General features: G+C 46.0%; 45 protein-coding genes, 1 pseudogene and 1 riboswitch (2 of these 47 cut by a window edge). Of the genes and pseudogenes, 27 read left to right on the top strand and 19 right to left on the bottom strand.

Translation table 11 applies throughout. The features are described 5' to 3' along the window. Window positions 1–686, top strand: partial view of a response regulator transcription factor gene (locus tag MHI30_RS21350; RefSeq protein ID WP_142238579.1) — the 3' portion only. The gene continues 1 nt to the left of window position 1, outside the view; 686 of the gene's 687 nt are visible here — the last part of the coding sequence; the start codon is cut by the window's left edge — 2 of its three bases fall inside, at window positions 1–2; its stop codon occupies window positions 684–686. A gap of 1 nt (window position 687) precedes the next feature. Further along, complete coding sequence (locus tag MHI30_RS21345; RefSeq protein WP_075751770.1) at window positions 688–2,016, top strand: HAMP domain-containing sensor histidine kinase; 1,329 nt, start codon at window positions 688–690, stop codon at window positions 2,014–2,016. Between the two features lie 27 nt (window positions 2,017–2,043). Here MHI30_RS21345 and MHI30_RS21340 read toward each other — a convergent pair. Together MHI30_RS21340 and fbp are read right to left on the bottom strand one after the other, a co-directional pair. Further along, a pseudogene (locus tag MHI30_RS21340) lies at window positions 2,044–2,473 on the bottom strand (FAD-dependent oxidoreductase); the annotation flags it as partial. 109 nt (window positions 2,474–2,582) lie between these two features. Then, the gene (fbp, locus tag MHI30_RS21335; protein WP_075751768.1) at window positions 2,583–4,508 is read right to left on the bottom strand and encodes a fructose-1,6-bisphosphatase; all 1,926 of its coding nucleotides are present in this window, start codon (window positions 4,506–4,508) and stop codon (window positions 2,583–2,585) included. Window positions 4,509–5,663: 1,155 nt separating this feature from the next. Further along, window positions 5,664–5,743: riboswitch (glycine riboswitch) on the top strand. 147 nt (window positions 5,744–5,890) lie between these two features. Between fbp and MHI30_RS21330 the strand changes: the two genes are divergently transcribed. After that, entirely contained in the window at window positions 5,891–7,243 is a 1,353-nt protein-coding gene (locus MHI30_RS21330) for an amino acid permease (protein ID WP_048354533.1), read from the top strand. Between the two features lie 297 nt (window positions 7,244–7,540). Here MHI30_RS21330 and ahpF read toward each other — a convergent pair whose 3' ends face one another. From ahpF to adhE, 3 genes are all read right to left on the bottom strand, one after another. Continuing rightward, window positions 7,541–9,070, bottom strand: a complete 1,530-nt coding sequence (gene ahpF, locus MHI30_RS21325; protein WP_075751766.1) for an alkyl hydroperoxide reductase subunit F — start codon at window positions 9,068–9,070, stop codon at window positions 7,541–7,543. 13 nt (window positions 9,071–9,083) lie between these two features. Further along, complete coding sequence (ahpC, locus tag MHI30_RS21320; RefSeq protein WP_020453590.1) at window positions 9,084–9,647, bottom strand: alkyl hydroperoxide reductase subunit C; 564 nt, start codon at window positions 9,645–9,647, stop codon at window positions 9,084–9,086. Window positions 9,648–9,914: 267 nt separating this feature from the next. Next, window positions 9,915–12,518 carry a bifunctional acetaldehyde-CoA/alcohol dehydrogenase gene (adhE, locus tag MHI30_RS21315; protein ID WP_075751765.1) on the bottom strand — a complete coding sequence of 868 codons (2,604 nt, stop codon included), beginning with the start codon at window positions 12,516–12,518 and terminating at the stop codon, window positions 9,915–9,917. A 368-nt stretch (window positions 12,519–12,886) separates the two neighbouring features. Between adhE and MHI30_RS21310 the strand changes: the two genes are divergently transcribed. Next, entirely contained in the window at window positions 12,887–14,800 is a 1,914-nt protein-coding gene (locus MHI30_RS21310) for a nuclease-related domain-containing DEAD/DEAH box helicase (RefSeq protein ID WP_075751764.1), read from the top strand. Between the two features lie 72 nt (window positions 14,801–14,872). Here the strand turns inward: MHI30_RS21310 and gnd are convergent, their stop codons facing one another. From gnd to MHI30_RS21290, 4 genes are read right to left on the bottom strand one after another with little or no spacing between them, the layout of a single operon-like run. Continuing rightward, on the bottom strand, window positions 14,873–16,279 hold the full coding sequence (gene gnd / locus MHI30_RS21305; protein WP_075751763.1) for a decarboxylating NADP(+)-dependent phosphogluconate dehydrogenase: 1,407 nt from the start codon (window positions 16,277–16,279) through the stop codon (window positions 14,873–14,875). Between the two features lie 29 nt (window positions 16,280–16,308). Then, on the bottom strand, window positions 16,309–17,655 hold the full coding sequence (locus MHI30_RS21300) for a GntP family permease (RefSeq protein ID WP_075751762.1): 1,347 nt from the start codon (window positions 17,653–17,655) through the stop codon (window positions 16,309–16,311). A 21-nt stretch (window positions 17,656–17,676) separates the two neighbouring features. Beyond that, on the bottom strand, window positions 17,677–19,218 hold the full coding sequence (gene gntK, locus MHI30_RS21295) for a gluconokinase (protein WP_075751761.1): 1,542 nt from the start codon (window positions 19,216–19,218) through the stop codon (window positions 17,677–17,679). Further along, a complete protein-coding gene (locus MHI30_RS21290; RefSeq protein WP_075751760.1) occupies window positions 19,211–19,942 on the bottom strand; it encodes a GntR family transcriptional regulator in 732 nt (243 codons plus the stop codon). Before MHI30_RS21290 ends, gntK begins: the two co-directional genes overlap by 8 nt. Window positions 19,943–20,203: 261 nt before the next feature. Here MHI30_RS21290 and MHI30_RS21285 point away from each other — a divergent pair, with 261 nt between their 5' ends. Beyond that, on the top strand, window positions 20,204–20,863 hold the full coding sequence (locus MHI30_RS21285) for a hypothetical protein (RefSeq protein WP_075751759.1): 660 nt from the start codon (window positions 20,204–20,206) through the stop codon (window positions 20,861–20,863). Window positions 20,864–20,990: 127 nt separating this feature from the next. Next, window positions 20,991–22,163 carry an ROK family transcriptional regulator gene (locus tag MHI30_RS21280; RefSeq protein ID WP_075751758.1) on the top strand — a complete coding sequence of 391 codons (1,173 nt, stop codon included), beginning with the start codon at window positions 20,991–20,993 and terminating at the stop codon, window positions 22,161–22,163. Between the two features lie 35 nt (window positions 22,164–22,198). Here MHI30_RS21280 and galT read toward each other — a convergent pair whose 3' ends face one another. Genes galT through MHI30_RS21265 form a run of 3 tightly spaced genes read right to left on the bottom strand, consistent with a single transcriptional unit; the run spans window position 22,199 to window position 25,868 of the window. Then, complete coding sequence (gene galT, locus MHI30_RS21275) at window positions 22,199–23,686, bottom strand: UDP-glucose--hexose-1-phosphate uridylyltransferase (RefSeq protein ID WP_075751757.1); 1,488 nt, start codon at window positions 23,684–23,686, stop codon at window positions 22,199–22,201. Next, on the bottom strand, window positions 23,683–24,684 hold the full coding sequence (gene galE, locus MHI30_RS21270; RefSeq protein WP_075751756.1) for a UDP-glucose 4-epimerase GalE: 1,002 nt from the start codon (window positions 24,682–24,684) through the stop codon (window positions 23,683–23,685). Before galE ends, galT begins: the two co-directional genes overlap by 4 nt. A gap of 14 nt (window positions 24,685–24,698) precedes the next feature. Beyond that, window positions 24,699–25,868 (bottom strand): galactokinase, encoded by a 1,170-nt coding sequence (locus MHI30_RS21265; protein ID WP_075751755.1) that lies wholly within the window; start codon window positions 25,866–25,868, stop codon window positions 24,699–24,701. 242 nt (window positions 25,869–26,110) lie between these two features. Here MHI30_RS21265 and MHI30_RS21260 point away from each other — a divergent pair, with 242 nt between their 5' ends. From MHI30_RS21260 to MHI30_RS21235, 6 genes are all read left to right on the top strand, one after another. Next, window positions 26,111–27,103: a LacI family DNA-binding transcriptional regulator gene (locus tag MHI30_RS21260; protein WP_075751754.1), complete on the top strand. Its 993-nt coding sequence runs from the start codon at window positions 26,111–26,113 to the stop codon at window positions 27,101–27,103. A gap of 142 nt (window positions 27,104–27,245) precedes the next feature. After that, a complete protein-coding gene (locus tag MHI30_RS21255; RefSeq protein WP_145699643.1) occupies window positions 27,246–28,514 on the top strand; it encodes an extracellular solute-binding protein in 1,269 nt (422 codons plus the stop codon). A gap of 81 nt (window positions 28,515–28,595) precedes the next feature. Then, window positions 28,596–29,852 carry a sugar ABC transporter permease gene (locus tag MHI30_RS21250; protein ID WP_075751753.1) on the top strand — a complete coding sequence of 419 codons (1,257 nt, stop codon included), beginning with the start codon at window positions 28,596–28,598 and terminating at the stop codon, window positions 29,850–29,852. A 3-nt stretch (window positions 29,853–29,855) separates the two neighbouring features. Then, window positions 29,856–30,695 carry a sugar ABC transporter permease gene (locus MHI30_RS21245; protein WP_075751752.1) on the top strand — a complete coding sequence of 280 codons (840 nt, stop codon included), beginning with the start codon at window positions 29,856–29,858 and terminating at the stop codon, window positions 30,693–30,695. A 35-nt stretch (window positions 30,696–30,730) separates the two neighbouring features. After that, window positions 30,731–32,785 carry a beta-galactosidase gene (locus MHI30_RS21240; protein ID WP_075751751.1) on the top strand — a complete coding sequence of 685 codons (2,055 nt, stop codon included), beginning with the start codon at window positions 30,731–30,733 and terminating at the stop codon, window positions 32,783–32,785. 105 nt (window positions 32,786–32,890) lie between these two features. After that, a complete protein-coding gene (locus tag MHI30_RS21235; RefSeq protein WP_075751750.1) occupies window positions 32,891–34,165 on the top strand; it encodes an arabinogalactan endo-beta-1,4-galactanase in 1,275 nt (424 codons plus the stop codon). A 163-nt stretch (window positions 34,166–34,328) separates the two neighbouring features. Here MHI30_RS21235 and ald read toward each other — a convergent pair whose 3' ends face one another. Next, window positions 34,329–35,459 carry an alanine dehydrogenase gene (ald, locus tag MHI30_RS21230; protein ID WP_075751749.1) on the bottom strand — a complete coding sequence of 377 codons (1,131 nt, stop codon included), beginning with the start codon at window positions 35,457–35,459 and terminating at the stop codon, window positions 34,329–34,331. Window positions 35,460–35,772: 313 nt separating this feature from the next. Here ald and MHI30_RS21225 point away from each other — a divergent pair, with 313 nt between their 5' ends. Continuing rightward, the gene (locus tag MHI30_RS21225; RefSeq protein WP_075751748.1) at window positions 35,773–37,197 is read left to right on the top strand and encodes a sodium:alanine symporter family protein; all 1,425 of its coding nucleotides are present in this window, start codon (window positions 35,773–35,775) and stop codon (window positions 37,195–37,197) included. 171 nt (window positions 37,198–37,368) lie between these two features. Continuing rightward, a complete protein-coding gene (locus tag MHI30_RS21220; RefSeq protein ID WP_075751747.1) occupies window positions 37,369–39,054 on the top strand; it encodes a methyl-accepting chemotaxis protein in 1,686 nt (561 codons plus the stop codon). Window positions 39,055–39,082: 28 nt separating this feature from the next. Here MHI30_RS21220 and MHI30_RS21215 read toward each other — a convergent pair whose 3' ends face one another. Further along, window positions 39,083–39,454 carry a YxeA family protein gene (locus MHI30_RS21215; RefSeq protein ID WP_075751746.1) on the bottom strand — a complete coding sequence of 124 codons (372 nt, stop codon included), beginning with the start codon at window positions 39,452–39,454 and terminating at the stop codon, window positions 39,083–39,085. A gap of 181 nt (window positions 39,455–39,635) precedes the next feature. Between MHI30_RS21215 and MHI30_RS21210 the strand changes: the two genes are divergently transcribed. The 8 genes from MHI30_RS21210 to MHI30_RS21175 all read left to right on the top strand — a co-directional run bounded on the left by MHI30_RS21210 (window position 39,636) and on the right by MHI30_RS21175 (window position 47,887). Continuing rightward, window positions 39,636–40,343: a response regulator transcription factor gene (locus tag MHI30_RS21210; protein ID WP_065643488.1), complete on the top strand. Its 708-nt coding sequence runs from the start codon at window positions 39,636–39,638 to the stop codon at window positions 40,341–40,343. Next, window positions 40,340–41,347, top strand: coding sequence for a sensor histidine kinase (locus MHI30_RS21205; protein WP_075751745.1), 1,008 nt, complete (start codon window positions 40,340–40,342; stop codon window positions 41,345–41,347). The genes MHI30_RS21210 and MHI30_RS21205 overlap by 4 nt, the downstream gene beginning before the upstream one ends. A 91-nt stretch (window positions 41,348–41,438) precedes the next feature. Then, window positions 41,439–42,203 (top strand): ABC transporter ATP-binding protein, encoded by a 765-nt coding sequence (locus MHI30_RS21200; protein ID WP_075751744.1) that lies wholly within the window; start codon window positions 41,439–41,441, stop codon window positions 42,201–42,203. Next, window positions 42,178–44,064, top strand: a complete 1,887-nt coding sequence (locus tag MHI30_RS21195; RefSeq protein ID WP_075751743.1) for an ABC transporter permease — start codon at window positions 42,178–42,180, stop codon at window positions 44,062–44,064. Before MHI30_RS21200 ends, MHI30_RS21195 begins: the two co-directional genes overlap by 26 nt. Window positions 44,065–44,210: 146 nt before the next feature. Continuing rightward, the gene (locus MHI30_RS21190; RefSeq protein ID WP_075751742.1) at window positions 44,211–45,299 is read left to right on the top strand and encodes an acyltransferase family protein; all 1,089 of its coding nucleotides are present in this window, start codon (window positions 44,211–44,213) and stop codon (window positions 45,297–45,299) included. A gap of 183 nt (window positions 45,300–45,482) precedes the next feature. Continuing rightward, window positions 45,483–45,710, top strand: coding sequence for a FeoA family protein (locus MHI30_RS21185; protein WP_020453562.1), 228 nt, complete (start codon window positions 45,483–45,485; stop codon window positions 45,708–45,710). Further along, window positions 45,707–47,719 carry a ferrous iron transport protein B gene (feoB, locus tag MHI30_RS21180; protein ID WP_075751741.1) on the top strand — a complete coding sequence of 671 codons (2,013 nt, stop codon included), beginning with the start codon at window positions 45,707–45,709 and terminating at the stop codon, window positions 47,717–47,719. Before MHI30_RS21185 ends, feoB begins: the two co-directional genes overlap by 4 nt. A gap of 15 nt (window positions 47,720–47,734) precedes the next feature. Further along, on the top strand, window positions 47,735–47,887 hold the full coding sequence (locus MHI30_RS21175) for a FeoB-associated Cys-rich membrane protein (RefSeq protein ID WP_065643494.1): 153 nt from the start codon (window positions 47,735–47,737) through the stop codon (window positions 47,885–47,887). Between the two features lie 22 nt (window positions 47,888–47,909). Here the strand turns inward: MHI30_RS21175 and MHI30_RS21170 are convergent, their stop codons facing one another. The 3 genes from MHI30_RS21170 to MHI30_RS21160 all read right to left on the bottom strand — a co-directional run bounded on the left by MHI30_RS21170 (window position 47,910) and on the right by MHI30_RS21160 (window position 49,857). Beyond that, window positions 47,910–48,278, bottom strand: a complete 369-nt coding sequence (locus MHI30_RS21170) for a VOC family protein (RefSeq protein ID WP_075751740.1) — start codon at window positions 48,276–48,278, stop codon at window positions 47,910–47,912. A 34-nt stretch (window positions 48,279–48,312) separates the two neighbouring features. After that, window positions 48,313–48,540 carry a hypothetical protein gene (locus tag MHI30_RS21165; protein ID WP_167564558.1) on the bottom strand — a complete coding sequence of 76 codons (228 nt, stop codon included), beginning with the start codon at window positions 48,538–48,540 and terminating at the stop codon, window positions 48,313–48,315. Window positions 48,541–48,897: 357 nt separating this feature from the next. Next, on the bottom strand, window positions 48,898–49,857 hold the full coding sequence (locus MHI30_RS21160) for an iron-hydroxamate ABC transporter substrate-binding protein (protein WP_075751738.1): 960 nt from the start codon (window positions 49,855–49,857) through the stop codon (window positions 48,898–48,900). 172 nt (window positions 49,858–50,029) lie between these two features. On the opposite strand from MHI30_RS21160, the gene MHI30_RS21155 reads away from it, so the two are divergent. From MHI30_RS21155 to yidA, 4 genes are all read left to right on the top strand, one after another. Next, window positions 50,030–50,491 carry a DUF3052 domain-containing protein gene (locus MHI30_RS21155; RefSeq protein WP_075751737.1) on the top strand — a complete coding sequence of 154 codons (462 nt, stop codon included), beginning with the start codon at window positions 50,030–50,032 and terminating at the stop codon, window positions 50,489–50,491. A gap of 147 nt (window positions 50,492–50,638) precedes the next feature. After that, window positions 50,639–51,289, top strand: a complete 651-nt coding sequence (locus MHI30_RS21150) for an MtnX-like HAD-IB family phosphatase (RefSeq protein WP_075751736.1) — start codon at window positions 50,639–50,641, stop codon at window positions 51,287–51,289. Beyond that, window positions 51,289–52,338: an iron-containing alcohol dehydrogenase family protein gene (locus MHI30_RS21145; protein WP_075751735.1), complete on the top strand. Its 1,050-nt coding sequence runs from the start codon at window positions 51,289–51,291 to the stop codon at window positions 52,336–52,338. The genes MHI30_RS21150 and MHI30_RS21145 overlap by 1 nt, the downstream gene beginning before the upstream one ends. A 155-nt stretch (window positions 52,339–52,493) precedes the next feature. Next, window positions 52,494–53,306 carry a sugar-phosphatase gene (gene yidA / locus MHI30_RS21140; RefSeq protein WP_075751734.1) on the top strand — a complete coding sequence of 271 codons (813 nt, stop codon included), beginning with the start codon at window positions 52,494–52,496 and terminating at the stop codon, window positions 53,304–53,306. Between the two features lie 34 nt (window positions 53,307–53,340). Here the strand turns inward: yidA and MHI30_RS21135 are convergent, their stop codons facing one another. Next, a complete protein-coding gene (locus MHI30_RS21135; RefSeq protein WP_075751733.1) occupies window positions 53,341–54,879 on the bottom strand; it encodes an ABC-F family ATP-binding cassette domain-containing protein in 1,539 nt (512 codons plus the stop codon). Window positions 54,880–55,308: 429 nt separating this feature from the next. Between MHI30_RS21135 and htpG the strand changes: the two genes are divergently transcribed. After that, window positions 55,309–57,189 carry a molecular chaperone HtpG gene (gene htpG, locus MHI30_RS21130; RefSeq protein ID WP_075751732.1) on the top strand — a complete coding sequence of 627 codons (1,881 nt, stop codon included), beginning with the start codon at window positions 55,309–55,311 and terminating at the stop codon, window positions 57,187–57,189. A 51-nt stretch (window positions 57,190–57,240) separates the two neighbouring features. Here the strand turns inward: htpG and glpT are convergent, their stop codons facing one another. Beyond that, window positions 57,241–57,671, bottom strand: the 3' end of a protein-coding gene (gene glpT, locus MHI30_RS21125; RefSeq protein WP_075751731.1) for a glycerol-3-phosphate transporter. 928 nt of this gene lie beyond the right edge of the window; only the last 431 of its 1,359 coding nucleotides appear in the window; its start codon lies beyond the right edge, outside the window; its stop codon occupies window positions 57,241–57,243.

The following is a 57,671-nucleotide window of genomic DNA, read 5'->3' as shown; positions in this document are numbered from 1 at the left end:
TGATGGAAGTGCAGACGGTGTTAGTTGTAGACGATGAAAAAAGTATCGCCGAATTGTTAAGGGATTTTTTGGAGAATGAAGGGTTTCACGTGAAAACCGCTGAAGACGCTTCTCAAGCACTGGCTGTGTTTGAACAGAGTACGATTCATTGCATGATCCTTGACATCATGATGCCGGGACAAAACGGATTCGACTTATGTCGCCACATTCGGGAAAACAGTGATGTACCGATCCTTTTCTTGAGCGCGCGGAGCGGTGATGCAGACAAGATCAGGGGTCTGGCGCTTAAGGCGGATGATTATATTGTCAAAACGGCTTCACCCGGGGAGATTGTGGCCAGAGTAAAGGCTGTATTACGACGCGCGGGTTCTCAACCAGAGTACAATAGAAAAGTTTTGCGTTACGGAAATCTCACGCTGGACTTATCGACAAGAGAAGTATGGCTGGATGGAGAAATCATTGCTCTTACACCTAAAGAATATGAATTGCTGCAATTGCTTGCAGCGCATCCGAAACATGTTTTTTCATATGACCGATTATTGGAGAAATTTTGGGATGGCGTTGGTGATAAACATACGGTCCGTGTTCATCTCAGCAGACTTCGCGAGAAAATTGAAGCCGATCCAAATCACCCGAAATTAATCGTCAATGTATGGGGAATTGGCTATCGTTTCATGGGAGAATAACATGAAGACGATTCGCATTCGTAAATTTACCGTGCTCAGCCTATTTTTCATATTCCTGTTGCCATGGATATTTTTTCTAGCTGCACACTTTATGGAAACCAAAACACTTCATTTTGATATGACTGATTCTGAACGAAAAGAATTGAATGAAACGATTCATTTGATCGAAACCCATTCGGAAAACTGGACAGACAAAGCCTGGCAAAAACAATTGAGCGGTCATTTGCAGAAAGTGGATATGAGTGCATCTATTCTGTCGGCTTCAGATCAGGTCATTTTTGAAACGGGTGCTGTGCGAAAACATACACCTGTGAAACCGGAACAGTTTTCCGTCATTGAGGACGGGAGAATCATCGGCAGGGTTGCCCTTTACCATTCATCGTCTAGAACGATTCAATGGATGGCGGCATTTATAGGCTTCATACTGGCTTTATTGATCATCGGCATGGCCATGAGACGATGGATGATAACGCCTCTTGAGCAATTGGGTCTCAGCGCTCGGAAGATTGCAAAAGGGGATTTTGACGCGCGGCTGCCTTCGTCAAAGATCACGGAAATTGCCGAGGTTCGTGACGGTTTTAACATCATGGTGAATGGTCTTCACGAAGCGTTTCAGAAGCAGGTCGAACTGGAGGATGAACGTCGTTTCATGATTGCTGCTGTCGCCCATGATTTACGCACTCCATTATTCGCTCTCAGGGGTTATTTGGATGGATTAGAGCAAGGGATTGCCCGATCACCGGAGAAAATGACGAAGTATGTGGCGGTTTGCAAGGAAAAGTCAGCCCAGCTCGACCGGCTTGTAGAGGACTTATTTACATTTACAAAGACAGAATACGTCGAGATGGAGCTTAACAAAAAGACAGTTGATTTCTCACAGGTCCTGAAGCAGTCGATCAATACGATAAGGCCGCAAGCGCAACAAAAGAAGATTACGATTGTTGAGAGGGCTTTTGAACATGAGTGTATGATAAGCGGTGATCCGCATTTATTAAAACGTGCGCTGAACAATTTATTGGACAATGCGGTTAGACATACACCCGGCGCTGGCGAGATTGTTGTTCAGTGTGATAAGGATCGTGACAACGTCATCTTCACGGTTCGAGATACTGGGCAGGGATTCTCCCCGGAGGAGCTTCGCCGTGTATTTGAGCCCTTGTATCGCGGGGAAGCATCAAGAAGCCGGTCGACCGGAGGAGCCGGGTTGGGGTTGACGATTTCACAAAGGATCATGAGACGGCACGGAGGCGATCTGACGGCGGGAAATGATCCTGAAGGAGGCGCGCTGCTGGAAGGATGGCTTCCCTTGGAAAGAGAAAAGCTATGCTGAAAACTCAGCAATAGCTTTTTTGATAGATTAGTTGCGAATCAGGTAATCAAACGCCCCTAATGCGGCATTTGCCCCCGATCCCATCGAAATAATGATTTGGTTGTACGGGCCGTCTGTGCAGTCGCCGGCCGCGAATAAGCCGGGGATGCTTGTTTCGCCGCGTTTATCGACTGCGATTTCGCCGATGCGGTTGCACTCGACTGATCCGTCTAACCACTCTGTGTTTGGCACGAGACCGATTTTGACGAAGACAGCTTGGAGTTCAACGTGTTGTTCTTCGCCTGTTTCACGATCCACGTAAGTGATGCCGTTTACGTTTTGTCGTTTGTACATGTTTCACTACAGTCGCGTTTGACAGGCTGTAGAGGCGTTTTTGCAGGACTTCCTCCGCTTTCAGTTCCGGTGCGAACTCAAGAACAGTGACATGGCTGACGATGCCTGCGAGATCAAGCGCCGCTTACTTATCTATGAACGAGCAGAAAACCAGACCTTGTTAGCAATTTGCTGTACGAAGTGGAAAACCGTAAAAAAGAGCCCAGAGAATGATCCCTGAACTCCACATTTCCTCACTTCATATACCGATACTCCCGCAATCTCTCCAAAATAGCTACTTCCTTCAAGAGTTCCTCACCAACATTCGTTTCCTTTACTTTCTTCCGCTCAAGTTCTTTATCCACTAATCGTTTCACCGTTAAGACATCAGTTCCGGTGCTCAGCACTTCCGCCTTGGAATTAAAGTGTTTATGGGCGACGAGCTGCATGCCGTAGGAGTTGTATAACAGCGTGTAGCCGGCGATACCTGTTGTCGATTGGTAGGCTTTGGAGAAGCCGCCGTCGATGACGATCATTTTTCCGTTTGCTTTGATCGGATCTTCTCCTTCGATTTCTTTTACCGGTGTATGGCCGTTGATGATATGGCCATGATCCGGGTTGAGGCCGAATTCTTTCAGGATGTTTCGGCAGGTTGCCTCGTCTTCACGCAAATAGTAATACGGGTTTTTCTTCTCTTTATGTGTTTCCTTCTCTTTAATGAAATACCGCTCAAAGGTCGTCATAGCGCGTTTTCCAAAAAGGGAGGAGTGCTCGCCTGTCCATAAATACCAGACCATATCTGTCGCCAGATCATCGGTTTCTTCCGGGTGGGCAAACGCTTCCCGCAAGAATCGTTCAAATACATCAAGCAGCTCACGGCCCGCATACGGTTTATCCTCAATCATCATCGTTTCCATATTGCCGTTTTCATCAACTGGAATACAGCCGTGAATCAACAGGTTGCCGTTATATTTTAAATAAAGGCTGCCTTTTTTCATCATAAAATTCATATGGCGGCCCAGCTTTTCGGAATGCTGGACAGAGAATAGCAGCTTGTCCATGACTTCTGCTTCTTCTTCTAATAGCTGATCTGGCTGCTCCGGATTCACTGTCGCAAAGCAGGTGTTTTCCAGCTGATATGTTTTTCCGTGCAGCGTGATTTCGTTTTTGTCGTAATCTATTTTCTCTAATAACAGCCGCTCTTCCATATTAAAGTTCGGCCGTCTCTTGATAATCGGACTTTCAAGCTTGAATTGGATCATCGCAATCGCTTGATGAATTTTTGTGATTTGCTTAATCTCATCTTCCGGTCTGTTTTCGTCTGCTTTCGGACGGAAAGATGGGTTATCATCGTAATATTTTTCGGCAAGGTTCAAGAGCGGTCTCAGATTGATGCCGTACACGTCTTCAATAATATCCAAGTTGTCATAGCGGGCACAGATGCGGATAATATTTGCCAGGCATACTTTAGAGCCTGAATAAGCGCCTATCCAAAGGACATCGTGATTTCCCCACTGAATATCGACTGAATGATAGTTGATCAGTTCTTCCATAATCTGATCCGGCTGCGGTCCGCGGTCGTAAATATCGCCGACAACATGCAGATGGTCGACAACCAATCGCTGCGTGCTATATGCAAGACCGGTGATCAGCTTATCAGCTTGGCCAAGCGCAATGATCTGATCTACGATTTTGGAGTAATACTGTTCTTTGTTGGCAGCTTCTTCTGTTTTATACAGCAGCTCCTCCGTAATATAAGCAAACTGAGAGGGCAGTGCTTTGCGTAATTTGGAGCGGGTATACTTGGAAGAGCAATAAGATACGAGCTTAATCATTCGATTAATCGTTTCTTTATACCAATCGTTTAACGATGCTTTCGTATCGTAATTATGTTTTATTAACTTCAGTTTGTCTTCCGGATAATACACTAATGCTGCTAATTCATCAATTTCTCTATCATAAATGACACCGCTGAAAATATCGCGTATCTTCTCTTTTACTCTTCCTGAACCATTCCGCAGCACGTGCTGGAATGCCTGGTATTCCCCGTGCAAATCACTGACAAAATGCTCGGTGCCTTTCGGCAGGTTCAGTATCGCTTTCAAATTAATGATTTCCGTTACCACTTTTGCTTCACAATCGTATTTTTGTGCGAGTAAATCTAAATATTTGGTTTCCAAAATCGTCCATCCCCTTTTTAGAATAGGAACTGCCCCCTATGTACGAGCATTTGCATGATAAGGTGATTTTAAAAGTATGACATTATTTTTAAATAATTGACCTTTATATGATAGTACCGCATAACTCCTTTTTGAGACAATCAAAACGAGGGAAAGAGGCGCTGAGATGAGTGGAGAGAAAGCTTGAGAAGGCTTCTTTAACATTAATCGGACACCGCATTTCAGCTTAGGAAGTACCCCGGCTTTGGCTTGGTCATTTTTCTATCGCAGGAGTTTTCAGAAATGGGAGGAATGAATACTCAATACGTAGCAGGCCATGATTACTGTGGATCGTACTTATAGCAGGGGAAGCTTCTGAAGAGACCGCGGAAGGGTTTTACAATCTTAAGCAGTATTTGTCGTGCTGGTGATTGTCAGCGGCACAAATATGATTTGTGATTCTTATGACCACGAGATTGGAGGACATCCGATCTCTTTGTTATGGGGCTTTTTATCATCGCCAAGAATTTGACCACCGAAGCGTTCAGCGACAATCCCTGTGCGGATGCCTTACAGGCAGGGTGGATAGCTGCATTTGCACCAGCCGTACCATAAGCCGTTAATAAGGTTTACGGTAAAAAAATAACAGCACCTTCAAATTTGATGGAGAGGTGCTGTTTTGTCATTTGAATGCATGAATGGTTGTTGTTTTTGCTTTGTGCTGAATTTGCTTTTTTGCTCAACCAAGTTTTTCTTATCCGAATGAAGAAAAGGAATGATCAAATACGAAAAATGACTGAATTCCGGCACTTACGCTTTTGCTTACTTTAATATTCTCCTTTAATGACAAAATAGGAGCCCCTAATGGTTCCTAGGTGAAGATATCAAGGTCAGGGAAGTACCAGAAGAAGTCTTAGAAGGTTTACAAGAGAGATTATGCTTATTCTGAGTTAAACCCCAATTTTCGAAAGGATTCCGTAATAGAAGCTGATTTATAAACCAGGTGAAAATATTGTCGCTAGTATAGGTGAGTTTAAGAATACTAGAGTTACTATAAATAGGACCATTGACAAATCACTCAACCTCTATTAAAATTAAAAGTTATCCGATAGTAATCATCTCTATCGAAAAACTCAATACATGCAAGCTATGATTGCTGTGGGTCGCACTACAGCAGGAGCAGCTTCTGGAGAGACCGCGGAATTCTGCGGCGCCGAAGGGTTCACAATCTCAGGCAAAAGGACAGAAGAGTACCGAATATGTATTTGTCGTGCTGATGATTGTCAGCGGCACAAATATATTTTGATATTCTTATGACCGCGAGATTGGAGGACATCCAATCTCTTTTTTTATGGGCTTTTTTACTGCTCGTCGTTCACTAAAGAGGTAAGGAGGAGTTTAATGTGGAACAGCGGGAATTAAAGAGGGACTTATCCAATCGGCACGTACAGCTTATCGCTATTGGCGGGACGATTGGCACCGGGTTGTTTTTAGGCTCCGGTAAGGCGATTCAATTGGCGGGTCCTTCTATCATCTTTGCGTATTTCATTGTAGGTATTGCGCTTTTTTTCGTGATGCGGGCGCTGGGAGAATTGCTGTTATCTAAAGCGGGTTATCAATCGTTAACCGATATTGCCGAGGAGTATCTGGGGCCGCGTGCGGCGTTTGTCACCGGGTGGACCTATTGGTTTTGCTGGATTATGACGGCTATGGCGGATGTGATTGCCGTCGGTGTCTATGTGAAATATTGGTTTGATATTCCGCAGTGGGTCCCTGCACTTATCTGTTTACTCATTTTATTAGGGCTCAATCTGTTGACTGTCAAGCTTTTTGGAGAATTGGAATTTTGGTTCGCTTTAATAAAGGTGATCACGATTCTTGCGTTAATTGTCATCGGTGTTATTTTGCTGGTGATCGGGTTTAAGACGCATACAGGAACGGTTTCGGTTACCAACCTTTGGGAGCATGGCGGTTTGTTTCCAAACGGATTTTCAGGCTTTTTGCTTTCTTTCCAAATGGTGATCTTTGCATATGTCGGTGTGGAATTAGTAGGTGTATCGGCGGCGGAAACGTCGAACCCGAAAAAAAATATTCCATCGGCTATTAATAAAATTCCTTTACGTATTTTATTTTTCTACGTCGGCGCGCTTATCGTCTTACTATGTATTAACCCTTGGATGGAACTGAATGCAGCGGAAAGTCCTTTTGTGAAAACTTTCAGCTTAGTCGGCATCCCGCTTGCCGCGGGAATCATTAATTTTGTTGTATTAACGTCAGCCGCGTCTGCTTGTAACAGCGGGATGTTTTCAACAAGCCGGATTCTGTACAATTTAAGTAAAACGAAACAGGGCCCGGCCAATTTTGCGAAGCTGAATAAAAACCATGTGCCGAGTCACGCGTTATGGGTATCAACCATTGTCCTGTCAGCAGGAGCGCTATTAAGCAAACTGATACCGGAACAAGCCTTTGGCATCGTGACAACCATCAGCGCGATTTGTTTCATATGGGTGTGGGGTGTGATTCTTGTCAGCCATATCAGATACAGGAAAACCCGTCCGCACTTACACGCAGCATCAACATTCAAAGCGCCATTCGCGCCGTTTATCAATTATGTTGTCCTGGCGATGTTTGCGGTCATTCTCATAATTATGCTGTTTGCGGATGCGACTCGCCCGGCCTTGCTGCTGACTCCTCTATGGTTTATTTTATTGTTTATTTTATTTTGGATGAAAAAAAACAGGACAAAAAGAACATGATGAGTCAAATTAAATCTCTTGAAAAAGACGGTGTACTGCATGCAGTATGCCGTCTTTATTTTTAATTAACCGTTTCCTTTTATAGGTTTATATTTAATGTAGACATGAGAACGAGAGGAATGGAGTCATGGAATACAATTCATACATGAATGGACAATCGCAATATCCCGCTTGGTCCTATCCGTACAATTTGATCATATGGAAAGCGTTTGTCGGACATGATGTGAAGTCCTATTTATAGGGGTTATAACATAAAAAAGCGCCATACTGCCGTTTAAGCAGTATAGCGCCTTCGTGTTAGTTCCGGATCAAATAATCAAACGCCCCTAATGCGGCATTTGCCCCCGATCCCATCGAAATAATGATTTGGTTATATGGTCCGTCTGTGCAGTCGCCGGCAGCGAATAGGCCAGGGATGGTTGTTTCGCCGCGTTTATCGACTGCGATTTCGCCGATGCGGTTGCGTTCGACGGTTTCAGGGAGCCATTCCGTGTTCGGTACAAGACCGATTTGGACGAAGACGCCTTGGAGCTCGACGTGTTTTTCTTCTCCTGTTTCACGGTCAACGTAAGTGATGCCGTTTACGTTTTCATCACCCGTGATTTCTTTTGTTTGGGCGTTTTTCACGACAGTCACGTTAGGGAGGCTGTAGAGACGTTTTTGCAGAACTTCGTCAGCTTTCAGTTCCGGTGCGAACTCAAGAACAGTCACGTGGTTGACGATGCCTGCAAGGTCAATCGCTGCTTCGATACCGGAGTTGCCGCCGCCGATGACGGCGACGTCTTTGCCTTCAAACAACGGTCCGTCACAGTGAGGGCAGTATGCGACACCTTTGTTTTTGAACTCTTGTTCACCAGGTACGCCGATATTGCGCCAGCGTGCACCAGTTGAAAGAATGACGGTTTTGCTTTTCAGAACAGCGCCGTTTTCGAGTTCAAGATGGAAAAGATCTTTTTTCTCGAGACCTTTTGCGCGTTGCAGGTTCATGACGTCGATATCATAATCTTTGACGTGTTCTTCAAGGCTTGCCGCAAGCTTAGGTCCTTCGGTACGCTTCACGCTGATGAAGTTCTCGATGCTCATCGTGTCAAGGACTTGGCCGCCGAAGCGTTCGGCAACAATTCCCGTGCGGATGCCTTTGCGCGCCGCATAAATTGCTGCGCTTGCACCGGCGGGTCCGCCTCCGACAACAAGTACATCGAACGGATCTTTATCGGAAAGCTCAGACGCATCTGTGCCGCTGCCCATCTTCGCAAGAATTTCTTCAAGCGTCATTCGGCCGCTGCCAAAGGATTCGCCGTTCAAGTATACGGTCGGCACAGCCATAATGTTTTTGCTTTCGACTTCCGACTTGTATGCCGCACCGTCGATCATCGTGTGCGTGATGTTCGGGTTGAGCACGCTCATCATGTTCAATGCCTGCACAACGTCCGGGCAGTTGTGGCATGTGAGGCTGATATAAGATTCGAAGCGGTATTCGCCGCTGATGTTCTTGATTTGATCGATGATTTTTTGATCGACTTTCGGCGGTCGGCCGCTTACTTGCAAGAGTGCCAGCACCAAAGATGTAAATTCGTGACCGAGCGGAACTCCGGCGAATGTGACGCCTGTTTCTTCTCCAACACGATTGACGCTGAAGCTTGGCGTTCTGTCGAGCTGCGCCTTTTCAACAGAGATTTTTGATGACATGGAAGCCAGCTCTTCTACAAGAGCCAGCATATCCTTAGAGACACTGTCATCGCCTGTACTGACTTTAAGGACGATGTCATTTTCAATCATCTGCATGTATTGGTTTAATTGTGCTTTGATATTTGCTTCAAGTACCAATTGAATGCACTCCTTAGATTTTGCCTACTAGGTCAAGGCTTGGTGTCAGTGTTTCAGAACCTTCTTCCCATTTAGCCGGGCAAACTTCGCCTGGGTTTTGGCGGACGTATTGAGCCGCTTTTACTTTGTTGATCAGGGTGCTTGCATCGCGACCGATACCGCCTGCGTTGATTTCAACAGCTTGGATCACGCCGTCCGGATCGATGATGAATGTTCCGCGGTCAGCAAGACCTTCTTCTTCGTTCAGCACTTCAAAGTTGCGGGAGATCGTTTGAGACGGGTCGCCGATCATCGCATAAGTGATTTTGCCGATTTTCTCAGAGCTGTCATGCCATCCTTTATGTACGAAGTGAGTGTCTGTTGAAACAGAGTATACTTCGACACCAAGTTCTTTTAGGGCAGCATATTCGTTTTGAAGGTCTTCAAGCTCAGTCGGGCAAACAAATGAGAAATCCGCTGGATAGAAGCAGAAAATGCTCCATTGACCTTTCAGATCTTCGTGTGTAACATCGATAAACTCACCGTTTTTGTAAGCTTTTGCTGCGAATGGTTGTACTTCTTTTCCGATTAGAGACATAATATCGTCCTCCTGAATGTAGTTTAAGAGAAATAAAAATTGTAAACTTTATTTCTCTGTAATTATTATAATTATATACAAATTATCAAATAATAAATATTTTTTGTCAAGGGAAAAGGCCTTTAATTTTTTGTTAAGTATTTCAGCTAAAGAAAAGAGTTGGAGTTTCATATCTTTCATATAGTATGATTGGCACAAATGATAGAGGAGTGAGAATGAAGAGACCTAATTGAAAACGAAAAGCCGTCGGAATGACGGCTTCTTTGGCTAAACTCCTTTATATGCGGAACGGTAAATCTCAGCAAGCTCCGAAACGAGCGGCAGCTTCGGATTGGCTGTCGTGCATTGATCTTCAAAGGCGCGTTCGGCCATGAGATCCACTTTGCTTTCGAATGCGGCGGCATCCACGCCGTTTTGTTTAATGCTCATCGGAATTTTAAGCTCTTTGGCGAGCGAGATAATCTCCTGGATCAGGCTTTCAACGCCTTCTGCAGTTGTTTTTGCAGGCAGGCCGAGCGTTCTGGCAATCTCCGCGTAGCGCTGATCGGCTATGAAGTGGCTGTATTTAGGAAATGCCATGAACTTTTTCGGTTTTTCTGCATTATAGCGGATCACGTGCGGCAGAAGGATGGCGTTTGCCCGTCCGTGAGCGATGTGAAATTCCGCACCAAGCTTATGAGCTAAGCTGTGGTTGATGCCCAGGAAGGCATTGGAAAACGCCATTCCGGCAATCGTTGATGCATTATGCACTTTTTCGCGGGCCAGCTCGTCGCTGCCGTTTTTGTATGCTCTAGGCAGGTATTCGAAAATCAGCTGAATAGCCTTCATGGCCAAGCCGTCTGTATAGTCGTTGGCCATGCACGATACGTATGATTCAATTGCGTGAGTTAATACGTCCATTCCTGTGTCAGCCGTAATATGTTTCGGCACGGTCATGACAAATTGCGGGTCAATGATTGCGACGTCCGGTGTTAATTCATAGTCGGCCAATGGATACTTCGTATTCGTTTCTTTGTCTGTAATGACAGAGAATGAAGTGACTTCAGAGCCTGTGCCTGATGTTGTCGGGATCGCGACAAATTTTGCTTTTTCGCCCAGTTTCGGGTATTTGACGATGCGCTTGCGGATGTCCAGGAATTTTTGCTTTAATCCAAAGAATTCAGCATCCGGGTGCTCATAGAACAACCACATTCCTTTTGCGGCATCCATTGCAGAGCCTCCGCCGAGGGCGATGATGACATCCGGCTGGAATTTGGCCATCATGTCGACGCCGTTCATCACCGTTTCGATTGAAGGATCAGGCTCGACATCAGAAAAAATTTCACAATGTACATAATCCGGGCGCCTTCTTAAGTAGTGAAGGACGCGGTCTACATATCCGAGTTTCACCATTCCCGGATCGGTTACAATCAACGCTTTTGAGATGTCAGGCATTTTCGCTAAATACTGGGTTGCGTGTTTTTCAAAATAGATTTTTGGAGGAACTTTAAACCACTGCATATTGACATTCCTTTTCGCCACTTTTTTCGTGTTGATTAAATGAACAGCTCCAACGTTTGACGAGACGGAGTTCCCGCCATATGTGCCGCAGCCGAGCGTTAAGGAAGGCATATAGGCGTTGTAAATGTCGCCGATCGCCCCTTGTGACGACGGTGCATTGACGATGATCCGCCCGGCTTTCATCCGTAATCCGAATTCTTTAACGGCTTCTTGATCGTTCGTATGAATCACCGCCGAGTGGCCGGTTCCGCCGAACGCCAGCATGTCTTCGGCGCGTTTTAATCCCTCTTGAAGCCCGCTGACTTTGTAGCACGCTAAAACAGGGCTCAGTTTTTCCCTGGACAGCGGGTAATCCGGACCTACGCCTTCTAATTCGGCGATGAGAATTTTTGTATCTTGAGGCACTTTGACACCGGCCATTTCAGCGATTTTGAATGCCGGCATGCCGACGATATCAGCGTTTACCGCGCAAGTATTTTCATTGATAACCAATTTCTCGACCTTTGATTTTTCGGTTTCATTTAAGAAATAGCAGTTGTTTCTTGTCATTTCGACTTTGACGTCTGAGTAGATGTCTTTGTCTATGATGACGGCCTGCTCTGATGCGCAAATCATGCCGTTGTCAAATGTTTTGGATAAGATCAGATCATTGACGGCTTGCTTCAGGTTGGCAGACTTCTCGATGTAGCACGGAACGTTTCCAGGTCCGACGCCAAGGGCCGGTTTTCCGGAGCTGTACGCGGATTTCACCATGCCGGCGCCCCCTGTTGCGAGAATCAGGGAAACGTTCGGGTGGGTCATTAAGGCTTGAGTTGCATTCAGCGAAGGCGTTTCGATCCATTGGATGCAGTTGTCGGGTGCTCCTGCTTTGACGGCTGCGTCCCGAAGGATTCTCGCCGCTTCGCGGCTGCATTTTTGGGCGGATGGATGGAAAGCAAACACGATAGGGTTTCTTGTTTTGATCGCTATCAGGGACTTGAACATTGTAGTGGAAGTAGGGTTGGTCACCGGCGTCACGCCGGCGATGACACCGACAGGCTCCGCGATTTCAATGACTCCGTCGTGTTCGTTTTCATTGATGATGCCCACTGTTTTATCGTATTTGATATGATGGTAGACATACTCTGTGGCAAACATGTTTTTAATGATTTTATCTTCATAAACGCCGCGCTTCGTTTCTTCGACGGCAAGTTTGGCGAGAGGCATGTGCTGATCAAGGCCGGCAAGCGCCATCTGTTTAACGATCTCATCAATCTGCTCCTGATCAAAGCTGCGGAATTCTTCCAATGCCTTTAGGCCTTTTTCGACTAGCTGATCAATCATGGTTGAGGCATTTTGCTTTTGTTTCATGTCCTTTTCTTCGATTGCCATTGTAAACCCTCCAGTGAATGAATAGGAATTTGATTACAACAGGATGTCCAGGGATGAATGATGTTGATATGGTTTGTGAAACATTTCACAAGTGAAGTTAAAAAATTTTATCCCTGAAGCGGATATCTGGTTTATTTTGGTATCAGTCCTCCTTTTCTGTGGCTGAATTTATCATATCACGAATTTGAAGTATGAGTTTGTGAAATGTTGAACAAAGTATGAAATCAACAGAAAATAAGAAAGTCCTGTTTAATGGTGCATTTTTCAATTCTTACATGACTAGATTTCCTTTACTTTCCTTTCAAACCCCCGATAATATAAATATATGGAAAACACGTGGCTAGTAGGCATCGAAGGAGTTGGTTAATTTGGCAATGACAATACCCGAATCAATACGAAGTTCAGCAACAGCGGGAGAACGGATTTTGTTTCGTACATTGAAAAACTATTTGCCTGATGATTATATTGTGTACTATGAACCTGAAATTCAAGGTGTCTGTCCTGACTTTGTTATTATAGGGCCGGATATGGGCTTGCTTGTGCTTGAAGTGAAGGATTATACGAAAAATTCATTTTATAGGTTCACAAAAGATGACTGGCAGATTCGAAATGCGAGCGGCGACATGTGCAGTGTGAAGAATCCGTTAAGACAAGCAAGAGAGTATGCTTTTAAAATAGCTGATGTCCTCCAAAAGGATAAGAGTTTAATTCAAACGGAGGGTAAGTATCAGTTTAAACTGAAATTTCCTTATGGATATGGCGTTGTATTTAGCAGATTAAATGAAATTCAATTGTTGGAGCAGGTTTATCAAATAATAGATCCAGAGTTTATCTTGACTCGGGATCAAATTGATCCTGATCATGCAAACTTTTCAGAAGAATTGTTGATAGAAAAGCTGTTTCAAATGTTTCATGTGCAATTTCAAATGAAAACTCCTCTTACATATGAAGACATTAATACCATTCGATATTATCTTTTTCCGGAAGTTCGCATTGGAGCGGAGTTTGAGCAGTCTGTTCCATATCGTGACCAGCTTCTTTTATCGTTGCGGGACATTAAAACGATGGACTTGCATCAAGAGAATATGGCAAAGCAGATTGGTGATCAACACCGTATAATTCGCGGTGTAGCAGGAAGCGGAAAAACCTTGATTCTCGCAAGTCGTGCAAAGATACTGGCAAAAAACCACCCTGATTGGAAGATATTAATCCTCTGTTACAATATTTCATTAGCATCGAATATTACTCAAATGGTTCGTTCAATGTTTGCAGAACCGGATCATTTATTTGACTTTCAATATACTGAAGAAGGAAAAGCTGTTGAGTCTCGAGTTCCTGAAAATATCCAAATTCGTAACTTTCACCAGTGGCTTAAGCAAGATCTAAAAACGAATGAGTTTATGATTGATCAATATATTGAACAGCTGGAAAAAGGCGAGGCAATATCTCCGAAGTACGATGCCATTCTGATCGATGAAGGCCAGGATTTTGAAGGGAATTGGCTTCATTTGGTCAGCCTGTGTCTGAGTCCGGAAACGAAATCCTTACTTTTGGTGGAAGACCGTGCACAATCTATTTACGGCAGGAAAAGGAGCTATGTAAAAGATACAGGACTTGATTTTAGAGGAAGGTCAAAAATTCTAAACATCAATTACAGAAATACATCGCAAATTGTTTCCTTTGCTTGGGATTTTTATGAGAAGCATTCGGTTTTACAAGACAAAGTCAAACTAGGGCAAACAGAAGGCGTTGAGATTATTTCGCCAAAAAGTACAAAACGTAAGGGACCTGAACCGGCATTGTTGAGATTTGATACGCTTAACAAAGAAATGCAGGTCATTGCAAAACAAATTATGAATCTTCATGAAGAAAAGAAAGTGCCTTACTCGGAAATCGCCATTCTTTATCGAGTGAAACGGACGAATAAATTTAATATTGTAAAAGCTGTACAAAAAGCGCTCAAAGCGCAAAATATTCCTTTTAATTGGATAGCGGAAAATGAAGAAACGAAGCGCAGTTTTAACCCTGAGGAAGAGACGGTCAAAATCTGTACGATTGACAGCAGTAAAGGACTTGATTTTCAGGCTGTGTTTTTGGTCAAAGCTGATCTCATGCCGTTCCCACTTGAAGAAGACCAAGAACGGGAAGTATCACTCATGTATATCGGTATGACGCGTGCAAAGGAATTCCTGTATATTTCATATTCGGGGGTTTCGGAATATACAAATTATTTTGATGAACTGAAAGAGGAACAACACGATGAACAGGTATTATTGAAGTGAAAAATCGGGCTGTCGAGATATTCTCGACAGCCTCATTTATTTCACTGAAAACAACTATAGGGCTCCTTCTTTTCACTTATACCAGTCCGTATGAAACACGCCTTCCATATCTGTCCGCTCATACGTGTGAGCGCCGAAATAATCGCGCTGCGCCTGCAGGAGGTTTGCGTTTGAGCGGCCCGTCCGGTAGCCGTCGTAATAGGAAAGGGCTGTGCTTAAGCACGGGAATGAGATGCCTGAGCTGATGCCTTCGCAGACGACCTTTCGCAAGCCGGACTGGTATTCTTTTAGTTTTTCAGCGAAGTCTGGTGCGACCAGCAGGTTGGACAGGTCCGGCTGTTTGTCGAACGCTTCGCTGATGAGATTTAAGAATTGCGCGCGGATGATGCAGCCGCCGCGGAAGATGAGGGCGATGTCCTTTAACGGCAGGTTCCATCCGTTCAGGTCAGACGTCATTTTATATTGAGCGAAGCCTTGTGCATAGGCGCAGACTTTCCCCATGTATAATGCCTGTCTGACGCGGTCGATCCACACGTTCTGATCCAGGGGCCGTTCTTCCACTTCAGGGCCGGCCAATACGTTTTCGGCAGCTGTCCGTTCGTCTTTTAATGACGACAGGTAACGGGCAAACAGGGATTCCGTGATAATCGATGATGGAATGCCGTTGTCGATGGCCTGCAGGCTCGTCCATTTGCCCGTGCCTTTTTGGCCGGTTTTGTCGAGGATGACGTCGATGAGCGGAGCGCCCGTGCGCTCATCTTTTTTCCGCAGGATCTCCGCCGTGATTTCGATTAAATAGCTTTTCAGCTCTCCTTGATTCCACGTGTCGAAAATGTCAGCGATTTCATCTATCGGCAAACGAAGCTTTTCTCTTAAAAATGTATACGCTTCAGCGATAAGCTGCATGTCTGCGTACTCGATGCCGTTGTGCACCATTTTGACAAAATGCCCCGCGCCTTTTGGACCGATGTAGACACAGCATGGATCTTCGCCCACTTGGGCGGCGATTTTTGTGAGGATCGGAGCTGCTTTTTCGTAGACGTCCCGATCTCCGCCGGGCATAATGGATGGGCCTTTTAAAGCGCCGACTTCGCCGCCGGAAATGCCGATTCCCAGGTAGCCGATTCCGTTCGCTTTCAAACTGTCATATCTTCGTTCCGTATCTTCGTAGTGGGAGTTGCCGCCGTCCATGATGACATCCCCTTCTTCAAGCAGAGGAACGAGCGAGTCGATGACAGAATCGACCGGTTTGCCTGCTGTGACCATAAGAAAGATTTTTCTCGGTTTTTCTAGAGACTGTACGAAATCTTCAAGTTCATAGTACGGCTTGACTGTTTGGCCTCCCGTTTTTTGGACGAGTTGATCGGTTAAATCCCTTGTGTAGTTATAGACGGCGACTTGTTCGCCTTTGCTTGCCATGTTCAGGGCGATATTGCTCCCCATGACTCCCAAACCTATGACACCGATTGTATTGCACATGTAATACCTGCTCCTTCTTGAAAACTTTTTTATACAAATAGGCTTAACAATAAAGTAAATCCTAATCCGGCCACTGCGATAATTGTTTCAAGCAGTGTCCAGGTGGCAAATGTTTCTTTCATGCTTAGGCCGAAATATTCTTTGAACATCCAGAAACCTGCGTCATTGACATGGGAAGCGATTACACTTCCGGCCCCTGTTGCAAGCACAACCAGCGCAAGATTGACATCGCTTTGTCCGAGCATCGGAAGAACGAGTCCGGTTGTGCTTAATGCAGCAACTGTCGCGGATCCTAAGGAGATGCGCAGAATTGCGGCGATGACCCAGGCGAGCAAGATCGGCGACATGGCTGTTCCTTTGAATAATTCAGCTACATAGTCGCCTACTCCGCCATTGATCAAGACTTGTTTGAAGGCGCCGCCGCCCCCGATGATCAAGAGCATCATTCCGATTTGTGTAATGGCGGTAGAACAGGAATCCATCACTTGTTTGATCGGGATCTTTCTGGCGATACCCATCGTATAGATCGCGACCAACAGGGAGATGACCATCGAAGTCGAGGCATTCCCGATTAAGCGAACCGCTGCCAGCAGGCTGTTGTCTGCAAGCCCCACCGTTTCTTGAATAAGCGTAATAACAGTCGAAATCGACATGATAATGACCGGAAGCATAGCTGTGAAGACGCTGATGCCAAAGGCTGGCGTCTCTTCAAGTTTGAACGTTTTCTGCTCACCGAGTGAAGCGATGCTGCCCATTTTCTCAAATGATTGCGGGACGATTTTTTTCGCCAGTTTCGTAAATAAAGGTCCGGCCAAAAGAACGGTTGGAATTGCAACAATGATACCGTAGAGCAGCACTTCCCCGATATTGGCGCCGAGCTCTCCCGCGATAGCCGTCGGTCCAGGATGCGGGGGCAGGAAGCCGTGTGTGACGGATAAGGCCGCCGTCATTGGAATTCCAAGGTATAAAATCGAAATCTTCAATTCTCTTGAAATGGCGAATACAATTGGAATCAATAATACCAATCCGACTTCGAAGAATAATGCAACCCCGATGATAAAGGAGGCGATAACGACCGCCCATTGGATGTTTTTCTCCCCGAATTTGTTGACGAGGGTCATCGCAATGCGCTGAGCGCCCCCTGAATCCGCAATCAGCCTGCCCAGCATGGCGCCGAGCCCGAAGATCAATGCGATATGGCCGAGTGTTCCGCCAAGGCCTTCTTCAATCGTTTTGACGATGTCGTCAAGCGGCATTCCAAGTGCCAATGCAACCCCGAACGATACGATAATCAAGGAAACAAACGTATTCAGTTTTAACCCCATAATCAAAAGCAATAATGCGACAATCCCGATTGCTACGATCAATAATGGCATGATAACGCCTCCAATTCTCCCCTATTTTTTGCTGGATAAGCTTCTTTGATAATTTGCAATTTGTGTATACTCGTTTTCTAGTGCTCGAGATAAGTTGATAAAGATCGGCATTAATTTTCTGTATTCTTTGGCCGATTCTTCTTTCGGCGCGTGTCTGTGCGTGCTTCCGATCATGTCGGAGACGACATCGAACGAATCGATTTTTCCTGTCGCGTACAGCCCCAAAATGCAGGCGCCGAGACAAGAGCTTTCATAGCTTTCCGGCACGACGACTTCCGATTCGAAAATATCGGCCATCATTTGCCGCCATACGTCAGACCTTGCGAAACCTCCGGTCGCCTGAATTCGGGCAACTGGACCGTCCATGCATTCTGTCAACGCCAGGAAGACGGTGTACAGATTGTAAATAACCCCTTCCAATGCCGCGCGAATCATGTGTTCTTTTTTATGCGACATGGTGAGGCCGAAGAATGAACCGCGCACATCCGGATTCCAAAGCGGCGCCCGTTCGCCTGCGAGGTATGGATGGAACAGCAGTCCGTCGGCACCCGGTCTGACGCGTTCGGCAATTTTGGTCAAGACATCGTATGGATCAATGCCGAGACGTTTTGCTGTTTCAATTTCTGATGAAGCAAATTCATCTCTGATCCAGCGAAGGACGATCCCGCCGTTGTTCACTGGCCCGCCGATGACCCAATGGTTCTCAGTTAAGGCATAGCAAAAGATTCTGCCTTTTTCATCGGTCTGCGGCTCATCGATAATCGTGCGAATCGCACCGCTTGTCCCGATGGTGACGGCGATTTCGCCTTTTTTAATCGCGTTGACGCCGAGGTTGGAAAGCACGCCGTCGCTGGCACCGATGACAAATGGCGTTTGCGGATCAATTCCCATCATCGCCGCCAGTTCGGGATTGCAATGATGGAAAATGGCTGTTGTCGGAACGAGCTTTGATAAGTGATCGGGTGTGATGCCGGCAACGGTCAGTGCTTCTTCGTCCCAGGCCAATGTTTTGAGATTCATCATTCCCATCGCCGAAGCTAATGAGTAATCGACGACATATTGATCAAATAACTTTTTAAAAATATATTCTTTGATTCCGATATATTTTTTTGCTTTGGCAGCGATTTCAGGATGTTCGTTCACAATCCACGTGATTTTGCTTAGCGGCGTCATCGGGTGAATCGGCGTTCCCGTCCGTTTGTAGATATTGTGCCCATTCATTTCTTCTTTGATTTTATGAGCCCAGCCTTCGCTTCTGTTGTCTGCCCAAGTGATGCAGGAGGTGAGCGGCTTGTCGTTTTCGTCCATCGCAATCACGCTGTGCATCGCGCTGCTGAATGAAATGAATGACGGCTGTTTGTCAGGATGCTGCTGCATGATTTTCGCCGTTGACTGGATGACGGCCTGAAAGATCTCATCCGGGTTTTGTTCAGCGGTCGAGATGTCCGGTGTGTAAAGCGGGTAGCCGATGCTTTCCTTCTGGATCACGTCCCCTTTTTCACTGAATAAAACCGCTTTCGTGCTTGTCGTACCGATATCTATGCCTAACATATAACTAGTCATTTTCTTGTTCGGCCCCTTTCGCCAGCATTTGTTGCGACAGCCACAGATCTTCAACTTTACCTTGCACGTCATCGAAGTTTTGATGTAGGGATTTAAGCATCAGATCCCTGTCTTTCGTTTTGATCGCTTGGATATAAAGTTCATGGTTATCGAGAATTCGTTCAAAGTCTTCGTATTTTTCTTTTAAGCGGGCCCGCATGGATAAAAGAATAAAGCTTTCCATCACAGGTTTGAGATTGTTCCATATCATCAAAATGTAAGAATGATTGATGGAGCGGACAATCGTTTCGTGAAATAAGACGTCTTGAAATGAGAACTCGTCGGCATCTTTGTATTTGATGGAGACTTTCATCATCTCCAATATTTTGCTGAGGTCTGTTACCAGTTCGTCGACATTGGCCTGTCCAAGCCGTTCGAATACGAATGTTTCCATCACCAGACGCACATCATAAATTTCTCCAATTTCTTTTTCGGTTAAACCGATGACAACGGCGCCCATCCGTTCCAAACGGATGATTTTTTCCGATGCCAGTATTTTTAAAGCCTCGCGGATGGGAGACCGGCTCACCGAGAATTCCGCAGCTAATTTATTTTCAGATAAAATGGTACCGCTTTCAATCAAGCCGGAAATAATGCGCATTCTCAGTTCGCATGCGACGCGAACACCTGTTGAAGCTCTTGAAAGCCACTTCTCCGGATATAAAAGATTTTTAGATTTGCTCATACACTCACCTTCCTAGTTATACGAGTATACTTGTATACAAGTATGATAACGCGATTATTTTGATTATGCAAACACTTTCATTTTAAATTTTTCGAAAAATTTTTCCATTACTAGATTGATATATATGTGTGGCGTTTTATCAGTTTTGACAGTTAATGATGTATTAATGTGATTTTCAACATAACTAATGAAATTTATGGTAAAATTGGATGTATACTGTATTCAAGTGTTTGATTAGATTAAGTATAGTGAGGTGGAAATATGGAATGTAAAGTATGTCAAACTCCAATCAATGCTGCATATTCGTTTTGTCCATATTGCGGAACTTCTACAACAAAACATAATAATACAGGCCATACAATAACCACTGGTAATAATAGTATCAACTTTGGTCTTGGAAATAACAGCAAGCAGGAATTTTTTATTAGTAATTTTAATGTTTCAAAAGAAACTGATGAATTAATTGTTAAGTATGATTATCGGTTGGATCATAAAGTTAATAGTGGATTGAACGGTTTTAAGCTTAAATTTGAAATAGCAGGAATTTTATCTATAGTATCTGCGTTAATAACACTGATAGATTATTTGTATACTAAATCTGATTTTACCTTTTTATTTATATTAATTGCGATAAGCTTCCTTATTTACGCTTTTGATTCTAAAGGAAAATTGGAAGATTTAAAGAAAGACGGTATAGTATATAAACAACAAACACCAATCCTGTTTAATGATAATGGAGAAATTTACAAGGTTAAAAAGTATGGAATTTGTCCAATTTGCAATGGTAAAGTATACATTTCCAACGATGATAAATTTAAAAAGCATTTAGGTATATGTGAAAACAATAGAGATCATATTTATACATACGATCATACAATTGAAGCAGGGGTACCAATAGAAGTTTTAAGGTTAACCCGATAGCCACCTAAAACAATTGATTTTCTTTGTCAGAAGAAATAAGATTGATAAATATCAAAAGAATTATTAATTAAATTAATTAATAATTCTTTTAAAAATATATCCAACTATTTGTTCTGGAGGATTTCACATGCAGCGCGGTACATTTCAATTAATGAAATCGGTGAACAAATCGATCATTCTTAATAAAATCAGAACTTCAGAGCCGATTTCGAGAGCCGAGATCGCCAAGGAAACAAAGATTACCCCTCCCACGGTCTCAAGCATTGTCAAAGAGCTGATCGGACAAGGGCTCGTGAAAGAAAGCACGCTCGGCCATTCGAGCGGCGGAAGGAAGCCGACAATGCTGCACATCAACACAGGTGCCTTTTATGTCATTGGCATTGATGCCGGGCCTGAGACGGTGGAGTGTGTCTTAACCGACTTAGCCGGAGGGATACTGCAGCGGACATCGAGCCTGCTGAAAAAACCGCTGACAAACGGGACGTTCATTGATGTTTTAAAAGAAAATATTTATGCGATTTTGGGACGGGCCGATGTCGATCAGGAAAAGATCATCGGGATCGGCATCGCAATGCACGGGGTCGTCGATGCTGAAACGGGAATGTCACGCATCGCCCCGATTTTAAACTTAACCAATATTCCCATTAAAGATGTGCTGGAACAAGAATTCAACTTAACGGTCAGAGTTGAAAATGATGCCAGGGCGATGGCGCTTGGCGAATCGTGGTTCGGCGGCCGCGCTGATGCAGGCAGTATGGCGGCTGTGAATATCGGCCGCGGCGTCGGTGCGGGGATTGTCATCAACGGAAAACTGTACCATGGAGCGGAAGGAATCGCAGGGGAACTGGGCCATATGATCATTGATATCAATGGAGAAAAGTGCGAGTGCGGCAACCGCGGCTGCCTGCAGACGATTGTGAGCGGTAAAGCGATTGCCGAACGGGGGAAAAAGCGATTGAAAGAAAGTCCGGACAGCCTGACAGCCAAAGATTTGTTTGAAATGGCCGAGAACGGCTGCCAAACGTGTATTGAACTCTTTCGGGAAACCGGTGTGATCATCGGAATCGGGCTCACCAACTTCATTCATCTTGTCAATCCGGGCAAAATCGTGCTGGGCGGCGGAGTGATGAAAGGCGGGAGGTTCATATTGCCGGCGATACGAGAAACGATACAGCAGAAAGCCTTAACAGCCGAAGCGAGGCAGACAGAGGTGACGATAACGAAGCTCGGCGATGAAGCGACGCTTTACGGGGCCGTTTCATTGCTGCTGGCGGAGTTGTTTGATCCGGTGTTAAAATAAGCCGGTTTTTCGCCTATTTTAACACCGGTGAAGCCTTACCCCTGATGATTGACCGTGCGGATGAAGCGCATGAAAGCTTCGCGATCTTTGAATACCCCGGCATCCTCAAGGGCTTTAACAAATTTCCGGCCAAGTTCTTTTCGTACAATGGATTCAGCCTGCTCCGGCCTGGACAGCTCTCCGTATTCGGTTTTGAGCTGTTCGGCCCATTCCCGGTGATGCGCTTCAACGGCATCTGACTGACCGAGCAGGAATTCTGTCACTCCCGCCAGTTCGGTCTTTAAGCGGGGCGGAAGGACGGCGAGGCCCATCACTTCGATTAAGCCGATATTCTCTTTCTTAATATGGTGAACGTCAGCATGCGGGTGGAATATGCCGTATGGATGCGCGGCAGATGTCCGGTTGTTTCTGAGCACAAGGTCGATTTCAAAAACGCCGTTCACGTTTCTTGCAATAGGCGTAATCGTGTTATGAGGCGTTTCATCTGTAAAAGCCGTAATATCCGCTTGTTGATCCGAGTAGTTTTTCCAAGTCTGAAAAATATGATCCGCCACATCGACAAGGCTGTTGATCGCCGTTCCTTTCAGGCGGATGACAGACATCGGCCATTTTAAAACAGAGGCTTCGATGTCCGGATGCTGTTTGATTTGAAAGGAGAACGCGTCTTCCGCGCGCGTCATCGCAAACTCATATCGTCCGGCCTGATAATGGTCATGGCTTAAAATAGACCCGCCGACGATCGGCAAATCGGCATTCGATCCGATAAAATAATGCGGAAACAGCTCTGTAAAAACAAGCAGCCTGCGAAAGGCAAGCTTATCAATTTTCATCGGCCGATGCTGCTCAGAAAATAAAATGCTGTGCTCGTTATAGTAAGCATATGGAGAATATTGAAAATACCAGTTTTCTCCGGCGAGCGGAACTTTAATTATCCTGTGGTTCGCCCGGGCGGGATACCCGATCCGTCCTGCATATCCTTCGTTTTCTTTGCACAGCAGGCATGTCGGATAGCTGCGTGCTCGTTTTGCAGCGGCGCGCTCCCGTTTGATTTGCTCAGGGTCTTTTTCCGGCTTTGACAAATTGATCGTAATATCCATTGTGCCGTAAGGTGTATCCGCCTGATACGAAATATTTTTTTCAATTCGTTTTGTCTGGATATAGTTGCTGTTTTTGCTGAGCTGATAAAAATAGTCGGTGGCCTCCAGCGGCGATTGCTCGTATTTTTGCTGAAACACGGCATTGATGACAGAAGGTCTTGCAACAAAGCAGTTCATCACATTTGCCGCCAGCATGTCTTTCGCGTCTAAATCGTCGGTTATCACGCCGTGTTCGACTGCATAGGCGGCGAGTTTTTCCAAAAGGTCTGGGATGGAGTCGCCGGAAGCCGCAGGGGCTTCCTCAGGAAATGATTCCAAGCCCAGCAGATGCATCACTTGGTTGCGTGCGTAGTTCACGTCATCAGGTTCGATTAACCCTGCTTCAAGCGCTTTTTGAATGAGTCCGGCTATGTTTTGTTCAATCATGATGACACTTCCTTCCTGTACCCGTTTGGATGTGAGGAATGCCACTTCCAGGCGTCTTCTATGATCTTTGCTACAGAAGTGCGCGAAGGCCTCCAGCCCAGGACTTGCTTTGCTTTGTCAGAGCCGGCAATCAGGATGCTCGGGTCGCCGGCTCTGCGCTTGCCGATTTCGGCGGGAATGTCTTTCCCGGTGACCTTTCTCGCCGCATCAATCATTTCTTTCACCGAAAATCCTTCGCTGCTGCCAAGGTTGAATATATCGCTTTTGCCGCCTTCTCTTAAATAGTCCAGTGCCGACAGATGAGCGTCAATCAGGTCTTCAACATGAACATAGTCGCGGATGCACGTGCCGTCGGGCGTATCATAGTCATCCCCGAAAATCGTAATATGCGGTCTTTGTCCGAGAGCGGTTTGCAGGATGATGGGGACCAGGTGTGTTTCCGGATGGTGGTCTTCTCCGATCTCTCCCGTTTCTCTTGCTCCTGCGACATTGAAGTACCTGAGAGACACAAAGCTGATCCCATGGGCTTCTTCAGTCCGCTTCATGAGCTTCTCCATGATCAGTTTCGTTTCCCCGTAGGTGCTTGTCGGCCGCGTCGGCATGTTTTCTGTGATCGGTACCGATTCAGGCTCTCCGTAGACGGCCGCCGTCGAGGAAAATACGATCTTTTTCACTTCGTGCTCGAGCATCGTCTGAAGCAAAACCTGTGTCCCGGATACATTGTTGTCGTAGTATTTAAGCGGATCTTTCATCGATTCGCCGACAAGTGAACTGGCGGCGAAGTGGATCACTTCTTCAATACGTTCTTTTTCGAAAACAGTGCGGAGGAAGTCGCGATCACGCACATCCCCTTCATAAAAGGCCGCATCGGGATGTACCGCCTGCCTTTGGCCGGTCTCAAGGTTGTCAACGACAACGACGGTTTCGCCCCTGTCTAACAATTGATACACGGCGTGTGAACCGATATAGCCGGCACCGCCCAAAACCAACACACTCATATCCATTCTCCTTTCTATATTTCTTTGGCGCCGTCGCCTATCGCCGCAGTATAAAAAGCAGCATCATAACCAATCGTTTCGCGGTAGACGGCATTGATGCGTTTTTTAAAGCTGTCTGTCCGGTCTTTTTCTACAATCGCAATCGCACAGCCGCCGAACCCGGCGCCGGTCATGCGGGCACCGAGGACGCCGTCTTGTTCCCAAGCCGCCTGGACAATGGTATCAAGCTCCAGCCCTGTCACTTCATAATCATCCCTTAAAGACACATGAGATTCATTCATCAGCTTGCCGAACCCGGCGAGGTCGTCCTCGCGAAGTTTTTCCAGCGCTTTCAGCGTCCGGGCATTTTCGTACACTGCATGCTTGGCGCGTTTTCGATTGATTTCATCTCGGATAAGGTGCTGATGAGCTTCAAATGCTTCCGCCGTCATTTCACCCAGGCTTGCAATCGATAACTCCCTTTGCAGATCGCGGAGCGCCTCTTCGCATTGAGCGCGCCTTTCATTATATTTAGACCCGGCCAGCGCCCGCTGTTTGTTTGTATTGATGATGATCACATCGTGTTCCTTCAACACGAAAGGAGCGTATGTGTAATGAAGTGTTTGGCAGTCTAACAAAATCGCGTGATCCTTTTTCCCCATGCCGATCGCAAATTGGTCCATAATGCCGCTGCCTACGCCAATGTACTCGTTTTCGACTTTTTGTCCGAGCTTCACCATGGAGATCGTGTCTGTCTGCAAACCATAAAGCCCTTTTAACAGAACGCCTGTCGCAAGCTCAATCGATGCGGAAGAAGAAAGGCCCGCCCCGTGCGGAATATCTCCGTAATACAAAATATCGGCGCCGTGAACGATTTGATGGCCTGCCGCTTTCATCAAAAGGAACATTCCTTTCGGATAGTTGGCCCAGCCGTCAGACTGGTCAAAGGCTAAATCGCTCAAGCTGCATTCAATTATGCCTTTGTCAGGGAAGTTCTTTGAATAGAAACGGATCATTTGATCATCTCGTTTCACGCCAAGGGCATAGGTGCCAAATGAAATCGAAGCGGGGAAAACATGCCCTCCATTATAATCCGTGTGTTCGCCGATTAAGTTGATTCTTCCCGGAGCAAAAAAGGTTCGCGGTGTCTTTTCTGTCTTAAAAATAGAACGAAAGTCGTCTAATAAAGCGGCTGCAGTATTCATATATCCTCCCATTCGTTTGACATGCAGACTTAATAAATTAATTTAATTAAGTTTAACCTCAGTTTACTACGGGTTTTCAATTGGTGCAATAAAAAGTGTTTTTTCAAATGAAGCGTTTTCATGTAAAATCCTTATTGGCGGGGATAGGGTAATCAACACTTGACTTTTACGACAATCAACGTTAAATTAGTAAAATATTTTACTAAAAATATGAAAGATGTTCATATGGAGGTTGTGCAATCGTGGCGACGATAAAAGATGTTGCAGAAAAGGCGGGGTATTCCATCTCGACGGTTTCCCGCGTATTGAATAACGACGAAAGCCTGTCCGTACCCGATGAGACGCGGGAGAAAATATTTGAAGTGGCGGAAAGCCTGAACTACCGCAAAAAAACGATTAGAACACTGGTAAAAAACATCGCGTTTCTGTACTGGCTGACGGATAAAGAAGAGCTCGAAGACGTGTATTTTAAAACGATGAGGCTGGAAATCGAGAAGTTCGCAAAGCAATTCAACGTTGAACTGACGACGTATAAAATTTCGGGCGGCATTGACGCCATCCCCGAAAACATTGAAGGATTCATTGCGGTCGGATCATTTTCAGATGATGAATTAACCCGGTTAAGGCAGATGACGCCTCACGGAGTATTTATCGATTCGACGCCGGATCCGGATCATTTTGATTCGGTCAGGCCGGACTTAAAGCAGATGACGAGGAAAACGGTGGACTTTCTTATTGAAAAAGGGCATGAAAAGATCGGCTTTATCGGAGGCACGTACCACAATCCTAATACCGATGAAGACGAAATGGACGTAAGGGAACGAACGTTTCGCGATTATATGAGGGAAAAAGGGCTCTTGGAGGAAGACTTTATTTTTTGCCGCAGGGGATTTTCGGTGGAAAACGGCTACCATCTGATGGATAAAGCGGTTGAAACATTGGGCGAAAAGCTGCCGACGGCCTTCTTTACAGCGGCGGATCCGATTGCCGTAGGCTGCCTTCAGGCTTTAAATGAGAGAGGGGTCGCCATCCCGGGCAGGGTGAGCGTCATCGGCATCAACAACATCAGTGTGGCGAAATATGTATCTCCGCCGCTGACGACATTCCATATCGATATTAAAGAACTTTGCAAAAACGCCATTGAATTGCTTCTTGAACAAATACTTGAAAAGAGAAAAGCTGTAAAAACGCTATATATCGGTGCGGAACTGGTAGTCAGAAAAAGCACCAATTAAAAAAGGCGCGGGCTGTTCATAAGCCGCGCCTTTTTCGTAAAATATTTTACTATAGTCAGTAAAATAGTTGTTTACACTTTTTCTTAGACATGCTATATTGTTTTTGTGAAACGCTTTCAATCCAATAAAAGGAATGAGACAAATGATGAATATGAAAAAATATGTTGGAATCAGCAGTGTCATTGCTCTCAGTTTGTCTTTAACTGCCTGCGGACCTAAAGAGAGCAGCAATGAAGCATCAGGTTCGAAGCAAAAGGAACTCGTGGTCTGGGAGGATAAAGAAAAAAGCGAAGGCATTGAAGATGCCGTCGCCCAGTTTGAGAAAGAGCACGGCGTATCTGTCAAAGTCGTCGAGAAGCCTTACGCAAAGCAGATCGAAGACTTGCGGATGGATGGACCGGCAGGAACGGGGCCTGATGTGTTAACGATGCCTGGAGATCAAATCGGAACAGCGGTAACGGAAGGTTTGATCAAGGAATTAAAGGTGGACAAAGAGATCCAATCGATCTATACCGAACCTGCCATGAGATCCCAGGTGACAAACGGTAAGGTCTACGGCCTGCCGAAAGCGGTCGAAACGACGATGCTCTACTATAATAAAGATTTGATTTCTGAAAAAGAACTGCCGAAAACGCTGGATGAATGGTATGAGTATTCGAAAAAAACGGCTGACGGCAAAAAATTCGGCTTCCTGGCGCTGTTTGACCAGATTTATTATGCGCAGAGCGTCATGGGAGGATACGGCGGCTACATTTTTAAAAGCGATGCAGACGGCACTTATGATCCGGCTGATCTCGGCTTGAACAACAAAGGTGCAGTCGAAGGCGCCGAGTACATTCAGAAGTTTTATCAGGAAGGGCTGTTCCCTGCCGGAATTATTGGGGAGCAGGGCATCAATGTGCTGGAATCGCTGTTTACGGAAGGAAAAGCAGCAGCGATTATTTCTGGTCCGTGGAATCTGGAACCGTTCAAAAAAGCGGGCATCAACTACGGGGTTGCCAAGCTGCCTAAGCTGTCCAACGGCAAACATATGAGTTCTTTTGTCGGCGTGAAGAGCTACAATGTAAGCGCTTATTCGAAGAATGCCGATCTGGCGGAAGAATTAGCCGTCTTTCTCGCCAATAAAGAAAATTCAAAGAAGAGATATGAGATCACAAAAGAAGTTCCCGCTGTCAAAGAACTGGCGGATGATCCTGCCGTCACAAAAAGCGAAGCGGCTCAAGCCGTTGCCGAACAATCTCAGTACTCAGAGTTGACGCCGAATATTCCTGAGATGAATGAAGTATGGACGCCGGCGGATGCGGCTCTGCAAACGATCGCAACCGGAAAAGCCGAACCGAAAAAAGCGCTTGATCAAGCAGCGGAAACGATTCAAGGACAGATCAAAGCGAAGCACAGCGGCAGCAAATAAGCCGCAGCATTGGTGTCAAACTTGTCTTAAGTTTGGCGCCATTTATGATCAGGATGTCCATATAAAGAGGTGAAAGAGAAGGTGCAGCATCGCAAAAAAGCTTTACTATTATCAATCATTCCCGGTTTGGGTCAATTCTACAATAAACAATGGATAAAGGGTCTGTTATTCCTTCTTTTAGGCGTCTCGTTCTTTGCGGTTTTTGGCGATTTGCTGAATATGGGGCTGTGGGGCCTGTTTACGCTTGGAACCGAAGTGCCGCGCGATAACTCGATTTTTCTATTGGCAGAAGGCATCATTGCCGTGATTGTCACCTGTTTTGGGCTGGCTGTCTATTACGCCAATTTGCGGGACGCCTACCAAAACGGAAAGCGGCGCGATGAACAAAAGGAGCTCAGTTCACTCAAGGAACAATATCATAACTTAATGGCTCAGGGATATCCGTATCTCATCAGCGGACCATCACTGTTCATTCTGATTTTTGCCGTTGTTTTTCCGATTTTGTTCAGCTTTGCATTAGCTTTTACAAATTATAACCTCTACCATTCTCCGCCTGCCCACCTTGTCGATTGGGTAGGGCTTAAAACGTTTGCCGACATTTTCACCGTTGATATTTGGCGGTCGACCTTTTTGGATGTTTTAGCTTGGACCATTGTCTGGACGCTTGTCGCTTCCACGCTCCAAGTCGGGTTGGGCATTTTGTTGGCGGTTGTCGTCAATCAGAAGGAAGTCCGCTTCAAGAAATTTTTCCGAACGATTCTGGTCTTGCCTTGGGCCGTGCCCGGTTTTGTTACCATTCTTGTATTTGCCGGCCTCTTTAATGACAGCTTCGGTGCTTTCAATCATCAAATCCTCGCTGCATTCGGCATCGATCCGATTCCTTGGATGACGAATGCCAATTGGACGAAGCTGGCGCTTATCCTCATGCAGGGGTGGCTCGGTTTTCCTTATGTGTTCATTGTGACGACCGGTGTTCTGCAGTCGATTCCGGAGGACCTGTATGAAGCGGCGACAATTGACGGTGCGTCCGCGTTTTCGAAATTCAGGCATATCACAATGCCGCTGATTTTAATCGCAATGGCGCCGATTATCATCACGCAATTCACTTTTAACTTTAATAACTTCAACATTATCTATCTATTTAATGGAGGCGGTCCGGCTGTGCCCGGGTCAACAGCGGGAGGAACCGACATTCTGGTGTCCTGGATTTACAAATTGACGATGCAGTCGAGCCAGTACTCTTTAGCCGCCGCATTGACGATCCTGCTGTCGGTCTTTGTCATCTCGATCGCGCTGTGGCAGTTCAGACGGACAAATTCTTTCAAAGAGGGGGCTTAACATATGAAGAAAAGAAAATTCTTTCGGCTCCTTCTGACCTATTCTCTGTTGGTTTTGATGACAGCCGTTATCATATATCCTCTGCTTTGGACGGTGGGAGCCAGCTTTAATCCCGGCAACAGTTTGGTCAGTACTTCTATCATTCCGGCAAATCCGACATTGGATCACTATAGAGAATTATTCGCCGGAAAAGAGAGCCTTCAATACGGGCGATGGTATGTAAACTCGCTGAAAATCAGCATCTTTACGATGATCGGATCGATCATCAGCGTTTCTTTTACAGCTTATGCTTTTTCACGATTTCGTTTTAAAGGTAGAAAAAACGCTTTAGTTTTATTCATGCTGCTGCAAATGATTCCTCAATTTTCGGCTTTGGTTGCACTCTTCGTTTTAGCGCAGATGCTGGGCATGATGAACAGCCATTGGCTTCTGATTTTGCTGTACATCGGCGGACTTATACCGATGAACACGTATTTGATGAAAGGGTATATGGACTCGATTCCCATCGATTTGGATGAGAGCGCTAAGATTGACGGCGCCAGCAATACAAGAATTTTTCTGCAGATTATTATGCCGCTATCCAAACCGATGATCGCGGTCGTCGCCATGAACGGATTCACCGGACCGCTCGGGGATTTCGTTTTGTCTTCGACGATATTGCGGACGCCGGAGTCGTATACATTGCCGATCGGTTTATACAATTTAGTCAATGAAGTGATGGGAGCCAGCTATACGACATTTGCCGCCGGCGCCATTTTGATCAGCATTCCGGTAGCCGTCATCTTTATCATGCTGCAAAAGAACTTTGTATCAGGGTTGACGGCAGGCGGAACGAAAGGATAGTCCGAGAAGAATATGGTCTGAAAAAGGAGAGTATTATGCCAAAAATTTATACGACACAAGCAAAATACATGCTTCACGGGGGAGACTACAATCCGGATCAGTGGCTTGACCGTCCGGATATTCTTGCAGATGACATCAAGCTGATGAAGCTTGCCCATACGAATACATTTTCAGTGGGGATTTTTTCATGGAGCGCCCTTGAGCCGGAGGAAGGCGTATATACGTTTGAATGGCTGGATGATATGTTTGAGAACATTCACCGGAACGGCGGACGGATGATATTGGCGACACCGAGCGGCGCCCGTCCTGCTTGGCTGTCGCAAAAGTATCCGGAAGTGCTGCGGGTGAATGCGGAGCGTGTCAAACAGCTGCATGGCGGAAGGCACAATCATTGCTTCACTTCATACGTATACCGTGAAAAAACGAGAAAGATCAACCGCTTGCTGGCGGAAAGGTACGGCAGCCATCCTGCCCTTTTGATGTGGCATGTCTCCAACGAATACGGAGGAGAATGCCATTGTGATCAATGTCAGCACGCCTTCAGAGACTGGTTGAAAAAGAAGTACAACGATGATCTTAAATCTTTGAATGCCGCATGGTGGACGCCTTTTTGGAGCCACACTTTCAACGATTGGTCACAGATTGAATCGCCGTCTCCGATCGGTGAAAATGCGGTGCACGGCTTGAATTTGGACTGGCGCCGCTTCGTTACTGACCAGACGATTTCTTTCTTTCAAAATGAAATCGTTCCGTTGAAGGAAATCACGCCGAATATTCCGATCACGACCAACTTTATGGCTGACACGCATGATCTCATTCCATTTCAAGGGCTGGACTACAGCAAGTTTGCCAAGCATCTGGACGTGATCAGCTGGGACGCGTATCCCGCCTGGCACAATGATTGGGAAAGCACAGCTGATTTGGCCATGAAAGTCGGCTTTATCAATGATTTGTACCGCAGCCTGAAACAGCAGCCGTTTCTTTTAATGGAATCGACGCCAAGCGCTGTCAATTGGCACGATTTTAATAAAGCGAAACGGCCGGGCATGCACCTCCTGTCTTCGATGCAGATGATCGCCCACGGATCTGACAGCATCCTCTATTTTCAATGGCGGAAATCCCGCGGCTCATCGGAAAAATTTCACGGTGCGGTTGTCGGCCATGACAATTGTTCCGAGAACCGCGTATTTAAAGAAGTGGCAAAAGTGGGGCAAACCCTTGAAGAGCTGTCTGAAGTCGTCGGAACGACCCGGCCCGCTGATGTCGCGATTCTCTATGATTGGGAAACCCATTGGGCGCTCGAAGATGCCCAAGGTTTCGGGAAGAAAACCAAGCGGTATCCCCAAACGTTGCACGAGCACTACCGCGCGTTTTGGGAGCGTGATATTCCAGTCGACGTGATAACAAAGGAACAGGATTTTTCGCCGTACCGGCTGCTGATCGTTCCGATGCTTTACTTAGCAAGCGAAGAAACAGTCGCGCGTTTAAAAGCCTTTGCTGCAAACGGGGGCACATTGGTGATGACGTATATGAGCGGAATCGTCAACGAATATGACCTGACCTATTTAGGCGGATGGCCGCAAGATCTGCAAGAGATGTTTGGCATGGAGCCTGTTGAAACCGATACGCTCTATCCTGGCGACAAAAATGCGGTTCGTTATCAAAACCGGTCATATGAGCTGAAAGATTATGCGACCGTGCTGAAGCTGGATACGGCAAATCCCGTGGGATTGTATGAGGACGATTTTTATGCGGACACGCCGGCTGTTACAAGCCATTCATACAAACAGGGGAAGACGTACTATATCGGTGCGCGCTTAAGCAGCCAATTTCATCGGGATTTTTATAAAACATTGATCAAAGAGCTAGCGATTGAACCGGCTTTTGACGTGAAACATCAGCCTGGCGTCTCCGTTCAAGTCAGACAGGATGAAGAAAATGATTATATTTTCATCATGAATTTCACAGAAAAACGCCAGCCCGTCGTGTTGGAGTCGGCCGTTAAAGATATGCTGAGCGGCGAAACGCTGGCCGGCGAAATCGCATTGGAAAAATATGAAGCCAGAATAGCGGTAAAAACAAAAACATAAGCCTGGGGGACATCCGCTTTAATGTGGATGTTTCTCTTGCTGAAATGATGAAAACGTTTTCTTTTTTTAGTGTATGTCAATCATGAAAGGGGAGAAGCGGGATTCATGAAAAACGCGGTGGCTGTTTTTGCGGTGCTGATTTTTGTTTTGGGCGCATTTGGAACAAGCGGTCCGGCGGAAGCCGTCAGAGGTTCCGGGGCGGCAGAAAGCGGCCTTTTTGTCGAAAAGGTTTCAGGTCTTCACAAGGATTTTATAAAAGGGGTTGATGTTTCGAGCATCATCGCTTTGGAAGAGAGCGGCGTCGCCTTTTACAATGAATCCGGAAAGAAACAGGATATATTCAAAACGCTGAAGGAAGCAGGCGTCAATTATGTCCGGGTGCGCATCTGGAATAACCCCTATGATGCCAACGGCAATGGCTATGGAGGGGGCAATAATGATCTGAAAAAAGCGATTCAGATCGGAAAACGGGCCACTGCCAACGGAATGAAGCTGCTGGCGGATTTCCACTATTCCGATTTCTGGGCGGACCCGGCGAAACAGAAAGCGCCAAAAGCATGGGCAAACCTAAGCTTTGAAGATAAAAAAACGGCGCTTTACCAATATACAAAACAGAGCCTTGAAGCGATGAAAGCAGCGGGCATCAACGTCGGCATGGTGCAGGTCGGAAACGAAACAAACGGGGGCCTTGCCGGTGAAACGGACTGGGCGAAGATGAGCCAATTATTCAATGCGGGGAGCCAAGCCGTCCGGGAGACGGATTCGAAAATTTTAGTCGCCTTGCATTTTACCAATCCGGAGACGTCAGGCAGGTACGCTTGGATTGCCGAGACGCTTCAACGGCACCATGTAGACTATGATGTGTTTGCAAGCTCGTATTATCCGTTTTGGCATGGCACAGTGAAGAATCTGACATCCGTCCTGACATCAGTCGCGGATACGTACGGCAAAAAGGTCATGGTAGCCGAGACATCTTATACGTATACGGCTGAAGACGGAGACGGACACGAAAATACAGCCCCTAAAAACGGTCAAACGCTCAATTATCCGGTCACCGTTCAAGGGCAGGCGAACGCGGTCCGTGATGTGATTCAAGCGGTCAGCGATGTAGGAAAAGCCGGAATCGGCGTTTTCTATTGGGAACCGGCGTGGATTCCGGTAGGACCGGCACACCAGCTCGAGAAAAATAAAGCGCTTTGGGAGACATACGGATCAGGCTGGGCCACAAGCTATGCCGCTGAATATGACCCTGAAGACGCAGGAAAGTGGTTTGGCGGCAGCGCCGTAGACAATCAGGCATTGTTTGATTTTAAAGGACGTCCATTGCCGTCTCTGAATGTGTTTAAATATGTTGATACGGGAACACCATTCAAAAATTGACTTGAAGCCGATTTCTCGGATGAAGGCGAACGCCGTTTGCCGGAAAGCGGTTTAAAGCAGAATGAAAAAAGGCCGGATAATATCCGGCTCTTTTTTCGTGAAAGGACAGTCAGAAAGCGTAATTAAAATTTTTCCATTCAATTGACAGAGAGATAGAGTCCGCTTAACCAGCGTTTACCGTTTGAAATGCATCTTCTACAGATACGTATTCATATCCAAGGTCACGCGCAACGGCCTTGTAAGTGATGCTTCCGTTTGCAACGTTGACGCCGAGAGCGAGCGCCTGATTTTCGGCGACTGCTTGTTCAACGCCTTTATTTGCGATTTGCAAAGCGTAAGGCATGGTGACGTTTGTTAAGCCGATCGTTGATGTACGGGGAACGGCTCCCGGCATATTGGCGACCGCATAATGGACAACACCGTGCTTTGTATAAGTCGGATCGTCATGCGTGGTGATTTTATCAACCGTTTCAATAATGCCGCCCTGGTCAATCGCCACGTCTACAACAACTGAGCCTGGGGACATCGACTGAATCATCTCTTCTGTGACAAGCTTCGGCGCTTTTGCACCAGGGATTAAGACGGCGCCGATGACAAGGTCAGAGTCTTTTACGGCTTCCGCAATGTTGAGCGGGTTGGACATAAGCGTTTGAATGTCTTTGCCGAACTGGTCATCGAGCTGGCGGAGGCGCTCAGCGCTCAAATCGATCAAAGTGACGTCAGCGCCAAGTCCGACAGCGATTTTGGCAGCGTTCGTACCGACCACTCCGCCGCCGATGATCGTAACTTTGCCGCGTTTTACACCGGGTACGCCCGATAACAGGATGCCTTTGCCGCCTTTTGATTTCTCAAGAAATTGCGCGCCGATCTGTGAAGCCATGCGTCCGGCGACTTCACTCATTGGAGTCAGGAGCGGAAGCGTCCGGTTCACTTCGACCGTTTCGTATGCGATGGCTGTGACGCCGCTGTCCACAAGCGCTTTCGCAAGCTTAGGTTCAGCTGCTAAGTGCAGATACGTAAATAAAACAAGTCCTTTTCGGAAATAGCCGTATTCAGAGCTGATCGGCTCTTTCACCTTCATGACCATATCCGCTTTTCCCCATACATCCTTCGCTTCAACCAAAATGTCTGCCCCGGCTGCTTTGTAATCGGCATCCTCAAAGCCGCTTCCAAGTCCGGCTCCCTGTTCGATTAAAACTTGATGACCGCTTTTTTTTAGCGCGACTACGCCGGCCGGCGTAATGGCTACACGGTTCTCGTTGTTTTTAATTTCTTTCGGAATTCCAATGATCATGATGTCGTCCCCCTCAAATGAAATATGATTCTATCGCTAGTATAAATCTCTGAATCGGGAAGAGCATCGTGTGTAAAATTAAAAATGTAAGCGCTTTTTTGTGAAATTTAACAAATTGGTGAACGTTGAATAAGGTGAAAGGCTTGATCAGATAAGTTATCTATTAAAATTTTTTTCTTTAAAAAATAGCTTTGTTAAAAAAACAAATGTAAGCGATTACATTTTGTGTTGTTTCACAAACATAACCATTTTTCGTTGTGATAGAATATCTCTTGCAGCTATGAAAGCGTTATCTTTGTTGGGAGTGAGTCATATGGATATCTTAGAAATACTAGGCAAGATTAATAAGGTATTATGGGGGCCGCCCAGTTTAATTTTATTATTTGGGACAGGCTTATTTTTAACGATTGTTTTAAAAGGACTGCAATTTCGCCGCCTGATCTATGCATTTAAGATCGGATTTGGCAAGGAAGATAGCAAAGACGCGGCTGCCGAAGGGGATGTGAGCCATTTTAAAGCTTTAATGACAGCGCTTGCCGCCACGATCGGAAACGGAAATATCGCAGGTGTCGCGACGGCATTGACACTCGGCGGACCGGGTTCGATCTTCTGGATGTGGGTTGTCGGGCTGTTGGGCATGGCAACGAAATATGCGGAAGCCTTGCTTGCTGTTAAATTCCGCGTAAAAAATGAAAAAGGGGAATATTCGAGCGGGCCGATGTATTATATTGAACGCGGACTCGGCCGCAGATTTAAAGGACTCGCCATCGCTTTTGCGCTGTTTGGCGCTTTTGCTGCTTTAGGGATAGGCAACAGCGTCCAATCCAATACGATTGCCGATATTACAAAGAACAGCTTCGGTATCGAAAACTGGGTGACAGGGCTGATTCTGGTTATTCTCGTCAGCGTCATCATCTTCGGCGGGATCCAGCGGATCAGTACTGTTGCCAGCTTCTTTGTGCCGATCATGGCTTTTCTTTACATGGGCGGGGCGATCTTGATTCTGATTTTGAATTATGACAAGATTATTCCGGCTTTTGAGCTGATTTTCTATTATGCTTTCCACCCTGTGGCAGCAGCCGGCGGTTTCCTTGGAATTGCCGTATCTGAAGCCGTTCGGAACGGGGTATCCCGCGGTATTTTTTCAAATGAAGCAGGCCTTGGGACGGCCGCGCTTATCGCCGGAAATGCGCGTGCAGACCATCCGGTAAAACAGGCGCTCGTCGCAATGACCGGGACATTTATCGTTACGATCGTGGTGTGTACGATGACAGGTTTAACCCTTATCATTACCGGTTTCTGGGACCCGTCTGGCGGCTTGATATCCGGTGCGGCCCATAACGCCAGCCTGGAAGGCGGGGCATTGACGAGTGCGGCTTTTGCCTCGGTACTCGGCGCGGCAGGCGAATACATTGTGTCGCTGTCGGTCATTTTCTTTGGGTTCTCTACAATTGTCGGCTGGTATGTTTACGGAGAAAAATGCTTCGAGTATTTGGCCGGTTCCAAAGGAATTGCGGGCTACAGGCTGGTCTACATCCTCGCCTGCGGCATCGGGACGGTCGCCAACCTTGTCACCGTCTGGGCGTTTGCCGATATGGCGAATGCGCTGATGATGATTCCAAACCTGATTGCCATCCTGCTGCTTTGGAAAGTTATCAAAGCAGAGACAAATGATTATTTTCATCACTTCTATGAACATACCAAATCGGCGGGTCCGCCAAGTAAACCAATTCATTAATCAATCACGCTGATCTGAAGCTCTGCCATCCCGGCAGAGCTTTTTCTTTGTTTACAATCATACAAAATCTCAAATTTTGACGAAAAATGTCGATACTATGAACTGAAGAAGATCTTTAATTTGAAAATTGCATTTCATCATTGATGACATAAAGGAGAAAGGATCACCATCATGAAAGTGAAAACAAAACTGCTGGGAATCATATCAATTTTAGTCGTTTCCATCGTTGGAATTGGAGGTTCCTCTGTTTTTATGATTTCTTCTACGGTGAAAAAGAATGAAGAACTCAAGGACAAGATGGAATTTCAAAAAGAGATTAAGCATATTCAATATCGTCTGACCGGCTTGTCGAATGACGAGAGAGGTCTTATTATGACCGGAGACAATGAATACAGTGAAGGAATGAAGGACAAGGCCGACGATGTTTTAAAGAGTCTTGACCGCGCCGGCAACCTGATCCGGGAAGACACATACAAAGCGAACGTCGAAGAAATTAAAGAAAATTTCAAGGCTTATTGGGAGTTAAATCAACAAGTTATCCAATCTTACGCTTCAAGCTCTAAAAAAGCTGAATCGATCCATTTCGGAGAGGAAAGAACATTAAGAAAAGAAGTCCTTGATCCGTCTGTCAACCAGCTGGTCGAAAGCCTGGAACAAGAGGTGGAAGATCTGAAAGCAGAGATCAGCGCCAATGGGACGATGAGCGAATGGGTCATCATCACTGTCACAGCAGTTTCAGCCATCGTTGGAATTGTTTTGAGTCTGCTGCTCTTGAAGTCTATTCTGGTGCCGTTGAGAAGCCTGAATCAGCAGCTTGGGGACATCGCCCACGGCGAGGCGGATTTAACCAAGAAAGTGATCGTCAAAAATAAAGACGAGTTCGGCCAGCTTGCCAATTCTTTCAATGCTTTTGTTCAGTCGCTGACGCAAATTGTGAAGCAGATCAGCAGTTCGTCTGAGCAAGTCGCCGCATCCTCTGAACAGTTGTCGGCAAGCGCGGAGGAATCGAAATCGACCTCCGAACGGATTTCGGAAGAGATGCAGGCGATTGCCGACAGCAATATGACGCAAAGCGAAATGACAGAAAAAAGCTCTGAATCGATTCATGAATTGCTGGACCGCTTATCATCCGTTGCCTCCAATACAGGCAGCATAGCGGATCTGTCGTCTTCGATGAGAGACAAAGCCGAAATCGGCTCCGAGTCCGTTCATAAAATGCTCGAGCAAATGAATTTCATTGATAAATCCGTCGACTCAGCCGGAAGCGGCCTGGAGGCGCTCGTGTCCAGCACGGCGGAAATCAGCAACATTTCTTCGCTCATCACCGATATTTCGGAACAGACGAATTTGCTGGCGCTGAACGCGGCAATTGAAGCAGCAAGAGCGGGAGAACAAGGAAAAGGGTTTGCCGTCGTGGCGGAAGAGGTCCGGAAATTGGCGGACGAAACGAATAAGTCGGCGAACCATATTCAATCATTGGTCACAACGATCCAAAATGAATCGGTAGAAACGGTGAATAACATTAAAGTCGTTCAAGAAAATGTCAGCTCCGGAATCGCTCTGTCCCAGGAGACGACCGGCAATTTCACCGAAATTTTGAGCTTGGTGGAACAGGTTGCTTCTCAAATCCAAGAAGTCGCAGCTTCTACTCAGCAGCTGACATCAGGTGTCGAAATGGTTCAAAACACCATTCAAACATTAGCTTCCGGATCACAGGAAACGTCGGCTGGCACAAAAGCGGTTGCTTCCTCAACTCAGGAGCAGCTGGCTTCGATGGAAGAAATCTCTTATGCAGCAGAATCGCTGTCTCAATTGGCTGAAGAACTGCAAACCGTCATCAACCGATTTAAATATTAAGCAGAAAACCCCATCAGGCGATGGGGTTTTAATTGGTTTTCATAGCGGCTAAAGCGCCCTCGGGGATTTCCTCTTCGTGTACTTCAGTCAAGCTTCCGGCTTTCGTTCCGTACGCCCATACTTTGATGAAAGCGCCGGGACGCAGTTTTTCGTCCGCCTCTGCTTCAATCTGCTGTTTGTGTCCGCTCGCGTCATATCCGGTTAATGTGTAGTTGTACTTTCCGTTGTTCAGCTTTTCTGCATGATCTTCGGCTTTGAGATAATAGGCCTCAGGCTTTTCCTGGCCTTGTATGAAATGATCGGCCAGGGGCACAAGGCCCCCTGTTGCTTTCTGCAGGATAAAAACGCCGGCAACGGCGATCAGAACTGCGGCAATCAGGCCGCCTGCCCGTGTCTTCATATACCTTCTCCTCTTTCATTCAGTTTGTGGATGGTATTATTTTATAAAAAAGGCGCAGGGAGAAGAAATTGATTCATATTACAGTACACTTACATGATTGTAAGGTAGGACGAATCGCGGCGGCTTTTGTTTATCAGACCGCTTCGTGTCATAATATATCCAAACAAAAGGAGAGACCGAGATGCAAAAAGTGATGATTGTAGAAGACGACCCGAAGATTGCCGATTTGTTAAAATCGCATATTGTCAAATACGGATACAACGTTCATGTAGTGAAAGACTTTGACCGTGTCATCGATGAGTTCAGAAGCACGGCGCCTGATCTTGTTCTGCTTGATATTAATTTGCCAAGCTTTGACGGCTATTACTGGTGCCGGCAAATCCGCCAGGAATCGATTTGCCCTGTCTTGTTTATTTCGGCGCGGACGGGCGAAATGGATCAGGTCATGGCATTGGAAAACGGCGGGGATGACTTTATCACCAAGCCGTTTCACGCCGAGATCGTCATGGCAAAAATACGCAGCCAGCTTCGCCGGGCTTACGGGGAGTATGCAGCAAAGGCGGAGGAACGGCTTCTTGAAAAAGAAGGACTGCGGCTGTATCCGGAAAGACTTGAACTGACATTCGGCGGTCAAACGGCTGCTTTGACGAAAAAAGAAGCCGATATTATCGAAAGCTTAATGGAACGCCACCCGAGGATTTCCGGCCGCGAAGATTTGCTGGCCAAGCTGTGGGATGATCAGGCCTATGTGGATGAAAACACGCTTAATGTCAACATTACACGCGTCAGAAAAAAGTTTCAGGAGCTCGGTATTGAAGATGCGGTAGAAACAGTGCGGGGCGCGGGCTATCGCTTGAATGTATCCTGGGTGAAGGCGGGAGAGGAATGAAGCTTTTTTTCAAAGAACACTATTTGTTGATTGCTGTGCAAGTGCTGCAGTTTATCACGATGCTGTCGGTGTACTGGCTTGATGGGTATCAGCACATCAGGCCGGCTTTTTATGCCGTTTTTCTCGGCTTTTTCTTTCTTGGCTGTTATCTTTTCTACCATTACTATACGCGCCGGAAGTTTTACAAACGGATGACGAGCGGGCTGGATTCATTGGATGACACCTTCAGGCAATCGAATCAGCCACAATCCCCTCTGTCAGAAGCGCTTGAACAGCTGCTGAAAAGCCAGTACAGGCAATACCGCCAAGAATTAAAGAAGCTGGAGCTTGGACAAAAAGAGCATTTGACCTTCATGGAACAATGGGTGCACCAAATGAAGACACCGCTGTCGGTCATCGAACTGACGGCTCAAGATTTGGATGAACCGGAATCATCTAGCATCCGTGAGGAGACCGAACGGATGAAAACGGGCCTCAATACGATTCTCTATATGGCCAGACTGCGGACGATCGAGCAGGATTTCCGTATAAAACCGGTCGCATTGGCAGATATCGTTCACGAGGTCAATCGCGAAAACAAGCGTTTCTATATTCGCAGTCAAGTTTATCCTAAGTTCAAGGAAGTCAAAAAAGGCATCACCGTCGAAACAGATGAAAAGTGGCTGTTTTTCATCATTTCCCAATTTGTCAACAATGCGGTCAAATACTCGGCGGGAAAAAGCAATACGGTTATGATTTCTATTGGTGAAAACGATTCGGAAGCGGTATTGGAAGTGACAGATTTCGGCGCCGGTATCCCGGATACAGATCAAAAGCGGGTATTCGACCCGTTTTTCACAGGAGAAAACGGACGCCGTTTCAGAGAATCGACCGGAATGGGTCTTTACTTGGCAAAAGCCGCGGCTGACCAGCTCGGCCACCGGATCGAACTTGAATCGCAAGAAGGGAAAGGCACGACAATCCGGCTGGTTTTCACGGCTACACAAAACCTTACATCGATGTAATGAAAGTGAAAGAAGAATCGATAGTTCATCAATAAGGGATTCAGGTAAACTGATCACAGATCAAAAGTTAAAGGTGAAAGGAGATCTTGTGATGCTTCAGGTCAAACAAGCCAGTAAGATTTACGAAGGAAAAATTGCGTACCGCGCGTTAACAGATATTAACTTAACAATTGATAAAGGTGAATTCGTCGGCATCATGGGGCCGTCCGGAAGCGGAAAAACGACCCTATTAAATATGATTGCAACGATCGATGAACCGACGACGGGCGAAATATTGATCAGCGGCCAAAACCCGCATGTTCTCAAAAAAGAAAAATTGGCGAAATTTCGCCGCAGAGAGCTGGGATTTGTGTTTCAGGACTTTAATCTTCTGCCGACATTAACGGTTGAAGAAAATATCGTACTGCCTTTGACGCTTGACGGCGAAAAGGTCAAGGAAATGAAGCGGAGGGCAAACGATTTAGCTGAAAAGCTCGGGATTACCACCATTATGAAAAAGCGCACATATGAAATATCGGGCGGCCAGGCCCAGCGTGCCGCTGTAGCGAGAGCGATGATTCATTCGCCGAAGCTTTTGCTTGCCGATGAGCCGACGGGCAACCTTGATTCAAAGTCATCCAAAGATGTGATGGAAATGCTTGAGTCGATCAACCGCAACGAAAAAGCGACCATGATGCTTGTCACGCATGACCCTCAGGCGGCAAGCTATTGCAACCGGGTCGTCTTTATTAAGGACGGAAAACTGTATTCGGAGATCAACCGCGGCGATAACCGCCAAGCGTTTTTCCAAAAGATTCTCGATACACTGTCCTTGTTGGGAGGGGATGCAAATGACCTTTCGTCAGTTCGCGTTTAACAACGTCATTCGCAACAAAAGGCTGTATGCCGCTTATTTTCTCAGCAGCATGTTTACGGTGATGGTTTTTTTCGCATTCGCGATCTTTGCTTTCCACCCGGTGATGACCAGTGATTCTTTGACCTCCGGCATCGGGCAGCACGCTTCCGTTGGCCTGTTAGTCTCCGGCGGCATTATTTTCGTCTTTTCTTTCTTCTTTGTGCTGTACTCAATGAGTTCATTTCTTCAATCGAGAAAAAAGGAATTCGGCGTTTTAATGATCCAGGGGATGTCCATGCGCCAAATTCGCATGATGGTATTTCTTGAAAATATGCTGATTGGCTTTTTTGCGACAATCGGCGGGATTGTGCTCGGGCTTGTCTTCGCCAAATTGATATTGCTCACAGCGGAAAATGTGCTGATTATTGATAATAAGCTCGATTTTTACTTTCCGTTGATGGCGATGATTGTGACATTTATTTCTTTTAACGGCCTGTTCTTATTTATTTCTTTTCTTGTGTCATTTGTGCTCAGGAGCGAGAAGCTGATTGTTCTGTTAAAAGGAAACAAAATCTCCAAAGGGGAGCCGAAAGCATCTGCCTTGCTTACGCTCATTGCAGCTGTGCTGCTTGCCGGAGGGTACTACACCGCTTTGATTGTCAAAGGAATAGGCGTTCTTGCGGCGATGGTGCCGGTGACGATTGTTGTTATTATCGGCACATATCTGCTGTTTACGCAGCTGAGTGTTTATGTGATCCGCAGGCTCAAAAAACGGGAAACTCTGTTTTGGCGGAAAACGAATATGATTTTGTTTTCTGATCTGTCTTACAGGATGAAAGACAATGCGCGGACGTTTTTTATGGTGGCGATTATCTCTACTGTCGCGTTCAGCGCCATCGGCACACTATACGGTTTCCAAACCCTGCTGACAAACGGAATTAAAGATATGAACCCGCATACGTTCTCGTATAAACCGCCGAAAACAAACAAAGACACCGAAAAAGACGTGGCTTTCATCAATGACACGCTGAATGAACGAAATATCAAAACAGATAAAGCTTCAGCTGTCCTTCAATATTTCGATGTCGACGGCAATGACATGCTGATTGTGAAAGAATCTGACTATAACAAGTTTGCCGATCTCGTCGGGGCCGACCACGTCAAGCTTGAAGAAGGGAAAGCCGCAGCTGCCGAGTATGATGTCAAGATCGGTCTCGAGGGAGAAGACGACCAGCCGCTCCCTTCGTCAATCCCTCTTGCAACCGGAAAACAGCTGAAGGCTGACAAAACGGTCCGTTCAAAAGCGTTATCTGAAAACAACTATTATATTGTGACAGACGATGATTTTGCACAGCTGAAAAAACCGAAAAGCGAAAACCGGTTCTATGCCTGGCAGGCAAAAGAAGCTGACAACATGTCTTTAGTGAAAGCCGGGGAGGTTTTGCAAAAGAAACTGGATCGGATTTATTTCGGGGCTGTAGATTATGAGGTATATGATTTAAGCAAAGGGTATGGCCCGATATTATTTGTCGGACTGTTTATCGGAATCGTCTTCTTCGTTTCAGCAGGAAGCTTCCTCTATTTCCGGTTGTACACTGATTTGGACGATGATAAGCAGAAATTCAAATCGATTGCCAAAATGGGCTTAACAGACCGCGAACTGCATAAAGTGCTGAACAGGCAGATCGGCATCCTGTTCTTCGCGCCTATCGTTGTTGCCCTTATCCATGGAGCTGTGGCGCTGACCGCTCTATCGCATGCCTTTCAGTACAACCTCTTCAAGGAATCTGCAATGGTGCTCGGCGTGTTCTTCGCCATCCAGGTCATATATTACTTCATCGTCCGCTTCTACTATACAAAACAGATAAAAGCGGCGATTTAAAAAAGATTAGACTACGTGTCTAATCTTTTTTTATACTTGCAGCCGGAAAATTTGGGATAAACATACCTATGTATTTTGCCTCTTTCCTCATTTGGGTGATTATGTTAATTTGATATTATTTCAAATTTGAAAGAGGAGTGATCGATTTGCAGGTAAAAGAAATATTTGTTATTCGCTGTGTCTCCTGCTTAAGCGTTGTTTTGCTTCATGCGATATCGATGGTGCTTATGGTGCGGGCGGACATGCTTGGAGATACGGTTTTCCGGGTTGTTGAATCTTTCAGAACGCTCCTGATGTTCAGTACGCCGGCGTTTATTTTCATTTCCGAATTTTTGCTCGCGCATGCTTACCCTGGCGGCGTTCCGGAAGGGTTTTTAAAAAAGCGGTTTAAAACGATTTTCATCCCTTTTCTATTTATCGCTGTTTTGGATGCTTTTATGACCGCGGGTCTGATGTTGCAGCAATTTCATGCATCGGTCATTATTAAAAAACTGTTGGCGAATATTTTCTTGGGGAATTTCATCGGTTACTTCATCCTCGTCATCTTTCAATTTTACTTGCTGCACATGTGCTTCCATTCATTTTTGCAAAAGGCGTCGCCTAAATGGGTGCTTTCGCTTTCTTTTGCGGTCACAGCGGCTTATTTGAGCTATTTCACGTTCATTCAACCTCCGGTAGTACAGGAAGAGGCGCCGTTTCCTTTTTCATGGGTGCCGTTTCCCGGCTGGCTCTTTTATTTTTGTTTGGCCTATTATTGCGGCAAAAATTACGAGCGCTTTTTGGCATTGCTGGAACGATACAGGCATGCGGTATATGCAGCGGCTGCTGTGACCGGATGTTTCATTGTAGCGGTTTCCTATTTCGGACAAGACATCGGGGTGACGTCAAAGCGTCCGGATATCCTGCTTTATTCGACAAGCATCATTTTCTTATGCTTTCACCTGTTTTCAAAACTGAAGTCGGTGCCGAAGCTGATCATGATGATCAGCAACTATTCTTTTTCTATTTATTTATTGCACGCTTTTATCCTGATTTTCGGATTGGTCATCTTAACGAGCTTTGAAAGCATCGGTACGGTTTCGGCTGTTTTGCTTTTGTTTTTCATCTCTACAGGCATTGCGGTTTTCATATCTTGGGCCGTCAATAAGTTGAAATACGGCTATATGTTTGTCGGAAAAATTTATGTCCCGAAAAAGAGGAGAATCGAGCAAAAAGTGAGCCATCATGCCGGTTAACGACTTAGCTTGATAGAGCGAAAAGCCAGAACGGCAGATTGAATCGCCGGGGTTTTTCGCTTTTTTATTTTCCCGTAAAAATGTTCCGGTTTTGACACATCTCTTTTTAAATGGAAGGGGGCTTATTGCCTATAATCATATTATGATAACGATTATCATTTTCAGAATGTGGAGGCCTCAACAATGGTTTTAGCCGAATTAAAGCAAAAAGAGAGAGCAAGAATCATAGATTTTTCAGAAGTGAATGAACTTGTTCAGCGCAGACTCATACAGCTCGGGATGAAAGAAGAAGCCGAAATTTGCGTGCAGCGGAAATTGCCGTTTGGCGGTCCGTTCATGTTTGAGTCAGGCGGACAGTGCCTCGGCATACGGCTTGAAGAAGCAAAAAAGATCAGGATTGAAAAACTATGAACAGCCGGCAGATTGCCCTTTTCGGAAATCCGAATACGGGGAAGACGTCATTGTTTAATGCGCTGACAGGCTCCTATGAGTATATCGGCAACTGGAGCGGGGTGACCGTTGAGAAAAAGGTGGGACTGCTCCGCCATAAACAAGGAATGATGGTCGATCTCCCCGGCGTTTATACTTTGAGTCCGCTGTCCCGCGATGAAGGGGTCGTCACTGACTTCCTGCTCAATGAATCATTTTCAGACATATTGAATATTGTCGATGCATCCCAATTAAAACGGAATTTGCACTTAACTGTGCAGCTCCTCGAATGTGGTCATCCGCTCACAATCGGTTTAAATATGATCGATGTCGCAGGACAGCGCGGCATCTTCATTGATCATCAAAAAATGTCTGCAGCGCTAGGTGTTCCGGTGATTCCTGTGATTGCCCGCAGCGGCAAAGGGTGTGATGAACTGAGCCGGCATTTGCTTCTTGAAAAAGAAAAGAGGGCGAAGCCGCTCGTCATCAATTACGGAAGCGCGGTAGAAGAAGCGATTGGCCGGATCGAGTCAATCATACCGGAACGTCCCGGCGTTTTAAAACGGTGGATGGCTCTTCAATATTTGGAAGGCAACTCGAAAATGAAAGAGCAGCTGGAAGACGCGGCCGACAGCGAACGGTTAAAGGAAATTTACGAGGAGACAGAAAAACGCCTTCTCCAGGAACAATCCGCAAAATCGCTGCATCAGCATATTTACAATGAGAGAGAACGATGGATTGACCGCATTATGTCATCCTCTGTTGAATATCAGTCAGACCGAAAACAGACGCTGACTGAACGCGTGGATCAGATCGTCACGCATCAGGTGCTTGGCATCCCGATTTTTTTGTTGTTCATGTATCTCATGTTCATGCTGACGTTTGACTGGCTTGGTGTTCCATTGTCTGATGCACTGGACGGTTTCATCGGTGGACCGCTGACGGAATGGACGGCTTCGGCACTATCGGCAATGGGAGCCAGCCCGTTTATCGAGGCGCTCATTCTCGATGGGATCATTGCCGGTGTCGGCGGTGTGCTCGTTTTCGTCCCGCAGATTTTTATTCTGTTTTTCTTCATTTCGGTGCTTGAAGATTCCGGGTACATGGCGCGTGTGGCCATGGTGATGGACCGTCTGATGGAGGCGATCGGTTTAAACGGTAAAGCCTTTATTCCGCTGATCATCGGCTTCGGCTGCAATGTTCCGGGCGTCATGGCTGCGCGAACTGTAGAGCAGCCTAAGGAAAGACTGTTGACGATTATGCTGACGCCGTTTATGTCCTGTTCGGCAAGACTGCCGGTTTATGCTTTGTTTGCAGGAGCTTTTTTCGCGGCTCATCAGGCTTTCGTCGTCCTTTCTTTGTATGTGCTGGGCATTGCCGCAGCGCTGGTGCTGGCGAAGTTTTTATCCTCGTCCAAGCTCAAAGAAGAAAAGTCGTTTTTCGTGATTGAACTGCCGCCGTATCGCTTGCCTCAAGCGCGTACATTGTGGCGGGCAACATGGGAAAAGGGCAAAGGTTTCGTCCGCAAAGCCGGGACTTACATTTTTGGCGGATCTGTCCTCATTTGGCTTTTATCGTATACAGGGCCCGGCGGAACGGGCGTTGCGATGGATGACAGCTTTTTAGCGATGATCGGCGGAGTGCTCGCACCGTTGTTGATGCCGCTGGGGTTCGGCACATGGCAGGCAGCGGCCTCACTATTAACCGGTTTTCTCGCGAAGGAAGTTGTCGTCGCTTCAATGAGCATCATCTATTTCGTACCCGAAGCCCAGCTGCAAGGCATGATGGCTGAGCAATTTACACCGCTGGCCGCTTACGGATTTATGGCGTTCGTTCTTTTATACGTACCATGCCTCGCGACAGTCGCGGTGATTAAAAAAGAAACAAACTCGAAAAAGTGGATGTTCCTGTCCATTGTTTACGGATTGGCCATTGCATATGTGATCGCGTTCTTGATTTATCAGGGCGGACGATTGCTTGGGTTATCATAGGAAGGATGTGACAGCATGCTGTTTAATATCACGATCGGAGCGCTCATCTTCGGTTACGCGGCATGGACGCTTATAAAATTTGTCAAACGAAGCCGGAAAGGAAAATGCGCCGCCTGTGAATTAAATCGTACGTGTCAGTCGGCTTGTGATGATGTGAAAAACAGCTGAGGTGCTCAGCTGTTTTTGTTTTTTAGACTTGCACTTCGCTCATCAAAGCGAGGGTATTTCCTTCGGTATCTTTAAAGAAGGCCATCCAGGTTTCCGTTTGCTCGATTTTCGCCACCACATGCGGCTCAATTGGAAAAGAAACGCCTTTTGTTGCGATTTCGTTATATACTGCCGGCAAATCTTCAACTTGAAAATAGATGACGGAGCTTGCATGAGCAAATTCATCTTTTTCCGGGAGACTGAGAAGAAGCCGCAGCCCGCCGCACTCAAAGAAAGCCATACGATCTGTCTGAAATAAAAGGGACAGGCCTAATACATCCTGATAAAATGCCGCAGCCCGCTCCATGTCTTTAACCGGCACCCCGATTTGTCCAACCTTTTCAATTCCCATCGTTATCTCTCCCTTTTTTGTCATTATTTTCATTTTACACAATTGGTTTCAAAATATCTATTTTTTGCTGTGTTTTTTGTTTCACGTGAAACAGCGGCGGCATGCGGATTAAATCATTGTTTTCATGGATGTTTATTGTTAACATGGCTTCTGTTGGTTCAAATGGAAAACAGTAGAAAGGAGGCGAACGTAATGAGTGAAAATAAAAAGGCTGAGCAGGAAAGAAAAGTTGGATATGAAGGGTTTGTGCTTCTTCTTTCACTCATCTTTATTTCCATCTTTATCACGACCTCATATGAGATACCGAGCAATCTGTTACTGATCGTTCTTTTTTTCATTGGCAGCGGCTATTATTCGATTAGGCTTGTGAGCAAAGGTCTGTTGAGAAAAAAGAGGGGACTTGGCTTTAAAGCCGCGTTGTTTGCCTTTGTCGTTTGGATGGGATTATCTTTTTTATTTCATGACATTTCTTATCCATTTACTTTAGAAGGGTTATTATTTCAAATATTGATGTTTTTTCTTTTCTACATTCCTTTCTTTTTTATCTTTCAATTTGCTTTTAAGATTTCAAACATACAAGAAAGAAAGCAGTAAAAAAAGCTGGAAATTCCAGCTTTTTTTACTTATTCTCCTTCTCACGCTTCACCAGCATTTCCGTAATCAAATCAACCTGTTTGCTGACAGAGATCGGATCGTACGGGTAGAACGTGTCAAAGTCGTTGATAAATACACGGTTATTTTTGACGGCGTCAAGGTTTTTCCAAATGGAAGACTGCTTGAGCTTGTCCAGCGTCTTGCTGTCGCCGTTCGGGTTATAGTCTGTTACAAACATGTAGTCGGCAGCATATTCAGGTACGACTTCCAAGGATAGTTCTTTGATGTCGCCTTTTTTGAAGATGTCCTTTTGAATCTTTTCAGGCGCTTTTAAGCCGAGCGCGTTGTACACGGCTTGGCCTCCGCGGCCGCCGTTGTCATTGAACACCCAGAATTGTCCTTTTTCTGTGTTTTCATAAATACCGAAAGTAGCATTTTTGTCGACGACTTGAGCGATTTTTTTCCTTGCTGATTTCGATTTCTGTTCGAAATCGGCTAGGAATTGTTCAGCTTCTTCTTTAGCTCCTGCAATGTCGCCAAACATCTTAACGGTTTCCTGAACATTTTTCGCCGTATTATAAGGAATCACAACGGTCGGTGCGATTTTGGACAGTTTGTCGTAGTTTTCATCGTTCATCACGACAATTAAATCAGGCTTCAGTTTCATGACTTTTTCCACATTAATCGGGTCGCCTAAATCTGTCACATCTTTCATGCGGTCTTTTAAAAACGGATTGGAGAAAGACCACGAGCCGGAGCCGACGACATTGGCGCCGACCGTGAACAGTTCACCGGCATAAAAGTCTGTCACGATGCGCTTTGGATGTGTTGGAATGTCCACTTTTCCACGCGTTGATTGATATGTTCTTGTCGTTTCTTCAGCCGCTTTTTCTTTGTTGCCGTTTGACGAATTACCGCTTCCGCAGGCGCTGACCACGATACACAACAGCATAACTAAACCGATTATCAATAAGTTTTTTTTCACTTGACCCTCCTGTTGATATAAAGCATATGAAATTCTCTAAGTGATAATGATTCGCATTATCACTGTAAATATAGCAGATGAGTCCCTCTTTCGTCTATCACTTTTTTGCTAAGTATGATTCGTGCTGTTTTGGTTAATTTGTTACTATAAACAGAAAAAGGATTGATGAGGTATGGCAGAAACGAACCCGGTGATCAAAAAACTGCAGTTCAAGGATAATGGACAGCCTGTACTGATCGTGAATCCGCCAGAGGCATACAGCGGCATCATGGCTGAATTTCAAGGCCATGTCGATCATCAGGCCGAAGCTGACCGGTACGATTTTGTTCAGGTATTCGCAGCGACCAACGCAAAGTTGCAGGCTTTAGCTAAAGAGGCTGAGCGTTATCTGGCGGAAGACGGACTGTTTTGGCTTTGCTACCCGAAAAAATCTTCGAAAGTCTACAAAGGATCGGACTGCAGCCGCGAGACAGTAGCCGGGCTGCTTGCGGAGCAGGGATATGAACCGGTTCGGCAAATTGCAATAGATGAAGACTGGTCTGCGCTCAGATTTCGCAAGGCGGAAAACATTAAAACGATGAAGCGCAAATTTGCTGTGACGGAAAAAGGTAAACAGCGTACGGATCAAGAATAATCATATACGCTTCTTTTCAGAGAGGCAGAATATTCAGCTTGTGAACGAAAGTACACAAAAAAGAAATAATATTATGTTCAATATTTCACAAACTTTTTGTATAATGAATCTAATCTTTTAAAATACCATAGAAAAGAGGTATGCAGCTTGAAGAAATGGGCATTTGTATCAGACTTTGACGGGACGATTTCCAAACAGGATTTTTACTGGATGGTCATTGATAAATATTTTCCGGAAGGCCGTGAATTGTTCAAGAAGTGGAAGGCCGGAGAATTAAAAGATATCGAATTTTTGGGAACCGTTTTTGCTTCAATTCATCAAAGCGAGCAAAAAATCATTGATGACATTCATTCCATACCGATTGATGAATATGTGCCAGACTTCATTCAGCATGTCCAGAAAAACGGCGGCGATTTCTATATTTTAAGCGCCGGCACGGATTATTACATTCATTATATTTTAAAGAAATACGGGATTACAGACGTTGAGGTCTTTTCAAATAAAGGCTTTTTTAAAGAAGATAATGTTCATATGGACATTGATGAGAATCATTGGCATTACTCTGAGCGCTATGGGATTGATAAATCAAAGGTCATTCAAAAGCTGAAAGAAGAGTACGAGACGATTTATTTTGCAGGCGACAGTGAACCGGATTCGCACCCGGCTAAATTTGCGGATGTAACGTTTGCAAAAGATGCGCTCCAGGATTTGCTGCGTCAGCAGGGGGTGCCGTTTGTAGCCGTTGATACATTTGAAGACATTGAACAGTATCTTAAAGAAAAAGGGCGGATCGTCTAATGCCTCGCCAGGTTACCAGCATAGCCATCCCCGCGGTTTTGGACATTAGTGAAGGCGTGCTTGGCCGGTTGGATGAGATATTGAGAAAACATCAGTTTGATAAGGCGATCATGTTTTTTGACGATTTTTCCTATCAGCAGTATGAGCATTCATTAAAAGCCGCCTTTCAACATGTCAAAGTAGAAGCTGTTTTGCTGCCGTCCAACCTGGACATACAGGAGCTTTTGAAGCAGGCATTTTCAATCGGGAATTACGATGTCATCATTGCCATGGGCGGCGGGTATGTTGTCGATTGCGGAAAATACATCGCTTTTTCCAAGCGGACCCCGTTCATCAGCATTCCGACGTCGGCATCCAATGACGGGTTTGCGAGCAGCAATTGCTCGCTTCAGGTCGAAGGGAAAAAAACAACCGTGCCGGCAAGGGTACCGTACGGAATCATAGCTGATTTGAGTATTATTCAAAAAGCGCCGGAGCACTTTATTTTGGCGGGGATCGGCGATTTGATGTCCAATATTACGGCTCTTTATGATTGGGAGTTTGAAGAGCGGCACGGGGTCAGCGATGTCAATGCGTTTGCGTCGATGCTCAGCAAAAAAGCGGTCAACAGCTTTGTCCGTACGCCGATGCAGGATATTAAACAGCCGATCTTTTTAAAAGAGCTTGTCAGTTCTTTGACAATGGGCGGCATCGCCACGGAAATCAGCGGAAACAGCGCGCCGATCAGCGGTTCTGAGCACCTGATTTCCCATGCGTTGGACAAAATTGCGGAAAAACCGCAGATGCACGGCATTCAAGTCGGGGTAGCCACCTACATCATGGCTCATGTACAGGATCATCGGGCCGAGCGGATTGAAAAGGTGTTTACGAGAACAGGCTTTTTTCAATATGTGAAAACGCTGAATCTGAACAAAGATGAGTTTCGCGAAGCGATCAATTTGTCGCACACTGTCAAGCCCAACCGCTATACCTACTTGCATGAAGCCGGCTATCGCGAAAAAGCGCTTCGCATCCTTAATGAAGATCAGATACTGCAGGAAATATTTTAAGCTGGCCAAGCGGCCCGAAAAACGCCTTATTTGCTGTAAGGCGTTTTTTCCGTGGGCATCTGACGAAAATGACGGGGAAAAGCTGTGATACAATAAAGAAGGTATGGGTCATAAGTACGACGTTAGGGCTCGATTCTGATCAGGGAGAGTGTAAAATGTACAAACTAATCGCGATAGATATGGATGGAACATTGTTGAATGATCTTCATGAAGTAACAGAGGAAGTACGGAATGCCCTGCATGCTGCAAAAAAGCAAGGCGTCAAAATCGTTCTTTGCACGGGCCGTCCCCTCGGCGGTGTAAGCCGCTATCTGGAAGAACTGAATCTAAATGAAGACGGCGATTATGTCATCGCTTATAACGGAGCGCTCGTTCAAAATACGCACACTCAGGAAGTCGTGTCAGAGCTGACACTGGGCTATGATGAAGTGAAATCGTTATATGAGCTCAGCCAAAAGCTTGATACGCCGATGCACTTTTTTGATTCTGCTTATTTGTATACGCCAAACCGGGAAATCAGCCCGTATACCGTTTACGAATCATACGTTACCAAAGTGCCGCTCCGGTTCCGGACGATCGAAGAAATCCCGAAGGACCTTCTCGCGCCAAAGGCAATGTACATTGATGAACCGGAAAAGCTGGACCGGACGATTGCCGCAATACCGGAAGACGTCAAGGAACGTTATACAATGGTGAAAAGCTCGCCGTTCTTTTATGAAATTCTTCACCCTGCGGCAAGTAAAGGAAATGCCGTTCAGCAGCTTGCCGACATATTAGGCATCGCACAAGAAGAAGTGATTTGTATTGGAGACAACGGAAACGACATGTCGATGATCGAATGGGCGGGATGCGGAGTCGCCATGGGGAATGCGATCCCTGAGGTAAAAGCTTCGGCCGATTATGAAACGCGTACGAATAACGACAACGGCGTTGCCCACGCCATTCATGAGCTTGTATTGTCCAAATAAAAAAATGCCGGCCTTTCGAAAGGCCGGCTTTTACTTATTTGCGGCGCCATGCTTCAATCCGCCAGATATGAGTCACCCAGTCTTCATAAAAAGACGGTTCATGGGAAACGAGCAAAATCGTTCCCTTGTAGTCGCAGAGCGCTTGCTTTAACGCACGCTTTGCCGATGTGTCAAGATGGTTTGTCGGTTCATCAAGAACAAGCAGATTGCTGTTTGAAAGCATCAGTTCCGCCAGCCGGACCTTTGCCTGTTCACCGCCGCTGAGCGTAGCAAGGGGCTGGCTGATATGCTTTGGCGTCAAACCGGATATCGCGAGCGTCTGCCTGATGTCTTTTTCCGATAGAACAGGAAAGAACGCCCGCAATTTTTCAAGCGGCGTATCATGAGAAACCGGACTTTCCTGCCTGAAATAGGCCGCCTGTAAATGCTGTCCTGCTGTGACGGTGCCGCTTAGCGGCTTGAGATCACCGAGCAGCGTTTTAATGAGCGTCGATTTTCCGGCGCCGTTTTCTCCGGTAATGGCGATTTTATCGCCCCGTTTTACAGTTAGAGAAAGAGGCTTAAATAATGGAACGGTGTAGCCCGCCTCAAGATTTTCCGTTTTGAGTACGGTCATCGCCGGATTTCGCCCCGTTTTAAATGCAAAGCTTGGGACATAGGAATCTGTCGGTTTTTCGATTCGCTTGATTTTGCTTAATGCTTTCTCCCTGCTTTTGGCCTGCTTCGCCTTTCGGACCCTGTTCCGGTCGATAAACGCCTCCAGCTTTTTAATTTCCCTGTTTTGTTTTGCGTATGCGGCTTCAGCCTGTGCCCTGCTTTGCGCATATTCCTTCAGAAAATATTGATAGCTGCCGGAGTACCGTTTGATCGTTTGATGCTCCAGATGGAATGTCACCGTCGTGATCTCATTTAAGAAGTGTTCGTCATGTGAGATCACGAGAAAGGCGTGCTTATAGTTTTTCAAATACCCCGTCAGCCACTCAATATGTGCCGCATCCAAATAGTTGGTCGGCTCATCCAACAGCAGCACATCAGGTTCTTCAAGCAGCAGTTTGGCCAGCAGGAGCTTCGTACGCTGCCCGCCGCTTAAAGCCGCGACATCCTGATCAAGCCCGATTTCCGTCAAGCCGAGACCTTGAGCGGCATCCTCAATTTTCGTTCCGATTTGGTAAAATCCTGAATTCTCCAGTTCGGATTGGAGCTCTCCGTATCTTTTCAACATGGCCTCCAGATTGTCTCCGGCGTCGGCCATTTTTTCGGCAAGCCCATTCAGTTGCTTTTCGATTTCAAACAGCCGGTCGTACGCTTGCTCCATGTACTGAAGGATGGTCGTGCCTTCCGTCAGCTTGGCATGCTGTTCAAGAAAGCCGGCCCGAATGTTTGGCTGCCATTCAATGTTTCCATGATCGGGCAGAAGGCCGCCTGTCAAGATCCGCAGCAATGTCGACTTTCCGGCTCCGTTTGCACCGACAAGGCCGGCGTGTTCCCCTTTCAGCAGGCGGAACCCGGCGTCTTGAAAGATGATGCGGTCTCCGTATATATGGGTCAGATTCGTGACATGAACAATACTCATGGTGATTCTCTCCTTCAGGCTTATTTTTTTGAAAAAACAAGCCATCTAAAGAGAACAGCGTGAAGCCTCGCTATCCTGTCCGGCAAAAAAAACGGGTAAGGCAAACTACACCTTACCCGCTACATATTTAAAATACAGCAAGAAAGGATGTCAAATCATATCAAACTGTTCCCGAGATGGCTTGTCTAAAAAAGGGCAGACTTCTCCCGTCTTTAAGCCAAATCTCTTTTAAGAACAGTTGATAAGATTTTCATTCCTTTCCACCTCATTTTGGTCAAATTTTCCTTCATAACACATTATATGAAGTGGAGTGCCGGTTGTCAAACTGCTGCCATATGAATTGACATCGTGCAGGCAGTGTGTTATTTAATTTGTGAACAGAATCGAACGATAGATGTATATCATATGAGCAAAAGAGGAGAGGGACAGATGGCTAAAAAAGAATTCAAAGCAGAATCCAAAAGATTGCTGGACATCATGATCAACTCGATTTATTCCCAAAAGGAAGTCTTTTTAAGGGAGCTGATATCCAATGCGAGCGATGCCATCGATAAAATCTACTACAAAGCGCTGACAGACGATTCACTGACGTTTAACAAGGACGACTACTACATAAAAATCTCCGCAGATAAAGAAAACAGAACGCTGACGATTGCGGACACCGGGATCGGCATGACGAAAGAAGAGCTTGAAGAACATCTTGGAACAATTGCCAAGAGCGGATCGCTTGCGTTTAAACAAGAAAACGAATTAAAAGACGGGCACGATATTATCGGCCAGTTCGGCGTCGGTTTCTACGCCGCTTTTATGGTTGCGGACACCGTCACCGTCATGACAAAAGCCCATGGCAGAGATGAAGCGTATCAATGGGAATCAGCGGGGGCCGACGGCTATACGATCGAACCGGCTGCGAAAGAATCTGCGGGAACCGATGTCATTTTGAAGCTGAAAGAGAATACAGACGACGAAAACTATGATGAATACTTGGATGTCCATCGCTTAAAAGCGATCATCAAAACATATTCTGATTTCATCCGCTATCCGATCAAGATGGATGTCACAGTCAACAAGCCAAAAGAAGACGCTGAAAATGAATTTGAAGAAGTTCAGGAAGAACAGACAGTCAACAGCATGGTGCCGATTTGGCGAAAAAACAAAAGCGAACTGAAAGATGAAGATTACGAGGCGTTTTATAAGGAAAAGCGTTACGGTTTCGACAAGCCGCTCGCTCACGTCCATACAAGCGTGGACGGCGCGGTGAGATACCATGCGATTTTATTCATTCCTGAAAACATTCCGTTCAACTACTACACGAAAGAATTTGAGAAGGGTCTTGAACTGTATTCGAACGGTGTGCTGATCATGGAAAAGTGTCCGGACCTGCTGCCTGACCACTTCAGCTTTGTCAAAGGAATGGTCGATTCAGAAGACTTATCGCTCAACATTTCGAGGGAGATGCTCCAGCATGACAGGCAGCTGAAGCTGATTGCCAAAAACATCAGCAAAAAAATCAAGAATGAGCTGAAAAGCTTGTTGAAAAATGACAGAGAAAAATACGAGTCTTTTTATCAATCGTTTGGCAGACAGCTTAAATTCGGGGTATACAATGATTTTGGAGCCCATAAAGATCTGCTGAAAGATCTGCTGCTTTTCTATTCATCAAAAGAGAAAAAGCTGGTCACCCTTGATGAATATGTATCCAGAATGCCTGAAGATCAAACATACATTTATTATGCGTCAGGCGACTCGAATGACCGGATTGAAAAGCTTCCTCAAACCGAGCTGGTTTCGGAAAAAGGATATGAAATCCTTTATTTCACCGAGGACATCGATGAGTTCGCCATCAAAATGCTGGCGAATTATCAAGAAAAAGAATTTAAGTCGGTATCCAGCGGCGACCTCGGAATCGAAAACGATGATGAGCAAAACCAAGCAGACGGGGATGACAGCCAATACAAAGACCTTTTTGAAGAGATGAAAAAGACTCTTGATGGAAAAGTGAACAGCGTAAGGGCGTCAAAACGGCTGAAGACACACTCTGTATGCCTTGCAGCTGACGGAGAAGTCACCATCGAGATGGAGAAAATCTTAAACGCAATGCCTGACAATCAGCACGTAAAGGCTGATAAAGCATTGGAAATCAATACAAACCACGAAGTCTTCAAAACACTGCAGGATGCTTTTGAAAACGACAAAGATAAATTCAAGCTGTACACCGGCATCCTGTACAACCAGGCGCTGCTGATAGAAGGCTTGCCAATCGAAGACCCCGTCGAATTTACGAACGATATATGCAAAGTGATGGCATAAAAATAAAAAAGATACATCTCAGCTTCAGGCGAGATGTATCTTTTTTTAATGTTAATGTTTCACAACTTCCTGTCCCCGCACATTCCATGTCATCGCAAAGATGAGTGCTGCGATTGCACATGAAGCGGTTAAGAGCGTAAAGCCCGCATTCCAGCCGGATACATCGACGATAACACCCATCAGCGCATTCGCCGTCAAGGTTCCGCCCAGGTATCCGAACAGACCCGTCAATCCGGCAGCCGTACCTGCCGCTTTTTTCGGAACAAAGTCAAGCGCCTGAAGACCGATCAGCATGACGGGACCGTAAATGAGGAACCCGATCGCGATCAATGACGCCATGTCGATCATCGGATTGCCGGCTGGATTGAACCAGTACACAAGCACCGCGATCAAAACACCTACCATAAAGACAAAGCCTGCCGGTCCGCGGCGCCCTTTAAACCATTTGTCAGAGATCCAGCCGCAAAGCAATGTCCCCGGAA

The sequence above is a fragment of the Bacillus sp. FSL L8-0528 genome (assembly GCF_038593085.1).
Lineage (GTDB): Bacteria > Bacillota > Bacilli > Bacillales > Bacillaceae > Bacillus > Bacillus paralicheniformis.
The sequence above is the reverse complement of the archived record's forward strand: the minus strand, read 5'-3'. Positions and strand labels throughout refer to the sequence as shown.

Excerpts from the sequence above, each read along its gene's own strand:
- MHI30_RS21290 (WP_075751760.1), bottom strand. The coding sequence starts at position 19,942 with ATGAGCAAATCTAAAAATCTTTTATATCCGGAGAAGTGGCTTTCAAGA.
- MHI30_RS21220 (WP_075751747.1), top strand. The coding sequence starts at position 37,369 with ATGAAAGTGAAAACAAAACTGCTGGGAATCATATCAATTTTAGTCGTT.
- MHI30_RS21255 (WP_145699643.1), top strand. The coding sequence starts at position 27,246 with ATGATGAATATGAAAAAATATGTTGGAATCAGCAGTGTCATTGCTCTC.
- MHI30_RS21205 (WP_075751745.1), top strand. The coding sequence starts at position 40,340 with ATGAAGCTTTTTTTCAAAGAACACTATTTGTTGATTGCTGTGCAAGTG.
- feoB (WP_075751741.1), top strand. The coding sequence starts at position 45,707 with ATGAACAGCCGGCAGATTGCCCTTTTCGGAAATCCGAATACGGGGAAG.
- gnd (WP_075751763.1), bottom strand. The coding sequence starts at position 16,279 with ATGTGCAATACAATCGGTGTCATAGGTTTGGGAGTCATGGGGAGCAAT.
- MHI30_RS21175 (WP_065643494.1), top strand. The coding sequence starts at position 47,735 with ATGCTGTTTAATATCACGATCGGAGCGCTCATCTTCGGTTACGCGGCA.
- MHI30_RS21145 (WP_075751735.1), top strand. The coding sequence starts at position 51,289 with ATGCCTCGCCAGGTTACCAGCATAGCCATCCCCGCGGTTTTGGACATT.
- MHI30_RS21195 (WP_075751743.1), top strand. The coding sequence starts at position 42,178 with ATGACCTTTCGTCAGTTCGCGTTTAACAACGTCATTCGCAACAAAAGG.
- MHI30_RS21235 (WP_075751750.1), top strand. The coding sequence starts at position 32,891 with ATGAAAAACGCGGTGGCTGTTTTTGCGGTGCTGATTTTTGTTTTGGGC.
- MHI30_RS21225 (WP_075751748.1), top strand. The coding sequence starts at position 35,773 with ATGGATATCTTAGAAATACTAGGCAAGATTAATAAGGTATTATGGGGG.
- MHI30_RS21300 (WP_075751762.1), bottom strand. The coding sequence starts at position 17,655 with ATGCCATTATTGATCGTAGCAATCGGGATTGTCGCATTATTGCTTTTG.
- galT (WP_075751757.1), bottom strand. The coding sequence starts at position 23,686 with ATGATTGAACAAAACATAGCCGGACTCATTCAAAAAGCGCTTGAAGCA.
- yidA (WP_075751734.1), top strand. The coding sequence starts at position 52,494 with ATGTACAAACTAATCGCGATAGATATGGATGGAACATTGTTGAATGAT.
- htpG (WP_075751732.1), top strand. The coding sequence starts at position 55,309 with ATGGCTAAAAAAGAATTCAAAGCAGAATCCAAAAGATTGCTGGACATC.
- adhE (WP_075751765.1), bottom strand. The coding sequence starts at position 12,518 with ATGGCAATCGAAGAAAAGGACATGAAACAAAAGCAAAATGCCTCAACC.
- gntK (WP_075751761.1), bottom strand. The coding sequence starts at position 19,218 with ATGACTAGTTATATGTTAGGCATAGATATCGGTACGACAAGCACGAAA.
- ald (WP_075751749.1), bottom strand. The coding sequence starts at position 35,459 with ATGATCATTGGAATTCCGAAAGAAATTAAAAACAACGAGAACCGTGTA.
- MHI30_RS21210 (WP_065643488.1), top strand. The coding sequence starts at position 39,636 with ATGCAAAAAGTGATGATTGTAGAAGACGACCCGAAGATTGCCGATTTG.
- galE (WP_075751756.1), bottom strand. The coding sequence starts at position 24,684 with ATGAGTGTGTTGGTTTTGGGCGGTGCCGGCTATATCGGTTCACACGCC.
- MHI30_RS21200 (WP_075751744.1), top strand. The coding sequence starts at position 41,439 with ATGCTTCAGGTCAAACAAGCCAGTAAGATTTACGAAGGAAAAATTGCG.
- MHI30_RS21245 (WP_075751752.1), top strand. The coding sequence starts at position 29,856 with ATGAAGAAAAGAAAATTCTTTCGGCTCCTTCTGACCTATTCTCTGTTG.
- MHI30_RS21265 (WP_075751755.1), bottom strand. The coding sequence starts at position 25,868 with ATGAATACTGCAGCCGCTTTATTAGACGACTTTCGTTCTATTTTTAAG.
- MHI30_RS21345 (WP_075751770.1), top strand. The coding sequence starts at position 688 with ATGAAGACGATTCGCATTCGTAAATTTACCGTGCTCAGCCTATTTTTC.
- MHI30_RS21155 (WP_075751737.1), top strand. The coding sequence starts at position 50,030 with ATGGCAGAAACGAACCCGGTGATCAAAAAACTGCAGTTCAAGGATAAT.
- MHI30_RS21135 (WP_075751733.1), bottom strand. The coding sequence starts at position 54,879 with ATGAGTATTGTTCATGTCACGAATCTGACCCATATATACGGAGACCGC.
- MHI30_RS21240 (WP_075751751.1), top strand. The coding sequence starts at position 30,731 with ATGCCAAAAATTTATACGACACAAGCAAAATACATGCTTCACGGGGGA.
- MHI30_RS21285 (WP_075751759.1), top strand. The coding sequence starts at position 20,204 with ATGGAATGTAAAGTATGTCAAACTCCAATCAATGCTGCATATTCGTTT.
- MHI30_RS21280 (WP_075751758.1), top strand. The coding sequence starts at position 20,991 with ATGCAGCGCGGTACATTTCAATTAATGAAATCGGTGAACAAATCGATC.
- MHI30_RS21185 (WP_020453562.1), top strand. The coding sequence starts at position 45,483 with ATGGTTTTAGCCGAATTAAAGCAAAAAGAGAGAGCAAGAATCATAGAT.
- ahpC (WP_020453590.1), bottom strand. The coding sequence starts at position 9,647 with ATGTCTCTAATCGGAAAAGAAGTACAACCATTCGCAGCAAAAGCTTAC.
- MHI30_RS21215 (WP_075751746.1), bottom strand. The coding sequence starts at position 39,454 with ATGAAGACACGGGCAGGCGGCCTGATTGCCGCAGTTCTGATCGCCGTT.
- MHI30_RS21170 (WP_075751740.1), bottom strand. The coding sequence starts at position 48,278 with ATGGGAATTGAAAAGGTTGGACAAATCGGGGTGCCGGTTAAAGACATG.